This is a genomic window from Actinomycetota bacterium (genome assembly GCA_019347675.1).
In the GTDB taxonomy this organism is placed as follows: Bacteria; Actinomycetota; Nitriliruptoria; order Nitriliruptorales; family JAHWKO01; genus JAHWKW01.
This window is the reverse complement of record JAHWKW010000014.1, coordinates 57,672-114,549: the sequence shown is the minus strand read 5'-3', so window position 1 is coordinate 114,549 and position 56,878 is coordinate 57,672. Positions and strand designations below refer to the sequence as shown.

55 protein-coding genes, 1 tRNA gene and 4 pseudogenes (2 of these 60 only partly in view) are annotated in these 56,878 nt (G+C 71.3%); 29 read left to right on the top strand and 31 right to left on the bottom strand.

Translation table 11 applies throughout. The features are described from left to right. Together KY462_11105 and KY462_11100 are read right to left on the bottom strand one after the other, a co-directional pair. A protein-coding gene (locus KY462_11105; protein MBW3578263.1) for an amylo-alpha-1,6-glucosidase crosses the window boundary here: on the bottom strand, positions 1–588 show its 5' portion. Its footprint begins 1,503 nt before the window's first position; the window shows 588 of its 2,091 coding nt (coding positions 1–588); its start codon is at positions 586–588; its stop codon lies off the left edge, out of view. Positions 589–595: 7 nt separating this feature from the next. Then, positions 596–1,651, bottom strand: coding sequence for a glycosyltransferase family 4 protein (locus tag KY462_11100; protein MBW3578262.1), 1,056 nt, complete (start codon positions 1,649–1,651; stop codon positions 596–598). Between the two features lie 124 nt (positions 1,652–1,775). Between KY462_11100 and KY462_11095 the strand changes: the two genes are divergently transcribed. Further along, entirely contained in the window at positions 1,776–2,927 is a 1,152-nt protein-coding gene (locus KY462_11095; protein ID MBW3578261.1) for a glycosyltransferase, read from the top strand. Between the two features lie 30 nt (positions 2,928–2,957). Here KY462_11095 and KY462_11090 read toward each other — a convergent pair whose 3' ends face one another. From KY462_11090 to KY462_11075, 4 genes are all read right to left on the bottom strand, one after another. Continuing rightward, positions 2,958–3,497 (bottom strand): DUF488 domain-containing protein, encoded by a 540-nt coding sequence (locus tag KY462_11090; GenBank protein MBW3578260.1) that lies wholly within the window; start codon positions 3,495–3,497, stop codon positions 2,958–2,960. Between the two features lie 113 nt (positions 3,498–3,610). Beyond that, positions 3,611–4,123 (bottom strand): type 1 glutamine amidotransferase, encoded by a 513-nt coding sequence (locus KY462_11085; protein ID MBW3578259.1) that lies wholly within the window; start codon positions 4,121–4,123, stop codon positions 3,611–3,613. A 158-nt stretch (positions 4,124–4,281) separates the two neighbouring features. Continuing rightward, a complete protein-coding gene (locus tag KY462_11080; protein MBW3578258.1) occupies positions 4,282–5,640 on the bottom strand; it encodes a nicotinate phosphoribosyltransferase in 1,359 nt (452 codons plus the stop codon). Next, complete coding sequence (locus KY462_11075) at positions 5,637–6,233, bottom strand: isochorismatase family protein (protein MBW3578257.1); 597 nt, start codon at positions 6,231–6,233, stop codon at positions 5,637–5,639. The genes KY462_11080 and KY462_11075 overlap by 4 nt, the downstream gene beginning before the upstream one ends. A gap of 208 nt (positions 6,234–6,441) precedes the next feature. Between KY462_11075 and KY462_11070 the strand changes: the two are divergent. Beyond that, positions 6,442–7,489 (top strand): annotated as a pseudogene (locus KY462_11070) (DNA recombination protein RmuC). Positions 7,490–7,513: 24 nt separating this feature from the next. On the opposite strand, the gene KY462_11065 reads toward KY462_11070, so the two are convergent. Continuing rightward, positions 7,514–8,065, bottom strand: a complete 552-nt coding sequence (locus KY462_11065) for a macro domain-containing protein (protein MBW3578256.1) — start codon at positions 8,063–8,065, stop codon at positions 7,514–7,516. A gap of 103 nt (positions 8,066–8,168) precedes the next feature. Here KY462_11065 and KY462_11060 point away from each other — a divergent pair, with 103 nt between their 5' ends. Further along, on the top strand, positions 8,169–9,134 hold the full coding sequence (locus KY462_11060) for a zinc-binding dehydrogenase (GenBank protein ID MBW3578255.1): 966 nt from the start codon (positions 8,169–8,171) through the stop codon (positions 9,132–9,134). A 3-nt stretch (positions 9,135–9,137) separates the two neighbouring features. On the opposite strand, the gene KY462_11055 is transcribed toward KY462_11060, so the two are convergent. After that, positions 9,138–11,000 (bottom strand): O-antigen ligase family protein, encoded by a 1,863-nt coding sequence (locus KY462_11055; GenBank protein ID MBW3578254.1) that lies wholly within the window; start codon positions 10,998–11,000, stop codon positions 9,138–9,140. Positions 11,001–11,379: 379 nt separating this feature from the next. Here KY462_11055 and KY462_11050 point away from each other — a divergent pair, with 379 nt between their 5' ends. Beyond that, complete coding sequence (locus tag KY462_11050; GenBank protein MBW3578253.1) at positions 11,380–12,867, top strand: cell wall-binding repeat-containing protein; 1,488 nt, start codon at positions 11,380–11,382, stop codon at positions 12,865–12,867. 107 nt (positions 12,868–12,974) lie between these two features. On the opposite strand, the gene KY462_11045 is transcribed toward KY462_11050, so the two are convergent. After that, positions 12,975–13,047 (bottom strand) — tRNA-Asn (locus tag KY462_11045). A 136-nt stretch (positions 13,048–13,183) separates the two neighbouring features. Between KY462_11045 and KY462_11040 the strand changes: the two genes are divergently transcribed. Next, complete coding sequence (locus KY462_11040; protein ID MBW3578252.1) at positions 13,184–13,558, top strand: amino acid-binding protein; 375 nt, start codon at positions 13,184–13,186, stop codon at positions 13,556–13,558. Between the two features lie 45 nt (positions 13,559–13,603). Here the strand turns inward: KY462_11040 and KY462_11035 are convergent, their stop codons facing one another. Both KY462_11035 and KY462_11030 read right to left on the bottom strand, forming a co-directional pair. Then, entirely contained in the window at positions 13,604–15,361 is a 1,758-nt protein-coding gene (locus KY462_11035; protein MBW3578251.1) for an aldehyde dehydrogenase family protein, read from the bottom strand. Positions 15,362–15,413: 52 nt separating this feature from the next. Continuing rightward, positions 15,414–16,373, bottom strand: a complete 960-nt coding sequence (locus KY462_11030) for a DMT family transporter (GenBank protein MBW3578250.1) — start codon at positions 16,371–16,373, stop codon at positions 15,414–15,416. A gap of 143 nt (positions 16,374–16,516) precedes the next feature. Between KY462_11030 and KY462_11025 the strand changes: the two genes are divergently transcribed. The 7 genes from KY462_11025 (at position 16,517) to KY462_10995 (ending at position 22,843) form a co-directional block, all read left to right on the top strand. Next, a complete protein-coding gene (locus tag KY462_11025; protein MBW3578249.1) occupies positions 16,517–17,038 on the top strand; it encodes a histidine phosphatase family protein in 522 nt (173 codons plus the stop codon). A 215-nt stretch (positions 17,039–17,253) separates the two neighbouring features. Then, entirely contained in the window at positions 17,254–17,787 is a 534-nt protein-coding gene (locus tag KY462_11020) for a molybdenum cofactor guanylyltransferase (protein ID MBW3578248.1), read from the top strand. 74 nt (positions 17,788–17,861) lie between these two features. Next, on the top strand, positions 17,862–19,166 hold the full coding sequence (locus KY462_11015; protein MBW3578247.1) for a protein kinase: 1,305 nt from the start codon (positions 17,862–17,864) through the stop codon (positions 19,164–19,166). 69 nt (positions 19,167–19,235) lie between these two features. Further along, complete coding sequence (locus KY462_11010) at positions 19,236–20,387, top strand: protein kinase (protein ID MBW3578246.1); 1,152 nt, start codon at positions 19,236–19,238, stop codon at positions 20,385–20,387. Between the two features lie 4 nt (positions 20,388–20,391). After that, the gene (locus KY462_11005; protein MBW3578245.1) at positions 20,392–21,597 is read left to right on the top strand and encodes an MFS transporter; all 1,206 of its coding nucleotides are present in this window, start codon (positions 20,392–20,394) and stop codon (positions 21,595–21,597) included. Between the two features lie 53 nt (positions 21,598–21,650). Then, entirely contained in the window at positions 21,651–21,905 is a 255-nt protein-coding gene (locus KY462_11000; protein MBW3578244.1) for a hypothetical protein, read from the top strand. Between the two features lie 176 nt (positions 21,906–22,081). After that, the gene (locus KY462_10995; protein MBW3578243.1) at positions 22,082–22,843 is read left to right on the top strand and encodes a UdgX family uracil-DNA binding protein; all 762 of its coding nucleotides are present in this window, start codon (positions 22,082–22,084) and stop codon (positions 22,841–22,843) included. 149 nt (positions 22,844–22,992) lie between these two features. Here the strand turns inward: KY462_10995 and KY462_10990 are convergent. Continuing rightward, positions 22,993–24,299: pseudogene (locus KY462_10990) on the bottom strand (erythromycin esterase family protein). Between the two features lie 112 nt (positions 24,300–24,411). Between KY462_10990 and KY462_10985 the strand changes: the two are divergent. From KY462_10985 to KY462_10965, 5 genes are all read left to right on the top strand, one after another. Continuing rightward, positions 24,412–25,140, top strand: coding sequence for a CPBP family intramembrane metalloprotease (locus KY462_10985; GenBank protein ID MBW3578242.1), 729 nt, complete (start codon positions 24,412–24,414; stop codon positions 25,138–25,140). Between the two features lie 13 nt (positions 25,141–25,153). Continuing rightward, positions 25,154–25,432 carry a hypothetical protein gene (locus KY462_10980; GenBank protein MBW3578241.1) on the top strand — a complete coding sequence of 93 codons (279 nt, stop codon included), beginning with the start codon at positions 25,154–25,156 and terminating at the stop codon, positions 25,430–25,432. Between the two features lie 4 nt (positions 25,433–25,436). Further along, the gene (locus KY462_10975; protein ID MBW3578240.1) at positions 25,437–26,273 is read left to right on the top strand and encodes a beta-lactamase family protein; all 837 of its coding nucleotides are present in this window, start codon (positions 25,437–25,439) and stop codon (positions 26,271–26,273) included. 82 nt (positions 26,274–26,355) lie between these two features. Next, positions 26,356–27,507, top strand: coding sequence for a sigma-70 family RNA polymerase sigma factor (locus KY462_10970; GenBank protein MBW3578239.1), 1,152 nt, complete (start codon positions 26,356–26,358; stop codon positions 27,505–27,507). Further along, on the top strand, positions 27,504–28,079 hold the full coding sequence (locus KY462_10965; GenBank protein ID MBW3578238.1) for an ATP-binding protein: 576 nt from the start codon (positions 27,504–27,506) through the stop codon (positions 28,077–28,079). The genes KY462_10970 and KY462_10965 overlap by 4 nt, the downstream gene beginning before the upstream one ends. A 197-nt stretch (positions 28,080–28,276) precedes the next feature. Here the strand turns inward: KY462_10965 and KY462_10960 are convergent, their stop codons facing one another. After that, a complete protein-coding gene (locus KY462_10960) occupies positions 28,277–28,456 on the bottom strand; it encodes a hypothetical protein (GenBank protein MBW3578237.1) in 180 nt (59 codons plus the stop codon). Positions 28,457–28,518: 62 nt separating this feature from the next. Continuing rightward, positions 28,519–29,031, bottom strand: a complete 513-nt coding sequence (locus tag KY462_10955; protein ID MBW3578236.1) for a bacterial proteasome activator family protein — start codon at positions 29,029–29,031, stop codon at positions 28,519–28,521. Positions 29,032–29,191: 160 nt separating this feature from the next. Here KY462_10955 and KY462_10950 point away from each other — a divergent pair, with 160 nt between their 5' ends. From KY462_10950 to KY462_10935, 4 genes are all read left to right on the top strand, one after another. Then, positions 29,192–30,178, top strand: coding sequence for a CapA family protein (locus KY462_10950; protein ID MBW3578235.1), 987 nt, complete (start codon positions 29,192–29,194; stop codon positions 30,176–30,178). A gap of 27 nt (positions 30,179–30,205) precedes the next feature. Continuing rightward, complete coding sequence (locus KY462_10945; GenBank protein MBW3578234.1) at positions 30,206–31,150, top strand: SRPBCC family protein; 945 nt, start codon at positions 30,206–30,208, stop codon at positions 31,148–31,150. A 37-nt stretch (positions 31,151–31,187) separates the two neighbouring features. After that, a complete protein-coding gene (locus KY462_10940; GenBank protein ID MBW3578233.1) occupies positions 31,188–32,360 on the top strand; it encodes a glutathione-dependent formaldehyde dehydrogenase in 1,173 nt (390 codons plus the stop codon). A 145-nt stretch (positions 32,361–32,505) separates the two neighbouring features. Further along, positions 32,506–32,751, top strand: a complete 246-nt coding sequence (locus KY462_10935) for a DUF2277 domain-containing protein (protein ID MBW3578232.1) — start codon at positions 32,506–32,508, stop codon at positions 32,749–32,751. A 29-nt stretch (positions 32,752–32,780) separates the two neighbouring features. Here KY462_10935 and KY462_10930 read toward each other — a convergent pair. Both KY462_10930 and KY462_10925 read right to left on the bottom strand, forming a co-directional pair. Further along, positions 32,781–33,133, bottom strand: a pseudogene (locus tag KY462_10930) (hypothetical protein). A gap of 5 nt (positions 33,134–33,138) precedes the next feature. Further along, positions 33,139–33,798 carry a helix-turn-helix domain-containing protein gene (locus KY462_10925; GenBank protein MBW3578231.1) on the bottom strand — a complete coding sequence of 220 codons (660 nt, stop codon included), beginning with the start codon at positions 33,796–33,798 and terminating at the stop codon, positions 33,139–33,141. Between the two features lie 84 nt (positions 33,799–33,882). Between KY462_10925 and KY462_10920 the strand changes: the two are divergent. Further along, positions 33,883–34,290, top strand: a pseudogene (locus tag KY462_10920) (hypothetical protein). Positions 34,291–34,497: 207 nt separating this feature from the next. On the opposite strand, the gene KY462_10915 reads toward KY462_10920, so the two are convergent. After that, positions 34,498–35,226 carry a hypothetical protein gene (locus tag KY462_10915; protein ID MBW3578230.1) on the bottom strand — a complete coding sequence of 243 codons (729 nt, stop codon included), beginning with the start codon at positions 35,224–35,226 and terminating at the stop codon, positions 34,498–34,500. Between the two features lie 285 nt (positions 35,227–35,511). Between KY462_10915 and KY462_10910 the strand changes: the two genes are divergently transcribed. After that, positions 35,512–35,691 (top strand): DUF1918 domain-containing protein, encoded by a 180-nt coding sequence (locus tag KY462_10910; protein ID MBW3578229.1) that lies wholly within the window; start codon positions 35,512–35,514, stop codon positions 35,689–35,691. Between the two features lie 3 nt (positions 35,692–35,694). Here the strand turns inward: KY462_10910 and KY462_10905 are convergent, their stop codons facing one another. Then, entirely contained in the window at positions 35,695–36,042 is a 348-nt protein-coding gene (locus KY462_10905; protein MBW3578228.1) for a hypothetical protein, read from the bottom strand. 131 nt (positions 36,043–36,173) lie between these two features. Between KY462_10905 and KY462_10900 the strand changes: the two genes are divergently transcribed. Continuing rightward, positions 36,174–37,316 carry a site-2 protease family protein gene (locus tag KY462_10900; protein MBW3578227.1) on the top strand — a complete coding sequence of 381 codons (1,143 nt, stop codon included), beginning with the start codon at positions 36,174–36,176 and terminating at the stop codon, positions 37,314–37,316. A 38-nt stretch (positions 37,317–37,354) separates the two neighbouring features. On the opposite strand, the gene KY462_10895 is transcribed toward KY462_10900, so the two are convergent. Next, positions 37,355–38,470, bottom strand: coding sequence for an MFS transporter (locus tag KY462_10895; protein MBW3578226.1), 1,116 nt, complete (start codon positions 38,468–38,470; stop codon positions 37,355–37,357). 150 nt (positions 38,471–38,620) lie between these two features. Here KY462_10895 and KY462_10890 point away from each other — a divergent pair, with 150 nt between their 5' ends. Continuing rightward, a complete protein-coding gene (locus KY462_10890; GenBank protein ID MBW3578225.1) occupies positions 38,621–40,174 on the top strand; it encodes a SagB family peptide dehydrogenase in 1,554 nt (517 codons plus the stop codon). Positions 40,175–40,251: 77 nt separating this feature from the next. Here KY462_10890 and KY462_10885 read toward each other — a convergent pair whose 3' ends face one another. Continuing rightward, on the bottom strand, positions 40,252–40,629 hold the full coding sequence (locus KY462_10885; protein MBW3578224.1) for an amino acid-binding protein: 378 nt from the start codon (positions 40,627–40,629) through the stop codon (positions 40,252–40,254). A 113-nt stretch (positions 40,630–40,742) separates the two neighbouring features. Here KY462_10885 and KY462_10880 point away from each other — a divergent pair, with 113 nt between their 5' ends. The 3 genes from KY462_10880 to KY462_10870 all read left to right on the top strand — a co-directional run bounded on the left by KY462_10880 (position 40,743) and on the right by KY462_10870 (position 42,798). Beyond that, positions 40,743–41,537: an alpha/beta hydrolase gene (locus KY462_10880; GenBank protein MBW3578223.1), complete on the top strand. Its 795-nt coding sequence runs from the start codon at positions 40,743–40,745 to the stop codon at positions 41,535–41,537. A gap of 123 nt (positions 41,538–41,660) precedes the next feature. Beyond that, positions 41,661–42,161, top strand: coding sequence for a YbhB/YbcL family Raf kinase inhibitor-like protein (locus KY462_10875; GenBank protein MBW3578222.1), 501 nt, complete (start codon positions 41,661–41,663; stop codon positions 42,159–42,161). Then, positions 42,148–42,798 carry an HD domain-containing protein gene (locus tag KY462_10870; protein MBW3578221.1) on the top strand — a complete coding sequence of 217 codons (651 nt, stop codon included), beginning with the start codon at positions 42,148–42,150 and terminating at the stop codon, positions 42,796–42,798. Before KY462_10875 ends, KY462_10870 begins: the two co-directional genes overlap by 14 nt. Positions 42,799–42,804: 6 nt before the next feature. Here the strand turns inward: KY462_10870 and KY462_10865 are convergent, their stop codons facing one another. From KY462_10865 to KY462_10820, 10 genes are all read right to left on the bottom strand, one after another. After that, complete coding sequence (locus KY462_10865; protein ID MBW3578220.1) at positions 42,805–48,363, bottom strand: ATP-grasp domain-containing protein; 5,559 nt, start codon at positions 48,361–48,363, stop codon at positions 42,805–42,807. Further along, positions 48,363–49,142, bottom strand: coding sequence for an enoyl-ACP reductase FabI (gene fabI / locus KY462_10860; GenBank protein MBW3578219.1), 780 nt, complete (start codon positions 49,140–49,142; stop codon positions 48,363–48,365). Before fabI ends, KY462_10865 begins: the two co-directional genes overlap by 1 nt. Before the next feature lie 6 nt (positions 49,143–49,148). Then, positions 49,149–49,799, bottom strand: coding sequence for a 1-acyl-sn-glycerol-3-phosphate acyltransferase (locus tag KY462_10855; GenBank protein ID MBW3578218.1), 651 nt, complete (start codon positions 49,797–49,799; stop codon positions 49,149–49,151). 1 nt (position 49,800) lies between these two features. After that, on the bottom strand, positions 49,801–51,051 hold the full coding sequence (gene fabF, locus KY462_10850) for a beta-ketoacyl-ACP synthase II (GenBank protein MBW3578217.1): 1,251 nt from the start codon (positions 51,049–51,051) through the stop codon (positions 49,801–49,803). After that, positions 51,048–51,293, bottom strand: a complete 246-nt coding sequence (locus tag KY462_10845) for an acyl carrier protein (GenBank protein ID MBW3578216.1) — start codon at positions 51,291–51,293, stop codon at positions 51,048–51,050. Before KY462_10845 ends, fabF begins: the two co-directional genes overlap by 4 nt. Positions 51,294–51,333: 40 nt before the next feature. Continuing rightward, complete coding sequence (gene fabG / locus KY462_10840) at positions 51,334–52,059, bottom strand: 3-oxoacyl-ACP reductase FabG (protein MBW3578215.1); 726 nt, start codon at positions 52,057–52,059, stop codon at positions 51,334–51,336. Beyond that, the gene (locus tag KY462_10835) at positions 52,056–53,114 is read right to left on the bottom strand and encodes a ketoacyl-ACP synthase III (protein ID MBW3578214.1); all 1,059 of its coding nucleotides are present in this window, start codon (positions 53,112–53,114) and stop codon (positions 52,056–52,058) included. Before KY462_10835 ends, fabG begins: the two co-directional genes overlap by 4 nt. 127 nt (positions 53,115–53,241) lie before the next feature. Then, positions 53,242–54,177 carry an ACP S-malonyltransferase gene (locus KY462_10830; GenBank protein ID MBW3578213.1) on the bottom strand — a complete coding sequence of 312 codons (936 nt, stop codon included), beginning with the start codon at positions 54,175–54,177 and terminating at the stop codon, positions 53,242–53,244. A 231-nt stretch (positions 54,178–54,408) separates the two neighbouring features. Further along, positions 54,409–54,879, bottom strand: a complete 471-nt coding sequence (locus KY462_10825) for a YbaK/EbsC family protein (GenBank protein ID MBW3578212.1) — start codon at positions 54,877–54,879, stop codon at positions 54,409–54,411. Between the two features lie 31 nt (positions 54,880–54,910). Next, complete coding sequence (locus KY462_10820) at positions 54,911–55,231, bottom strand: rhodanese-like domain-containing protein (GenBank protein MBW3578211.1); 321 nt, start codon at positions 55,229–55,231, stop codon at positions 54,911–54,913. 161 nt (positions 55,232–55,392) lie between these two features. Between KY462_10820 and KY462_10815 the strand changes: the two genes are divergently transcribed. After that, positions 55,393–56,295: an LLM class flavin-dependent oxidoreductase gene (locus tag KY462_10815; GenBank protein ID MBW3578210.1), complete on the top strand. Its 903-nt coding sequence runs from the start codon at positions 55,393–55,395 to the stop codon at positions 56,293–56,295. 4 nt (positions 56,296–56,299) lie between these two features. Here KY462_10815 and KY462_10810 read toward each other — a convergent pair whose 3' ends face one another. After that, positions 56,300–56,878 carry the 3' portion of an LLM class flavin-dependent oxidoreductase gene (locus KY462_10810; protein MBW3578209.1) on the bottom strand. 354 nt of this gene lie beyond the right edge of the window, so only the last 579 of its 933 coding nucleotides appear in the window; its start codon lies off the right edge, out of view; its stop codon occupies positions 56,300–56,302.

Here is a 56,878-nt window from a genome sequence, read left to right as displayed (position 1 = left end):
CACGCTCACGTCGAGACAGATGCGCGTCGATGCCCCCGGCGCCAACTGCAGCGGGAACCGCAGGCAGTCGCCGGTCACGACCGGTTCGGGAGTCGCGGTGATCTCGACGATCTCGGGTCCCCCGGATCGTTCGAAGCGCAGCCCACCGGGGAGCGCGTTCGGCTCAGCCAGCGGCAGCTCACGGGCGTGCTTGACGTCGAAGATGTAGGCGAAGTCGGTCCCGCACGAGACCTCGACGTGGACCTCGGTCTCGGCGCGCCCCGAGTTCTCCACGATGATTTCTTCGTGCAGCGACCCGTCGATGACCCGTCGACGCTTCACGATCACGGCAGGGTCGGCCGTCGCGTCAGGGTCGTAGGGGAGCCACCCGAAGAACGCCGCGGAGGACGCGCCGGTCGCCCGCCCCGCCAACGGACGTGGGCGGGCGCCGTCGACGGTGACCGCCAAGCGACTGAGGAAGCGGGTATCGCGCACGTAGAGGCCCTGGTCACCGTGGCGGATGTCGCCGGTGGCGTCGGAGATGACGAACGAGTCGCCGGCCACGCAGGTGATCTGGCCGTAAGGCCCGGATGCGCTCCCTTGTCCCACGCTTGTCCTACGCGTCCGGTGCGGTGCCGTGCGTCCGGCCGACCAGACGTTCGTAGAGCTGCAGGTGCTCGGCGACCATCCGCCGCGCAGTGAACCGGTCTTCGACGTGGCTGCGACATTCGAGCGGATCGAGCTGTTCCGCCTCGGCGACGGCGGCGCACATCGCGTCGACGTCGCCGGGGGGGACGAGCCGCCCGGTGCGCCCATCCGCGATGATCTCGGGGGCGGCCCCCCTGGCGAAGGCGACGACCGGGGTCCCGCAGGCCATCGACTCGATCATCACCAGGCCGAAGGGTTCCTCCCACTGGATCGGGTCGACGACCACCGCCGCGCGGCGCATCAGGTCGGCCTTCTCGTCGTGTTCGACGTTGGTGCGCAGATCGACGTCGGCGCCTTCCATGCGCGGCTCCACCTCGCGGTGGAAGTACTCGTGCTCGGGCGGTTCGTTGACCTTCATCGCCATGATCAGCTTCCGACCCAGCCGGCGTGCGACGTCGACGGCGACCTCCGGGCCCTTCTCGTGGCATGAGCGTCCGACGTACAGCAGGAAGTCGTCCTTGTGGGTCGACAGCGGGTAGCGGTCCAGGGCAACCGCATTGTGGATCACCGCGGCCACGCGCACCCCGTCGGGGGCCTGTTGCGCCTGGCTGTGGCTGATCGCCACGAGGTGGATGTGGTCGGACAGGCGGGCGTACAGATCACGGTTCTGGTCGGTCCACGGACCGTGGAGTGTGTGGACGACGGGGACCCGGTTGGCGATCGCCCCGAGCGCAGGGCCCATCAGGCCAGAGTGGTCGTGGATGATGTCAACCGAGTCGGGCTCGAGGTAGCCCGCCAGGACGTGGGTCAGCTCGAGCGCCAGGTCGCCGATCGCTTCGCTGGGCGGCGAGTCGTACACCGTGTGCAGGTTGGCGTGCGTCTCCGAACCGCCCGATGCGACCAGGGTCACATCGTGTCCGGCGTCGGCCAGGCCGTCGGCGAGGAGCGCGACGATCCACTCGATCCCGCCGTAGCTCTCGGGCGGTACGGCGAACCACGGCGGGGCCATCTGCAGGATCTTCATCGCCTGGAGGGTCCTGTCGCGCCAGACACCCGATCGAGGGTAGCGGCAGCTGCCCCGAGCATCCCCGCCCGGCTGGCCCGCCGCGGGCCACCGTGCGAGGCTGCGACCGTCGAGGAGGCTTCAGATGAGGGTGGCGGCGGTCGCCGGATCAGACATCGGTCATCTCCTCCCGGTCGTGGCGGTCGCCGTCGGCCTCCGTGACCGCGGGCACGACGTCACGGTGGTGGCGGGGGCGCGGTGGCGCCGCGACGTGGAGCACGCCGGTTGCCGGTTCCGGCAACTGCCGCAGGCCGCCACGGACGACCGTGACGCGGACCTGGGCTGGCGGCTGTGGGGCAGAGGCGCGGTGCTGGCTCCGGCGCTCGCGGCGGTCCTGGGCCCCCTGCGGGTCGATCACGTCGTCGCTGACAGCTTGACGGCCACCGGCGGGTTCGCAGCCGAACTGCTCGACCGTCCGTGGACGGAGGTCGTACCGCACTGGCTCGCCCAGCCTTCGAAGGTGCTCCCCCCCGTGGGGCTGGGCGCGCTGCCCACCGGCAATCCTCTCCGGCGGCTGTCCCACCGTCATCTCCGCCGCCGCCAGCGCCGGTCGGCGGTGGACGGTCGCCGCCAGCGGGCGGAGGCACGCCGCCGGCTGGGCCTGTCCGGTGCTGGAGGACCGACCCTCCGGCTCGTCGCGACCCTCCCTGCTCTGGAGCCCTCCCGGCCGGACTGGCCACCTCACACGTTCGTGGTCGGGGCGCTGAGCTGGGAGCCGCCCTCGTGGCCGGTCCTCGAACCTCCCCGTGGTGACGAACCGCTGGTGGTGGTCAGCGACACCACGGCCAGCGGGGTGGAGCGGTCGCTGGTCGAACGGGCGCTGCCTGGCTTGCGTTCCGAGCCGGTGCGGGTCGTGGCCACCACCGTCCGGAGCTTGGAGGGCGGGGACCGGGTCGTGGTCGGCCGTGGCCGCCACACGCCGCTGCTGGAGCGCGCCGCGTGCGCTGTCGGCACCGCCGGTGGCGGGTTCGTCGCCAAGGCGCTGACGGCCGGGATCCCACTGGTCGCGGTCCCGCTCCACGGCGACCAACTCGAGACCGCCGCGCGTGTGGTGCGAGCACGGGCGGGTCTGCGCCTGCGGTGGGCGGACGCCACGCCCGACCGCATCCGCGATGCCGTCGCCACCGTCATCGGCGACCACCGGTACCGCGACGCGGCGCGGCGCGCCGCGCACGACGCGGCCGGCCTCGGCCGGGACCGGGCTGCCGAGTTGATCGAGCACCGCGGCCTTCGCTGAGCTCGGCGTGCTCGCCGCGGTGGTGGGACGTCACTCGGCCAGGGGCCGGTCGGCGCCGACGTCGTACACCACGGTGCCGTCCTCGACGCGGGCCGCGTCCGTGACCCGGTGCGATTCCACCCGTCCGTCGTGGAACAGGTGGTCGACGTCGACACCGTGGACGAGGACAGCCACGTCGGCGATCAACCGTCGGTGGCAGCGCCACCACAGGCTCTCGGCGCACAGCAGTGCCACGTCACGCTCACGAGACGCGGCGAGGATCTGCTCGACCGCCCGCCGCCAGCCGCCGGTCTCCATGTGGTCGGCGTAGCCGCGGAAACTCGGATGGGTCAGACCGATGTGGCGTGATCGGGGCGGCTGACGTCGGCGCCCGCCCAGGTCGGGTTCGTGGCAGTAGTCGATGCCGGCTTCCCCCAACCAGTGCGCCATGACGTCGTGGTTGAACTGCGGGTGTCGACGGCTGGCCGGGTAGCGGCGGACGTCCACCAGTAGGTCCACATCGGCTCGCTCGAGCAGCGCCGCCAGATCGGATGATGGGAGGGTCCCGTGGCCTACCGTCAGTAGACGCACGGGACCCTCCGCGGTGGTGGCGGGGCGCTCGCGGCTAACGCCCCGCCCCCGGCGCGGCCGAACACTTCGTCGAGCGTTCGACCCGCGGCTTGAAGTTGTTCTCGTTCACCCCCTCAACGGGCGAGGTGCTTCCTGATCGCTCCGACGAAGGCCGGAAGGTCGTCGGGCCCCCGGGACGTGATCAGGTTGCCGTCGACGACGACCTCCTCGTCGACCCAGTCGGCGCCGCCCAGTTCGAGTTCCTTGCGCACCGACGGCCACGACGTCATGCGCTTGCCCTCCACCACTTCGGCTTCGGACAGTAGCTGTCCCGCGTGGCAGATCGCAGCAACCGGTTTGTCCGACTGCACGAACTTCCGCGTGAACTCCACGATGCCGCCGTCGAGGCGGAGCTTGTCGGGCGAGTACCCCCCGGGCACCACCAATGCATCGAACTCGTCGAGGTTGACGGCATCGACGGTGGCGTCCACCGTGACCGACGAGTTGCCCCGCTTGCCGCTCAGTTCCTCGCCTGCTTCCGTCCCGATGACCACGCACTCGTGGCCGTCCTCGCGGAGCGAGTTGTAGGGCCGCTCGAACTCACTGTCCTCGTACTCGGGTCCGACAACGAACGCGATCCTCGCCATGGACGTCGTCCTCCTGCCAGATCGAGGTGTGATCTTCGCCCCTCCCGGTCACGATGGGCGACCGTCGCGGCGACCTCAACTGACCAACACCGACGAACGGCAGTGTTTCTTGAAAAAGCCGTCGATCCGTCCCTCGTCCGGTCGACACCGGCGCCACGTCAGGGAGCGACGCGTTCGACGTTCTCGGGCCAGATCCGGTCGGCAAGGTCCTGTAACCCCGGGCTCAGGCGCGGCCGGGGCGGCTCCCCCTCGAACTTGGGTCGGCGCCACCCGTCGGGGAGCTGCTCGAGCTGCGCCGCCGCCCGTTCGCGTGCCACTTCGAGCCCGTCCACGGCCGCCGGCTCACCGTCGCGCCACATGCGCTCCAGCAGGGTGTCGCCCGGCACGTCCTCGCCGCGCACAGCGATGATGTCCTCGGCGGGGGACCCTCGGCGGAACACCTGTTTGGCGCCGGGGAGCAGGACCTTGCCCGCGCTGTACTTCGCGCGCGGATCCCCGCCGTACTCGACCAGCTTGTAGACGATGTCGAGAGCCGGATGGTCGCGCGAGACCGTGAGCGCCGTCCCGACCCCGAACGCATCGATCGGTGCGTCAGCGGCGAGGAGCTCGGTGATGTGGTACTCGTCGATGCCACCGGAGGCGAAGATCTGTGCGTCGTGGAAGCCGGCCTCGTCGAGCAGGGCCCGCGACTCCTTGGCCAACGTGACGAGGTCGCCCGAGTCCAGACGGATGCCGTTCAGGTCAGCGCCTTCCTCGCGGAGGGCTCGCCCGACGGTGATGGCGTTGCGCACCCCTTCCACCGTGTCGTAGGTGTCGACCAGCATGATGGCGTTGTCGGGATGGTCGGAGGCGAACGCGCGGAAGGCCGCGACCTCCTCGTCGAACGCCTGGACGAAGGCGTGCGCCATCGTGCCCACCACGCGGATGCCGTAGCGGCGGCCCGCCTCGACGTTGGATGTGGTGACCACGCCGCCCACGTACGCGGCCCGCGCCGCTTCGATCCCGGCATGCAGCCCATGCGCACGGCGGAACCCGAAGTCCGCCAGTGCCTTGCCACGTGCCGCGAGGCTGCAGCGTGCCGCCTTCGTGGCGATGACGGTCGAGAACTGAACCACGCTCAGCATCGCGGTCTCCAGCAGCATCGCCCACGGCAGCGGGGCGGTCACCTCGACCAGCGGTTCGTCGGCGAGCACGACCGTCCCTTCGGGCACGGCCCAGATCTCTCCCGCGGGCTCGACCGCCTCCAACCACGACAGGAGGTCGTCAGCGAACCCCTGCGAGGCCAGGTAATCCAACTCCGACGGCCCGTACCGGAAGCGCTCCAGCAGCTGCAGCACGTGTGCTGTTCCGGCGGCCAGCAGCCACGGACGTTGCGTCGAGGCCCGGACGTAGAGACTGAACGTGGCGGGCTCCGTCATGCCGCGTCGCAGGCAGGTCTGTGCCATGCGCAGCTCGTAGAGGTCCGTCGCCAGCCCGAGGTGCTCGGGAAGGTCGAAGTGGGACGGGGCGTCGGTCATGCGATGCGCGCCCCGGCCTCGCGCATGTCCTCGAGCGCCTTCTCGCCGTCGCCGGGCTGGAGGTTCACCGCCCGGGTCGCCTCGGACATGACCGTGGTGTCGTAACGCTTCTTGGCGGCGTCGACGGCGGTCTCCTTCACGCAGTAGTCCTGGGCGAGGCCCACCACGACGACCCGTTCGATCCCGTGTTCGCGCAGGATCGCGTCCAGCTGCGTCGCGCTCTCCTCGCCGCTCTCGGGGTCGCGGACGCTGAACCCCGAGTACCCGTCGCCGCCTTCGGTGCCCTTGCGGACGACCGGTGCGTCGTCGACCACGATCAGGTCGTCGTAGAACTCGGCGCCCCAGCTGCCCTTGACGCAGTGCACCGGCCACACCCCACCGTCCTTCTCGAAGTGCGGCGTGGACTCGGGGTGCCAGTCCTGGGTGTAGATGATCAAGGTCCCGGCCTGTCGCCCCCGGTCGATCTCAGCGTTGATCGCCGGGACGGCTCCTTCCCCGCCGTCGACGTACAGGTTGCCGTCGGGGTGGGCGAAGTCGTTCTGGGTGTCGACGACGATCAGGGCGGTGCGTTCGTCGTAGGTGATGTCTGCCATCGCTGCCTCCTGCGGGTCGACGTGTCCGGTGGGTTCTGATCCCGAGGGTAGTGGTGGGCGAACGTCGCGGCCGTGCCGGTGAGATGTCGCAGGGTGCACGGATCATGCCAAGCAGGCCGAACGACAGAGCTCGTACCAAAAGAGAGTCGTACGGAAAGAGGGTTGGTAACGACACGCAGGCGGCGACGAAGGGAACGGCCCGGTGGAGATGGTGTGGTTGCTGGTGGGCATCGCGCTCGGGGCGGTCGGGACGTGGGCGGCGCTCCGGCTCGGCCGGCCAGCGCATGCAGACCCGGCGACGGCGGACGCGGTCGGGCGGGCGGTCGCGCCGCTGCACGACGCCCTGGGACGGTTCGACGACCACGTGCGCGCGCTGGAGGCGTCCCGGGCGCACGCGCACGGGGCGTTGTCGCAGCAGGTGCACGACCTGGCGCGCGGGCAGGTCGAACTCCGCACCGAGACGGGGCGGCTGGTGTCGGCCCTGCGGTCGCCGACCGTCCGCGGGACGTGGGGGGAGGTCCAGCTCCGACGGGTCGTTGAGCTCGCCGGGATGGTCGAGCACTGCGACTTCTCACAGCAGCCCACCGTCGACACCCCCGACGGTCGGCTGCGGCCCGACCTCGTGGTGACCCTCCCGGGTGGTCGCCAGGTTGTGGTCGATGCCAAGGCGCCACTGGACGCGTACCTGCGTGCGGTCGAGGCCGACAGCGAGGACGCACGCCGCGTTGCTCTTCGACCATGCACGCCAGGTCCGCAAGCACGTCGCCCGACTCGGGGCGAAGGCCTACTGGACGCAGTTCTCGTCCGCGCCCGACTTCGTGGTGATGTTCCTGCCCGGCGAGGCGTTCTTCGGGGCGGCGTTGGAGCAGGACCCGGCCCTGGTCGAGGTCGGGGCGGAGCAGCGGGTGATCGTGGCGACCCCGACCACGCTGATCGCATTGTTGCGTGCCGTGGCGCATGGCTGGCGCGAGGAGGCGGTTGCGGCGAACGCCCGGACGGTGGCGGACCTCGGCGCTGAACTCCACCGCCGGCTCACCACCTTCCTGCGGCACATCGACGCGCTCGGCCGCAGCCTGGAGACGTCGGTGCGGGCGTACAACCGGGCGGTCGGCTCGCTCGAGAGCCGGGTGCTCAGCGCAGCCCGCCGCCTCGGCGATCTCGGCGCCGACAGCGGCGGCGAGCTGGCGACCCCCGCCGCGGTGGAGACGCTGCCTCGCCCGGCGGCGACCGACCCGAGGAGTGGGGCCGGCGGGTAGCCACGTGGGCGCGTGTTCCCGCCGTCAGGCCTGGTCGATCCCGTCGGCGAAATCCTGCGTGGTGGCGTCGTCGAGGCCGATCAGTCGGACCTCGTCGAGCGCATCGCGATGCTCCTGGAGCCAGTCGACGACCGTGCGGGCGATCACGGCCGTCGCCTCGTCGCGGGGGTAGCCATACACCCCGGCGGAGATGGCCGGGAACGCGATCGACCGGGCGCCGGCGTCCGCCGCGGCGTCCAGGGCGGCCCGCACTGCGGTCGCGAGCAGCCGCTGGCTCTCGTCGGGTTCCTGGTCGCCGTAGACGGGTCCGGCGACGTGGATCACCCACCGGGCAGGCAGCTCACCGCCGCTGGTGACCGCCGCCTCCTCGGGCGACAACGAACCGTGTTCGTCCACCCAGGCGTCGGACTCACGCTGGATCGTGGGCCCACCGGCTTTGGCAATCGCTGCGGCGACACCACCGCCGTGCTGCAGCTGTGCGTTCGCGGCGTTGACGATCGCATCGACGTCCTGCTGGGTGAGGTCCCCGGTGCGCGCCACGACCGTGGTGCCGTGGACGTCGCGTTGTGCGCTCACGTTGCCCCCTGGATCCGCTGACGTTCGACCCTACGCGCCGGTGGCCGCTGTGCCCCGGCGGGGGAGTCGGGCGGGGGGCTGCGGGCTGGCTAGGCTCGGGCCGGTGTTCGCCATCACCGCGACCTCCTTCTCGCCTGACGACCCGCTGCAGGGGCTGACGTTGGGCGATCATCCCGATCCGGATCCTCCCCCGGGGTGGACCGTGGTGCGGGTACGGGCGGCGTCCGTCAACCACCACGACCTGTGGAGCCTGCGCGGCATCGGGCTACGTGAGGACCAGCTGCCGATCGTGCTGGGATGCGACGCGGCTGGCGTGACCGAGGACGGTCGTGAGGTGATCGTGCACTCGGTGATCAGCGAAACCGACGGGGACGACGACGCGCTGACCAGGTCGGATTTCTCCATCCTGTCCGAGCGGTACGACGGCACGTTCGCCGAGCAGGTCGCTGTGCCGCGCCACAATCTGATCGACAAGCCACCCGACCTGTCGTTCGAGGAAGCGGCGTGCCTCCCGACCGCGTACCTGACGGTCTACCGCGCGCTGTTCACGCGTGGCGGCCTGAACCCGGGTGGTCGGGTCCTGGTGCAGGGCGCGGGCGGGGGAACCTCCACCGCGGCGATTCTCCTGGCACGCGCTGCCGGCGCCCGGGTGTACGTCACCAGCCGGAACGCAGAGAAGCGGGAGGCCGCGCGGGAGCTGGGAGCACATGCGGCGCTGGAGGCGGGTGAACGGCTGCCGGAGAGGGTGGACCTCATCCTCGAGAGCGTCGGCGAAGCCACCTGGGAGCATTCCATGAAGAGCGTCCGTGCCGGCGGGACGGTCGTGGTGATCGGAGCCACCACCGGGACCACGCCGCCGGCCGTGCTCAACCACCTGTTCTTCCGCCACCTGCGCGTTCTTGGCTCGACGATGGGCACCCGCCGCGAGCTCGAGTCGCTCGTACGGTTCCTGCACGTGACCGGGGTGCGCCCGCTGATCGACGGGACGTTCCCGTTGACGGACGGCGACCAGGCGCTGGCGCGCTTGGCGGCAGGTGACGTCTTCGGGAAGCTCGTCCTGAAGGTCTGAGACTCAGCCGGCCTCGCGAGCCTGCGTGAGCAGCTGCTGCCAGGTGCGGTTGCCCGGCCGGCGGTCCACGGCGCGCTGCAGCAGCTCCGCGGCCCGGCGAGGGTTGCCGTGCTGCAGTTCGAACTCGCCGACCTCCGCCAGTACGTCGGGGGTCTTGGGGTCGAGGGCCAGGGCGGTCTGGTAGGCGTCCCGGGCGCGTCCGATCTCGCCCAGCGCGGCGGACAGCCTCGCGATGTTGATGCGGTGGACCAGGTTGCGTGGTTCACGGGCTGCGGCTTCCTCGTGACGCTGCCGGGCCTCGTCGTAGCTGCCGAGCTCGGTCAGGTACGCTCCCGTGAGCGCCGGGTACAGGCCCTCCCACCAGGCCACCTGCGAGGCGCGCTCGTAGGCGGCGAACGCCGCTTGGGTGTCGCCGCGGGCGGCCAGCCGGACCGCGTGGGCGGCAGCAACATCGGCCCGCAGCGGCGTCAGCGCGATCGCCCCCGCCGCCACCGCCAGCAGCGTGATGCTCGCCAACATGCCGGGGGAGCGGGGCGCCAGCCTCGACTGGCTGCGCCGTCCCGGCGCCGGGGCGCCGGGGAGGGTCAGCGTCCAGCATGCGGGGCGGGTCGCCCGACCGACGATCACCCCGGCCAGCACCCAGTGCAGCGCCGCCAGCGGCGGGACATCGATCGACACCAGGGACTGCAGCTGGTAGCCGAGCCAGGCCCCGCCGAGTGCAGCCAGGACGAGCTGGTCGTCGCCGTCGGCCGTCCGCAGGCCACGGACCAGCGACCAGGCGGTCAACCCGACCACGGCCAGGTACCCGGCCGCCAGCACGACACCGCCGCTGGCCAGCAGCGCCAGCGGGACGGCGTGGGGGTCGTCGACCGAGCGCAGCAGGCCCGATCGGGCCGCCACCTCCGCGGAGCGGTAGAGGTTGAAGCGGTCGCCGAACCCGGCCAGCCCGACCCCCGTCACCGGGTGGTCGGTGAACATGCGCCACGCCGCTGCCCACTTGCCGGCCCGGGTGCTGACGCTCAGAGCCGCGCTCGACCGGACCGTCTCCAGGGGGCCGATCTCGGCAGCCACCGCCGCGACGACCCCGACGGCCGCCACGATCACCAGCGCCGCCACGGCCCACCGCGACCGGCGCGACAGGCGGGGGCCGGCCCCGATCCATGCCACCGGGCCGATCCCGACCGCGGCGACGGCCACGCCTTGCAGCGAGCCGGTCGCCGCGGCGACCACCAGCGCCAACGCCGCGGCGCCCGCCGCCGCCGCCCGCCACCCAACCGGCCACGGCGTCCGCAACGCCCCGCCGATGGCCAGCGGGGCGACGATCCCCAGCCAGGCGGCCAGGAAGTTGGCGTTGCCCATGGTGGATACGACCTGGGGGCCGGCCTCGAACGCGATCCACTCGAACGGCTCGATCCCGGCCGCCTGTAGCAGCCCGTAACCGGCGACCGGGACGGCGGCCACCACCAGAGCGCGGATCAGCACGTCGGGTGACCGATCGCGGAACAACGTCAGCGACACGGCGAACAGCACCGCGTACACGACGTACATCGCCAGCCCGGTGTGGCGGCCCGGTTCGCCGACCGTGGCGCGCATCGGCGCGTCCCCTGTCAGCGTCGCAGCCACCAAGCCGGCGGCGAAGACCGCCAGGACCGCCCAGGCGCGGGTCCTTGGCAGGTGCAGGACGCGGGTGCGTGACAGGCGGAGGCCGCCGGTGGCCAGCAGAACGATCGTGGCGAGGACGACCAGCGTCGCCTTCGGCGTGTTGAACACGTCGTAGCTGGCACGCCAGAACACCAACGCCGATCCGGCCAGGAGCGCGGCGACGGTGGCCCGCTGCACGGCGAGGGTCCGCTCGATCAGCGCCATGCGCCGGAGGGTAACCCGCGGATGATGCCACCGTCCGCGACGTCGTCGTCACGGGGCGCGACCTGACGGCTGCACGCCAGTCCCTGTCCGACCGGCGGGTGCCGGGTGGCCAAGCGCGCGTGGCGGTGTCTATGGTCCTTCACCGTTGGGTCCACGAGCCATGGGGATGGGACCAGCGAGCGGGGGCCTCATCGAGCCTTCCTCGGCCACGTCGTGGCCGGGCCCGGCACCACACGCACACTGTCGAGAGGCACCGGACTTGAACGAGAACCGAGTAGCGAGCCTGAGGTCGTACGCCTGGCTCGCGGCCGCGGCGACGCTCCTGGCGTTGTCCGTGCCGCTGACGTTGGCGTCCGTCGCCTCAGCCCAGGATGGGGGCGTGACCGTCCCCCCCGAACTCGTGGGCGAGCGGGATCCGTACACCCTGGAACAGGTGGCGCAGACCGCAACACTCAACGCGGCGCCGGAGACCGCGACCAACCGGACCGACACCGCACACACGATCACCGCGACCTACGCGAACAGGGCAGCGCAACCGCAGCCGATCGACACCCGGACGACCGGTGAGCGTGTCGTCTTCAAGATCGTGCAGGGCCCCAACCGCCTAACGGCCACCAACGCCGCCGTGGGGTTCGACCCACCGTTGACGGACGTACCCGCCGGGGTCTTCGGGGCGTGCGACACCGGCGCGAACGGGACCTGCCAGCAGTCCTACACCGGCGCCAATATCGGACGGGACGTGATCGTCGTGTTCGTCGACAAGGACGGTGACCTCGTCCTCGACGCCGACGAGCCCGCCGACGTGGTCGACAAGACCTGGGTCGGGGCCGACGACGTCGGCGAGTCCAGCCGCTTAGGGGGTCAGGACCGCATCGACACGGCGGTCAAGATCTCGCAGGCCCTGTACAACAACGGGGCCGCCCAAGCGGTGGTCCTGGCCCGGGCGGACAAGTACCCCGACGCCCTGACGGGAGCACCGCTCGCCCACGCCAAGAAGGCACCGCTGCTCCTGACCTTCCCGCCGGAGCTGCACGGCCAGGCTGCCACGGAGATCAGGCGGGTGCTCGGCAACGACACCAACAAGACGATCTACATGCTCGGCGGTGACGAGGCGATCACCCCGGCCGCCCAGGCCCAGGTCGCCGCGCTCGGGTACCAGACGGTGCGGATCTTCGGCGCGGAACGCGTCGCGACGGCCGCAGCGATCGCCACCCAGATCGAGAAGACCACCGGGCCTCTGGAGAAGCTGCTGATCACGTCGGCCTTCCGTTGGCCGGACGCGGTCGTGGCGGGCGCCGCGGCAGCGCACCTGGACAACACCGCGGTGCTGCTCAGTGGCTACACCAGCACCGACAAGCACGAGGTGACCGAAGCGTTCATCAACGCCCACCTGAACACGGGCCGGTACGCGATCGGTGGTCCGGCCGTGAACGGCTACGCGCTGCAGCCGGAGGTGTACCGCTCGATCTTCGGTGTCGGCCGGGTCGGGACGTCGGCCGCGGTGGCGGAGTTCTTCTACGAGGCTCCGGTCAACGCCGGCCTGGCCCGTGCAGGCGGGACCGGGACCGATCAGGACCCGATGTTCGCTGACGCGCTGACCGGGGGCGTGCACATCGGCGGCCGCCAGGCTGGCCCGATGCTGCTCACCGGGACGGGGGAGCTGTCCGCCGAGGCGGCCCGCAACCTGTGCTGGACCGCGCACACCCTCGAACGCGCGTGGGTGTACGGCGGCGAGCGGGCGATCGCCAAGACCGTGCAGACACGCGCCGAGCAGGCGATCCGGGGCGGTGGCGCCGAGCAGGCGTGCTCGTTCGACCCCGAGCCGGCTCACGGGGCGTTCCCCACCCCGCCACCACGAGCTAGCTGACCGCGACGGACCACGACGGCACGGGGCCCCGCTTGGGGCCCCGTCGCCGTTCACGAGGCAACGTCGAACGGCGCACCCCACGTGGGGGTGCGCCGTGTCGGGTGGGGCTCCGGGGGAGGGACTCGAACCCTCAACCTCGGCATTAACAGTGCCTCGCGCTGCCGGTTGCGCCACCCCGGAAGGACGCTGTGACGGTACCTCGGCCGTCACCGGCCGTCGAGACGTTGCAGGCCCGTATCCGCCCGCCCCGCCGGATCGGAGGCTCCTAGCATGCTCGGTGCGTGTGACCCGGACGCGGCCAAGACAGGTGGATCCCATGGAGTACAAGGACTTCGTCCTCATCCCCGATGACGAACCGGGGGTGCTGGCGCGGATCGGTGAGGCCGCGGGCCGTGGCGGGGTGAACCTGGAGGGTGTGAGCGCCTTCACCGGGCAGGGCAAGGGCATCGTCCACATCCTTGTCACCGACGCCGAGGAGGCCCAGCGGGTCCTGGCCGACGCCGGCTTCGACGTGCGTGCCGCCCGCGACGTCCTGGTCCTCGACATCGAGGACCGTCCGGGTGCGCTGGGCGACAAGAGCCGGGTTCTGGCCGACGCGGGCGTGAACATCGAGCAGGCCTACCTGGCCACGAACAACCGGGTGGTGTTCGCGGTCGACGACATCCGCAGGGCCCGCGAGCTGTTCTCGTGATCTGACCACCTCGGGAGCCGGTCCAGCCACGTCACGCCCGCCGGTTCACCCCTGGGCCGCCTCCCACATCAGCTTCGGCAGCCTGTGCAGCGACGGGTCGGCGAACACGTGGGTCAGCTCGCGCACCGTCGCTTCGGCGTTGCGGTGGTTGGCGAACCACACTGGTCTGGGCCACACCCGGAAGGGTCCACGCACGACCGACTTCTGCGGCTGGTCGAACAGGTAGGTGTTGTGCACCACGCCCCGTCCGGACTGGATGTCATGGAGCTCGTGGCCGGGGTAGGCGCCCCACGGGGTCGAGAACATCCCGAACGGAACGCCCGTGAAGTGGTTGATCACGACCGTCCCGTAGCGCAGGTCGGCCACGGCCCGGTCGACCGCGTCAGCGACGGCCGGGTCGTTCAGCGACCGCGGGTGGACGATGATCGAGGCGGCGAGCGTGCCCCACAGCCGGTCGTTGCACAGCTCAGTCGCCCGTGCGAGGAAGTCGGGGATGGACGGCGGCGCGTCGAGGGCCGTCTCGGCGAAGATCCCGGCGAACGGCTCCATCGTGAAGACGATGTCGTCCTCGTCGGTCGGTGCGACCCCCGGGATGAACGTCCACGGCACCCCCTCCGACCCGTCCTCCCCGTACGTCTCGGCCTCCGGGTGGGCCTCGACGAACCGCTCGAACCGTTCGCGGGCGCCGGGGTAGTAGGGGTATCGCAGCGTGGTGCGCTCCAGGACGTCGCGGATCGCGTCGAGGAGGGCCCCTCGCTTGCCCCAGCGGCGGTGTGTGATGATCAGCCGGGCGGTGACGCAGTTGAACCCGGCGTTGCCCATCAGCATCGACGCGATGTTCTCGCCGTGGAACGCCAGGTCACCGTCTGACCACGGACCGGGAACCACGATGACCGGGGTGATGCTCCCCAGTTCGCTCGTGATCGGCTTGTCGAGTTTCGGGGTGCGCTGCTGCTTGTTGCGACGGCCCTCCGCGCCGGCGCCGAAGACGATCGCGTCGTGGGTCTTGTCCGAGCCGGTGATGTGGAGGGTGTCGACGCCCGGGTGCTGCGTGAGGTAGCGGCCCGCGTCCACACCCCCGTACACGATCCTCAAGAAGCCGCGGTCGATCAGCGCATCGAAGGCGTCCTCGAGGATCGGCCCCAGGTAGTCGTTGACGGGGTTCATCTTCAACACCACGACCTGGTCCTCGGCGAAGAGCTTGTACAGCACGTCCGTGGGGGGGATCACGCCGACGTTTCCCGCCCCGAGGACCAGCGCCACCTTGCCGTCGTGGTGGTGGCCCGGCTGGTAGATCACCGCCTGGCTGTCGGGCAGGCCCTCGAGCGTCACGTCGGGCTGCATCCACACCTCGGCGGTGAAACCCAGGAACAGCAGCCGGTCGATCACGTCGGTGGGGAAAACGGGGGCGACCACCTGGCCGTCGTGACGGGTGTCGGGCTCGCCGGGCAGCTGCGGCCGGCCGTGCTCGGCGATGTCCTGCAGCGCCCGCTTCAGCAGCCGGAGGTTGCGCACGACCAGTGCCGGGCCGTACAGCCACTCCTCACCGGCGAAGTTCGACTCCGGGTCGATGCCCTTGGCGGCGGTCCCCGCGTCCGCCCAGCGCTCCGCCTCTTCGAGGGTGTCGTGGATCAGCTGCTGGAGGATCCGGATTCGCTCGTTCACATCGACGGCGACCCAGTCGCCCTTGCGGGCTCCCACCGCCTCGACGGCCGCGTCGAGCTCGTCGCGGGATGACGCGGGGATCGCCTGGATGCCCTCCGGGATGGTCAACGTGCCGTGCAGGTCATTGCTGGTCGACATCCGGTCCTCTCCACCTCGCTGAAGACGGTCGGTGACGCTGACGCTACTGCGCTCACGCCGGCGGCGGTTCGGGGCGCGCGGCCGGGCCCCGTCGGCGCGCGGTCGCCGTGAAGACCCCGGCCAGGATCAGCGGGGCGCCGACCCAGAACAGGGCGCTGGGCAACTCGTCGAGGAAGACCCACGCGAGCAGGGTCGCGCCGACCGGCTCGGCGAGCACGACGATCGACACCACCGTGGCGGTGACCGTCGACAGCAGCGCGTTGAAGACCGTGTGGCCCAACAGCTGTGGTCCGACGACCAGGGCCAGCAAGGCCAGCCAGGTCACGGCGCCGTACCCCGTCAGTCGTGCGCCGGCGACCACGGCCGCGGGCAGCAGGATGACGGCCGCCACCGCGTAGACGCCGCCGGCGTACACCGAGACGGGGAGGCGGCGGCGCGCTGCCCGCCCCGCCAGGAGGTACCCGGCCACGGCGATGGCCCCACCGAAGGCCAGAACGTCACCGAACAGCGCGCCCCGGCCGAGTGCGATGTCTGACAGGTCGCCCACGCCGATGACCAACGCCCCGGCCATGGTGATCGCCATGCCGATCCAGGCGCGTCGGGTCGGGGGCTCGCGCAGGAGGGCCGCGGCACCCACGCCGACGAACACCGGCGACAAGGTCACCAGCGTCACCGACGACGCGACGGTTGTGAAGTCCAGCGACGTGATCCACAGCGCGAAGTGCACCGCCAGGAGCACGCCCGCCCCGGCGATCTGCCGGCGCTGTGCCGCTTCCAGTGGCGGCGCCCCCCGGCGGGCACGCAACGCGAACGGACCCAGCGCCACCGCCCCACCCAGGCAGCGCCAGAACGCGATCGCCAGCGGGTGTGCGTCAGCGACCCGGATCAGGACTGCCGCGGAGGACACGGCGACGACGCCCAACACCAACCCGGCGACCGTCGCGGACGGTGGCAGCGGCGCAGCGGTCCGGGCCGCCGGCGTCTGGGTGCGGGTCGGTTGACTGGTCGACATCCGCTCCACGCTACGTCACCGCACGCGGCGACAGGCGTGGCACATTTCACGTCGCACGCGTCGACGGTCGACCGAGGGTGGCGTCTGCCACGTCGAGGTCGAGCAGCCATCCTCGTCAACGAGCGACGAGAGAGGGACCGGCGATGGTCAAGCAACTCGAACTGCGACGGCACACCGACAACGACGGTGACGTGCTCACCGACGAAGGGGTCCGCCACGCCCTGGAGGTCGGCCGGCGCCTGCACGACCGCTACGAGGTGGTCGTGTCCACCGGCGCGCAGCGGGCCACGCAGACCGCGGCGTGCTTCCTCGCTGCGGGCTGTCAAGGGGTCGATCGCGGCGTGGTGGTGGAGCGAGGGTTGCGCTCGGACCACGAGGATCGCTGGAAGGAGGCCTACCAGGAGGCCGGTGGCGGGGCGCTGTCCGACTTCAAGCGGGTCGCAGCCGACTTCGTCGAGCAGGAGGCCAAGGTCCTCGGTGACGCGCTGCGGCGCGTGCTCGACTCGCTCGACGACGGCGGCCGCGCGCTGATCGTGGGCCACAGCCCCACCAACGAGGCTGCGGTGTACGGCCTGACGGGGCAGGAGCTGGAGCCGGTCTCCAAAGGCGCCGGTGTGCTGGTCGTGGTCGACGGTGACCGCTACGAGGTGAGCGCCCTCGAGTGAGGACCGCAGCGTCGTCATCACGGCCGGCGCTACGCTCCGCCTCCCTATCGATACGGGAGTGATCGACGAGCACGTACATCCACGACGCGGCGCGGCAACACGAACGCGAGCGTCTGCGCGCGAACGTTCGCGAGGTCGATGACCCGGCAACCGCCGGCATGCGTGCGGCTCCCGCGCTCACAGGGCTCGTCCTGGCTGGGGGTGCTGGCCGCCGCATGGGCCAGGACAAGGCGTGGCTGGAGCTCGACGGTGAACCGCTGGTCCGGCGGGTGGCGTCGCGCCTGTCGCGTGTGTGTGGCCGCGTGCTCGTCGCGTCGGGTGACGGTCGGCGGCTGGGAACGCTGCCGTGGGAGCAGGTCGCCGACGCGGCGCCGGGCCGCGGACCGCTCGCCGGGATCGTGGCGGGCCTGGAAGCGGCCGACACGCCGCTGGTCGCGGTCGCGGCGGTGGACCAGCCGTTCGTCTCGGCTCAGGTGCTGGTCGCGCTGGCCAGCGCATGGCGAGGCGAACCGGCGGTGGTCCCACTCGTCGACGGCCGCGTGCAGCCGTTCCCCGGCGTCTACGCCAAGGATGCAAGCGCTTGTCTCGGCCGGGTGCTCGCGTCCGGGACCGGGAGCGTCACCCATGCGCTGTCGACCGTCGGAACGCGGATCGCCGGCCCCGAGATCTGGGCCGGCGCGGACCCCGATGGCGCCTTCGCCGTGGATCTCGACCGCCCAGCCGACCTCGCGGCACTCCGGCCCAGCTGACCGCCGCCCCCGGTGCGCCCGCACGCCGCCTGCGGTACCCGTACACCGACAGCCGCCGCTAGCTGGAGGACGCGTTGGCACAACCGGGTGAGGTGCTTGGCGGGCGGTACGAGCTCACGGCGCGGCTCGGACGCGGCGGGATGGCCGAGGTCTTCCGCGGCCAGGATCGCCTCCTCGACCGGCCGGTCGCGGTCAAGGTCCTGTCCTCGGCGGTCGCCGAGAACGCGTCCTTCCAGGAGCGCTTCGGCCGCGAAGCCCGTGCCGCTGCATCGCTGACACACCCCAACATCGTCGCGATCCACGACACCGGTTCGGACAACGCCACACAGTTCATCGTGATGGAGCTGGTGGACGGACCCACGCTGCAGCAGCTGGTCGCCGATGAGGCCCCGCTACCGCCCCGCCGCAGCGTGGCGATCGCCGCCCAGGTCTGCGCGGCGCTGGCCGCGGCACACGACCGTGGGATCGTCCACCGTGACATCAAGCCGGCCAACATCATGATCGCGCGCGACGGGACCGTGAAGGTCACGGATTTCGGCATCGCCCGCGCGGTGGCCGCTGCGACCGTCACCGACGCCGTGTACGGCTCGGCGCCCTACATGGCGCCCGAGCAGGCCCGCGGCGACCCCGTCGACGCCCGCGCGGACATCTACGCGTTGGGCTGCGTGCTCCACGAGATGCTCACCGGGATGCCGCCGTTCGCCGGCGATTCACCGCTGGCGGTGGTGTCCCAGCACCTGCACCAGGCGCCCCGCCCCCCGTCCGCGCGGGTGGGTGGTGTCGACGCGGACGTCGATGCGGTCGTGCTGCGGGCGCTGGCCAAGGACCCCGACGACCGCTACGCCGACGCCGGCGACTTCCGCGACGACCTCGCCCGCCTCCAGCGTGGCGAGGAGCCCGTGGCCGCCGCCGTCCCGCTGGACGCGACGCGACTGCTGCCGCGCGGCGAGGCTGAGACCCTCCCGGTCGGCCCTCACGGCCCGCCCCGCCGCAGCGCCGAACGCCACCGCGTGGTGGTCGCACCACCCGACGCCGTCTCCGCCGGGACGCAACGGACGATCTTCTGGTTCATCGTGGTCGCGATCGCCGCGCTGCTTGTTTGGTTCATCGCCTCGACCGTGGACTTCCGCCTCGACCGGTTCCTGCCGGCACCACCGGACGTGGAGGCGACCGGAGAGCCACCCCCGGCGCTCGAGCCGGAGGCCACACCGACCCCCGGCACGCCACGGCAGCGGGAGCCGGCGCCGGAGACGGAACCGGCGCCCGAGACGCAACCGGAGCCCGAGCCGACCACGGCGACGCCGACGCAGCCACCGACCCCCGGTCCGGTCGTGACGGTGCCCAGGGTGGGGTTGCGGATCGGCACGCAGCCGCGGTGACCCCACGGCTGCACGACCGCCGCGGTCGTCGCCCGTAGCCTGCCACCGCCCTCGACGTTCGAGACGCCCGTGACCCGACCTGGTGACCTGCTCGCCGACCGCTACGAGCTGCTGGAGGTGCTCGGCCAAGGCGGGATGGGCCGCGTCTACCGCGCGCGGGACCGCGTCCTCGACCGCGACGTCGCGGTCAAGGTCATGGCGCCCCACCTGGTCGGCGATCCCGGTGCGGTGCAGCGTTTCCGGGACGAAGCCCGCGCCGCTGCCCGGCTGGGGCACCGCAACGTGGTGCGCATCTACGACACCGGTTCGAGCGGCGCGGGTGAGTACATCGTCATGGAGCTGGTCGACGGCCCCTCGCTGAAGGACCTGCTCGCCGACGCCGGTCGTCTGCCGGTCCAGCGCGCCATGGCCACAGCGTCGGCCATCGCCAGTGCTCTGGCCGCTGCCCACGAGCAGGGGCTGGTGCACCGCGACGTCAAGCCGGCCAACGTGCTGTGGACGAGCGACGGGACGGTGAAGGTCACCGACTTCGGGATCGCTCGCATCACCGGTGACGACGTGGACGCCACGGTCGCTGCCGGGTTCGGCTCGGTCCTGTACCTGTCTCCCGAGCAGGCGACCGGCGAGCGAGTCGACGCTCGCGCCGACATCTACTCCCTGGGCTGCGTCCTGTACGAGATGCTCGCCGGACGCCCACCGTTCACCGCGGACAAACCGATCGGGATCCTGCACCAGCACGTCCACCGCCAGCCCGACCCGCCATCCGCTGCGGTTCCCGAGGTGCCGCGTGCGCTGGATGCGGTGGTGCTGCGGGCGCTGGCCAAGGACCCCGACGACCGCTACCGATCCGCCCACGAGCTCCGCGCCGACCTGCACCGCGTCCGCCAGGGGGAACCGCCGTTGGCCGCCGGAGGCCACCGCACCGACCACCCCGCGGACGACACGGTGGCGATCGCGCCGATCCGTGCTCCCGATGCCGACACGCGTGTCGTCATCCGAACGACGTCGGCGGGCGCAGGCCACCGGCGGACGGGGACGGTCCTGGCTGTCACGGCCGCGGTGGTCATCGTCCTGGTCCTCGCTGCGGTGGGGCTCGGGGCGTTGTTCGGATCGCGGGCGCGCCCAGGTCCGCCGGGTGCGCCCGAGACCCAGACGCTGCGGTCGGTCGTCGGTCCAGGGCCGGTCGTTCCCGACGGGGAGCCGGCGGATCCGCGCCGGTAGCGCCATGGCGGCCACCGACGAGCAACCAGCACGGCACGAGCGGCACCCACAGCGGCCATCGTTCCTGCTCGTCGCGTCGATCACGATCACCGGCATCACGGTCAACTCGCTGCTGACCCCCTCGCTCCCCGAGATCCTCGACGGTCTGGAGGCGTCACGCCGCCTCGCCGGTCTGGTGCTCGCTGGTGCCACCGCTCCGGGGATCGTGCTCGCACCGGTGATCGGCGTGCTGGCGGACCGGTACGGCCGGCGCGAGATCGTGGTCCCGTGCCTGGTGCTCTACGGGCTGGCCGGAGGGTTGGCCGGGCTCTCGCCGACACTCACCGTCCTGGTGGCGCTCCGCGTCGTGCAGGGTGCCGGTTCGGCCGGTCTCATCAACCTGGCCGTCGTCATCATCGGCGACCACTGGGACGGCACGCAGCGGGCCCGGCTGATCGGACGCAACGCTGCGGTCCTGACCGTCACCTTGGCTCTGGTCCCGCCGGTCGGCGGGACGCTGGTCGACCTGGCCGGGTGGCGCGCCCCGTTCGCGCTGTACCCGTTGGCGTTGATCACGGCCGCGGCGGCGTGGCGCGGGCTCCCGTCCACCGAGACGCGGGACGAGACGGTCGCTCAGCAACTCGCCGCAGCGGCGCCGTACCTGCGCACCAGGATGGTGCGGGGGGTGCTGGCGGTCGGGGTCGTGTTGTTCGTGCTGATCTTCGGGCTGAGCCTCACCGTCCTGCCGATCTACGCCGAGGAAGGCTTCGGCCTCACGCCGTCGCAGCGAGGGCTGCTCCTGGCGCTGCCCGCTGTGACGTCGACCGTCGCTGCGCTCCTCCTTGGGCGACTGCACCAGCGGTTCGTGGGCCGTCGCGTGATCGTCGCCGGAGCGGCGCTCTTCCCGGTCGCCTACGCGGGGGTCGCCTGGGCACCGTCGCTGCCGTACCTGGTGGCGGCGGTGTTGGTGGTCGGGGCAGGTGAGGGTCTGCTCATCCCCGGCTTGCAGGACGTCGCGACGAGCGTCGCGCCGGCGGCGAGCCGCGGCACGGTGGTCGCGTTGTGGGTCGGCGCTGCTCGCCTCGGCCAGACGATCGGACCGGTCGTCTCCGGGTACGCCGCGGGGACCGTGGGGTCGCCCGCGACCTTCGCCGTCGGGGCGGCCGTGGCGGCGACGATGCCGTTCGCGCTGGCGGCAGCGTTGCAATCCGACCGGGAAGCAGTCGCGTGACGACGGACCGAGCCGATGCTCGACTTGGGGTATGGCTCGAAGGGAGGCCAGTGATGGATCCACGTGGTGATGGCCTGGAGCGGCTGAAGGATTGGCTGTATGTGATGATCGTCGGGGCGCTGACGTTGTACTTCGTGATCGGACTGGTGGCCTGGGTGTGGATGATCGCCGCGGGCGTGTCAGCGCCGGCGGCGTTCACGACCATCCTGGCGACGGTCGCGGGTGGTCTGGTGGGGATCGTGGGGCCGCTACGCGCCCCAACGGCCGGTGGCGGCGGCGATCGGTCCGGGGCGACCGCGGAGCGCTAGTCCCCTCCGTGGCGACCTTTCGGGTCCTCCGCGCCTAACTCATCCATCGTACGCGGAGTCACGGTCGCTAACCTGAGCATCCTTGGCAGCTGTCCGTCACCGGCCCGCCCGAACGTCGGTCCGTCGCTGTCGCGACGCAGCCGTAGGGTCGCCATCGACGTCGCAGGGAGATCGCCATGGACGGTGAAGCATCCAGCGCCGCTGCGTACGTGCCTGGTTCACGCCAGCTGTCCGAGCTGCAGGAGGCCGCGGCCGACTGCAAGGGCTGCGGCTTGTACCGCGACGCGACCCAGACCGTGTTCGGCGACGGCGGGGGGGACGCCGACGTCATGTTCGTCGGCGAGCAGCCCGGCGACCAGGAGGATCGCGAGGGCGCTCCGTTCGTCGGTCCCGCGGGGCGCGAGCTCGACCGCGCGTTGGAACGGGTGGGGATCGACCGCACGCAGACGTTCGTCACCAACGTCGTGAAGCACTTCAAGTGGAAGCAGCGCGGGCGGAAGCGCCTCCACCAGACCCCCAACCGCGAGGAGATCGAGGCGTGCCGCCCGTGGCTCGACGCCGAGGTCGAGGCGGTGCAGCCCAAGGTGATCGTCGCGCTCGGTGCCACTGCCGCCAAGGCGCTGCTCGGGTCGTCGTTCCGGGTGACCAGGCAGCGGGGGGAGCTTCACCCCGGCCCCAACGGCGCGCTGGTCACCGCCACCGTGCATCCCTCGTCGATCCTGCGCGCCCCGTCCGACGAGGACCGTCACGCTGCGCGGGAGGCGTTCGTCGCCGATCTGCAGCGCATCGCCGACGTCATCCGCGAAGGTGCCCTGGGCGGCTTGATGCACGACACCAAGGACGACCTGTACGAGCAGGCGCAGGACGCCGACATCCCCGGCCGCTCGTCGATGACCAAGCGGCAGCTGGCGGACGAGCTCGCCGACCGGCTGGAGTGACCGCAGCGGCCCCGGCGCCGGGGGCCTGCCGCCCCGGCGCCTGCCCCCGCTGACGTTTGGCGCGCCGGCGCCGGGCTGCCGCCCCGGCGCCTGCCCCCGCTGACGTTTGGCGCGCCGGCGCCCGCGCCCGCTCCACGCCCCGACCGACGTCACACCGCCCACGGGTAGGTGTCGGGGATCTTCCCCGACTCCCAGGCACTGGTCGGGTCCAGGGCTGCAAGGGGGTGGTCTCGTCGATGTGGACCATGACGTCGAACTGCGACGGCAGATGTGCGCTGAAGTAGTGGCTGATCCGCTCGGTCTCCGGCCGGTAGACCACCCCGATCGCCCGTTCCAGCTGCGGCTCGCCGAACGTGTCCGCCACGTGCGGGTCGCGCATGTCCAGCCAGAACCGGTCGGACGCGACCTCGTGCAGGACAGCTTCGTGGCTACCGGGCAGCGCGTCACGGACCCGTTGGCGCAGCATCGGGCCGTTCCACTGCGACGCCGCGACCTGTCCACGGTGCGTCGTGAACCCCACTGCGGTGACCTGCCCGGGGTGGCGTTCGCGCAGCAGCTGCCCGACGTTGATCTGACCGCGGCGGTGGCCCATCTCGGTCGCACGGGCGTCGCCGAGGTGGGAGTTGTGTGCCCACACCACGATCCGAGGGTCACCTGCGCGCCTGGCTTGGTGTTCGGCCAACGCGTCGACGGTGTCGGCCATGTGCGTGTCGCGCAGGTTCCACGAGTCGTCGCGGCCGCGGAACATCGCCCGGTAGTACCGCTCGGCGTCGGCCACCAGGCGCGCGTTCTGCTCGGCATCGAAGAAGGCGTCTTCGCGCAGCTGCCCGTCGGAACCGACGTAGACGTCAGCCTCGCGGCGCAGCTCCACGAGCTGCTCGACGACGTCGGCCTCGCACGGTTCCTGGCCCGCCACCGCGGTCGCGTGCCCGTACCGCTGACCGTCCACCCCGACGTGGTCGAAGCAGCCGTAGCGGAGACGGGCCCGCTCCGCGGCCTCGGGGTCGACCGCGTCGAGGTAGCGCAACACCTCGTCGATCGACGTGAACAAGCTGTACAGATCGATCCCATAGATGCCGGTTGGGACGTCGCGACCCGCGTTGTGCTCGCGGAGCCACGCAGCGAATCCGGCGACCACCGTGTTGCGCCACATCCACGTCGGGAACCGGGTGAAGTCGCCGAGGGCCGCTCGCGGGTCGGCGTCGTCGGAGCGGTGACGGACGTACCCGTCGAGCCGGGCCGCGTCAGGCCAGTCCGCCTCCAGCGCCACCGCGTGGAAGCCGTGGTCGGCGATCAGTCGCCGGGTGAGGTCGGCGCGCAGCTCGTAGAACTCGTGGGTGCCGTGCGTGGCCTCCCCGACGAGCACGTAGCGCGAACCCGCGAGCCGCTCTGCCAGCGCTTCGACGGCGGCGTCGTCCAGCGGGTGCGCCCGGCTGTCGAGCGTGTCCTCGGTCATCGCCGCCCCGGTCGTTCGTGGCGCGTGGTGATCCAGCACGACGGTAGCGACCCAGGCCGAAGGCGTGGCCGGTCCCGCGTCGCCCGTCGCGGGGCCCGTATCGTCTGCCGGGATGCTCGCTCCGGTGCTCGTGGCTGCTGCGCTGGTGGCGTACAACACCGTGCTGAACCTCGCGCCTGTTGCTGAGCGCTGGTACGTGCCGACCAACCTCGTCGTCACCGCCGGGCTGGCGGCGGCGGCGGTGGCGACCGGGCTCACACCGGCGTCGATCGTGGGCGACGACCCGGCTGCGGGGGTGGCGGCCGGCCTGGGGATCGCAGCCGCAGTGGCCGCGGCGTTCGCCATGCTGGTCGGCCTGTCACGCCGGCGCCCGTCGATCCGCCGCGCGCTCGCCGATCAGCGCGCCGCCGACATGAGCCCGCCGACGTTGGCGTGGCACATCGTCGTGCGCATCCCGTTGGGGACCGTCATGTTGGAGGAAGTCGCCTTCCGGGGCGTGCTCCTCGCCGCGTTCGTCGGCCCGCTGGGTACCACCGGGGCGGTCGTGGCATCCAGCGTCGCGTTCGGCTTGTGGCACATCGGCCCGACCATCCCGACGCTGCGCACCAACCGCATCACCGACCCCACCCGGACCGTGTTGGGGGTCGCCGGTGCGGTCGTCGTGACGACCGTTGGCGGGGTGGCCCTGTGCGTGCTACGGCTGGGGAGCGCCTCGCTCGTCGCCCCGGCGCTGGGACACTGGGCGATCAACGCGTCGGGGCTCGGGGCAGCCGGGTGGGTGCACCGGCGCGGGCACACGACCGGCGCGGCCGACCAGCGCAGGCGTTACGGTCGCCAGTGACAGGAGGACCACCATGGCGAAGATCGAGGTGACCCCGGCCGGCAACCGGCTCTTCCGGGTCGAGATCGAGGACGACGCCGGCCGATCCGAACACGAGGTGACCGTCCCCGACGGCTACGCCGAACAGTTGGGCGCCGGGGACGTCGCGCTGCAGGACCTGGTGCGCGAGTCGGTGCGGTTCCTGCTGGAGCGCGAACCGAAGGAGTCGATCCTGAGCAGCTTCGCGCTGTCGGACATCCCAGGGTACTTCCCCGGGTACGAAGACGAGATCGCGGGTCGCGTCGCCGGCTGACGGGATGGGAGCGCTCGATCGGGTCCGCGACTGGCCGGTCGGCGAGGCCGCGGTCGGCGTCACGAACGCCGACGCTGCCCTGGAGACGGTCGGCCCGAGCGGACAGGTGTTCCCGTGGGCGTCGGTCACCAAGCTGCTGACCGCCTACACCGTCCTGATCGTCGTCGACCAGGGCGCCATCGGTCTCGATGATCCCGCCGGACCGGAAGGCGCGACGGTCGCGCACCTGCTGGCGCACACGTCCGGTCTGCCGCTCCGCGGCGAGGATCCGGTCGCCCGGCCAGGGGAGCGGCGCATCTACTCGAGCGCGGGGTTCGAGGTGTTGGGACGGGTGCTGAGCGACCGCACCGGCATGTCGTTCGACGAGCTCGTGGCTGACAACGTCCTCAAGCCGCTGCAGATGGACGCAACCGTCGTGGCCGGCTCTCCCGCGCATGGCAAACGGGGACCGCTGTCCGACCTGCTGGCGCTCGGCCGCGAGCTGCTCGCCCCCACCCTGGTCGACCGCGACCTGTTCGCCCGTGCCACCAGCGTGGCGTACCCCGGCCGGTCGGGTGTGCTGCCGGGGTTCGGACGCCAGGACCCCAACGACTGGGGGCTGGGGTTCGAGCGACGCGATGACAAGCACCCGCACTGGACGGGAACCTCCAACTCCTCAGCGACGTTCGGACACTTCGGCCGCAGTGGTTCGTTCCTGTGGGTCGATCCCGAGGCCGGGCTGGCGTGTGCCTGCTTGGTCGACCGCGAGTTCGGGCCGTGGGCGGTCGACGCGTGGCCTGCGCTGTCCGACGCCGTGGTCGGCGAGTACGGCGCGGCCGGGCGGCGCTCCGCAGCGGGATGATGCGGGGCGCGTGAAGCGTTACAGGATGTCCACCCCTGTGCCGACAACCGGGGGTGGCCGCACGACAGCGAAGGGACGCGCCGTGCCTGTCACCGAGCTGGTGGCGTCCGACGCCGCCGTCGTCGAGCTGCTCGACCGCGCCGCTGAGCGCGGCTACCTCCTGGTGTCCGAACTCGAGGAGGTGCGCTCCGCGCTGGACGCGGACGGGTCCTGGGCGGACGAGGTCGTGGCGTTGGCACGCGACCGCGACGTCGAGGTCGTCGACGACGTCTCGGGGGACGAGGAGCCCTCGGGTGAGGTCCGGATGTCGATGTCGGGCGATCCGGTCCGCCAGTACCTGGACCTGGCCGGGCGGACTCAGCTGCTCGACGCCGAGCGTGAGCAGGACCTCGCCAAGCGGTACCAGGCGGGCCTCGCCGCCGCCGCGATGCTGCACGGCGCCCGCCGTCTTTCCCCCCGCCAGCGTGCCCGGCTGCAGGCGATCCGCCGTGACGGGGAACGCGCCAAGGAACACATGGTCCGCGCCAACCTCCGACTGGTCGTGCCGCAGGCCAAGAAGTGGATCGGTCGCGGGATCGACTTCATCGAGCTGATCCAGGAGGGCAACCTCGGCCTGATCCGCGCCGTCGAGAAATTCGACCACACCAAGGGCTACAAGTTCTCCACGTACGCGGTGTGGTGGATCCGTCAGGCGCTGCAACGCGGGTTCGCGGACAAGGCCCGCACCATCCGGGTTCCGGCCCACGTGTGGGAGCTGTCGGCCAAGCTGCGCCGCGCCGAGATCGACCTGCGCAACGAGCTCGGCCGCGACCCCACCGACGAGGAGATCTCGGGACGGACCTCGATCGATGTCGGCCGGATCGGCGACGTCCGCGAGGTCCTGCAGGACCTGACCTCGCTGGACCGCCCCGTCGGTGAGGACGGCGATGCCAGCATGGGAGACCTCGTGCCCGACACCGACACGGCCGACCCCGAGCGCACCGCCTCGGCGGGTGACGCTCGCGCCCGCCTCGCCCGGGCCCTGACCGGCCTGACCGAGCGCGAGCGCGCCATCCTCGAGCTGCGGTACGGCTTCGTGGACGGCGACACACGCACCCTGGACGAGATCGCCCAGGAGTACGGGCTGAGCCGCGAGCGGATCCGCCAGCTCGAGCAGGAGGCGCTGGCCAAGCTGCGTCATCCGGCGCGGGGCGCCAACCTGGGCCCGCTCCTCGACGCTGTCGCGGCCGCGTGACGGCGGACGCTGACGCCTCGGGACCGTCACGCGCGCCGCAAGCGGCCGCGGTTCTGCGGGTCCCCGACCCGTCGGTGATCCTGCTCGTCGGGATCGCCGGGTGCGGGAAGTCGACGTTCGCCGAGCGACACTTCACTGCGACCGAGATCGTCTCCTCCGACCGCTGCCGGGCCCTGGTCGCCGACGACCCCACGGACCAGAGCGCCACCGGTGACGCGTTCTCGCTGGTGACCTTCATCCTGGATAAGCGGTTGAAGCGCCGCCGTCTGACGGTCGTCGACGCCACGAACCTGACCCGCGATCAGCGTCGGCGCTACCTGGGCTTGGCCGCCAAGTACGACGTGCCCGCGGTCGCGGTGGTGTTCGACCTGCCGTTCGAGGTCTGTGTCGCCCGGGACGAGCGCCGCGGCGACCGCCGCGTCGGCCGCGACGCCCTGCAACGCCAGCGGCGCGAGTTCGAACGGGGCGTGGATCAGCTGCGGCGTGCCTCGGAGTACCGGTCGCTGAAGATCCTGTCCTCGCCGGAGGAGATGGAGGCGACGGCCGTGGTGCGGGAGGACGCCGGCAGGTAGGTCGCCGTAGCCCGCCGACCTGGTCCATGACGCAAAGCCGGTCGCTGCTGTCACCCGGCTACGCGAGCCCGAGAGCAGCACCTACGGCGACCTGTACCTGTCGCAGGACCGCGAGTCCTATCAGAACGACATCACAGGCGACAATGTTGCTGCTCCCACCGAACAGATCCACGGACGTAACCGACGACCCCCGACCGTCAGGTCAGTCCGTGACGCGAGGCGTCCTGGTGGTGGACGAACTCCACCTCGGCGTCCTCGTACCCCTGCTCCGACTGCGGGAAGGCGTTCCCCTCCCAGCCGCACACGCAGCGGGCGACGACGTACACCTCGTCCTCACGGATGTCCTCGCGCGGGTCGAACTGGTGCACGTCGGGCACGGGATCCTCCTGGGTATCGACGGGGCGGCCGCTTGCTCTCGGCGCGACCGCGACAGCGACCGCTACAGGTACTGCCCGGCGCCGCCCTGGCGGCCGCCCCCTTCGATCGCTTGCCGGCGCTGGAACTGTGCCAACTGCTGCAGCTGCTGCTCGGTGGCCATGCTCGCCTGGATACCGCGGAACAGGCCCTCCAGCCAGCCGGCCAGCTGCGCCTGGGCCACCCGCAGCTCCGAGCCACTGGGTGTCCCGTCGGGGAGCAGGTTCATCTCCTCCAGCTCCGCGCCCAGATCCTCCGACACGATCTCCTTCAGCGACGCGATCGCCTGGTCGTGGATCTCCGCGAGGCGTTCACGGCCGGCCTCGTCGAGCTCGGTGGTGCGGACCTCGTCGAGCATGCTGCGCACCATGTGCGCGATGCGCATCAGTCGCGTCGGGTGCTCGACCTCCTCCTGAGGCGGCTTGTCGCCGTCGAGGAAACGCTGCGCAGGCGTCTGTTCGGCGTCGGGCTGACTGGTCTGGTCCTTGCCGTCGGTCGGCGGCGCCTCGTCGGGCGTGAAGCGGTCAGCGTCGGCCACGGTTCGTGCTCCTGTCTCCTCGCCTCCTAAGCAAGACGACGCCGACCGGTTCCGCAACCGGGCGGTCACCGGCCCTCGACACCGACCACCCGCTCGGACCGGTGCAGCGCCCGCCACGGCCTCCACGCGCCGTACGGTCGCGGGTGTAGGGAGGGTGCCGATGACCACGATCGGGCTGGCGGGCGACACCATGCTCGGCCGGAAGGTCGCCGAACGGCTGGCTGAGGTCGAGCCGAGCGAGCTGTTCGACGCGGCCGTGGTCGCGGTCTGCAACGAAGCCGACATCCTCGCCCTCAATCTCGAGTGCTGCATCTCCGACCGTGGCTCACCGTGGCCCGACCCACGCAAACCGTTCTTCTTCCGCGCCCCGCCCCACGCCGTGGAGGCGCTGTCGCTGCTCGGCGTGGACGTCGTCACGTTGGGGAACAACCACGCGTTGGACTTCGGCGAAGAGGCGCTGCTGGACACCTTCGCGCACCTCGACCGCGCGGGCATCGCATGGGTGGGTGCGGGTGAAGATCTCGGCCGGGCCCGCGCTGCCGTGGTGGTGGAGCACAACGGCCTGCGGTTGGGTGTCTTGGGCATCTCCGACCACCCGGAGGATTTCGCGGCCGAACCGGATCGGCCCGGCATCGCGTTCGCGGACCTCGCGCGCGGGGTGCCGCAGTGGGTAGGTGACGCGATCGACGCGGTCGACGCCGACGTCGTGTTGCTCACGCCGCACTGGGGACCGAACATGACCGCCCAGCCGGTGCCCCATGTCGTCGAAGCGGCTGAGACGCTGGCGGCCAGCGGCGTGGATCTCATCGCTGGTCACTCCGCTCACGTCTTCCACGGCGTGCGGGTGCTGGGGGGGCGCGGCGGGGCGCCGATCCCGGCCCTGTACGACCTGGGCGACTTCATCGACGACTACGCGGTCGACGCCACGCTCCGCAACGACCTGGGGCTGTTGTGGCTCGTGACGCTCGACGGGTCGCGCCCCGTCCGGCTCGAGGCGGTCCCGTTGGCGCTGGACTACTGCTTCACCCGCCTGGCCGACCCCGACGAGGCGCAGTGGATCACCGACCGGTTCACGACCGCCTGCGCGGCGATGGGGACAGACGTCCAGGAGGCAGACGGGCGGCTCGTGATCAACTGGACGCCGTAGGCGACACTGCCCCCAAGGAGCGCAGCCATGCAGCCGTCGACCGGCCGGCGGGCGGGTCCAGACGACCAGGGTCGCGACCGTGGCGATGGTCGCCTCCCAGCTGCGTTGGGGTGGTTCAGCGTCGGTCTGGGGACCGCGCAGGTCGTCGCGCCGGGAGCCGTCGACCGGCTCGTCGGCATCGCGCCCACTCACCGCAGCGGCGCTGTGATGCGTGGTGTGGGGCTACAGGAGCTCTCGGTCGGCACCGGGATCCTCGCGAGCGACCAGCCGGACGGTTGGCTGTGGGCGCGTGTGGCAGGCGACGTCACGCACCTCATGTTCCTGGGTGCGGCGCTGAGGTCACCCGACAGCAGACGACGACGGGTCACGATGGCGATCGCGGCGGTCGCCGGGGTGGCGGTGGTCGATCTGATCGCGAGCGTCCGGGCCGGTCGCGCGTCAGACGGTGCGGATCGGGTGATGCGGTCGACCACTGCGATCACGATCAACCGTCCGCCGGAGGACGTCTACCGCTACTGGCGCGACCTGGACAACCTCCCACGGTTCATGTTCCACCTCGAGTCGGTCGATGTGACCGCAGGCGGGCGATCCCACTGGGTCGCACGCGGACCGGCCGGAACCACGGTCGAATGGGACGCCGAGATCGTGCAGGACACCCCCAACGAGCTGATCGCGTGGCGCTCGCTGGAAGCCGCCGACGTCGACAACGCCGGGGCCGTCCAGTTCAAGCCGGCGCCGGGCGGGGCTGGCACAGAGGTGACCGTCGATCTGGAGGTCGCCACGCCGGGTGGCGAGGTCGGCCGTGCGCTGGCCAAGGTCGCTGGGGAACACCCCGAGCAGCAGGTCAAGGACGCTCTGCGCCGCTTGAAGCAGATCCTGGAGGCCGGCGAGGTCGTGCGCTCGGACGGCAGCCCTGACGGCACACGCACACAACGGCAGTGGCGGCAGCCTCCGGCGCGACCACCGGCGTAGCCGCCGTCGCGAACCCGACAGACCGAAGGAGCTCACCGTGAGAGCGACCTGTTGGATGGGGGTCCACGACGTGGAGGTTCAGGACGTCCCCGACCCCAGGATCCTCAACGAGCGGGACGCGATCGTGCGCGTCACGTCGACCGCGATCTGCGGCTCGGACCTCCACATCTACGACGGGTACATCCCGAGCATGCGCAAGGGCGACATCCTGGGTCACGAGTTCATGGGCGAGGTCGTCGAACTCGGGTCGGGCGTGACCAGCCTCGAGGTGGGCGACCGCGTGGTCGTTCCGTTCCCGATCGCATGCGGCCGCTGCAACGCCTGCGAGCGCCAGCTGTACTCGCTGTGCGAAAACTCCAACCCCAACGCAGGCCTGGCCGAGAAGGTCTGGGGCGACTCGCCCGCTGGGATCTTCGGCTACTCGCACATGCTGGGCGGGTACGCCGGAGGGCAGGCGGAGTACGTGCGAGTGCCCTTCGCCGACGTCGGACCGCTGAGGATCGACAGCGACCTGACCGACGAGCAGGTCCTGTTCCTGACCGACATCCTGCCGACCGGCTACATGGGGGCGGAGCTGTGCGACATCCAGCCCGGCGACGTGGTCGCGGTCTGGGGCGCGGGACCGGTTGGCCAGTTCGCCATCGCGAGCGCCCTCCTGCTGGGAGCCGAGCGGGTGATCGCCATCGACCGGGTCCCCGCGCGCCTGGAGATGGCCCGCCAGCACACCGGGGCGGAGACGATCAACTACGAGGAGAGCGACGTCCTCGACGCGTTGAAGCAGATCACGGCCGGGCGCGGTCCAGACGCCTGCATCGACGCGGTCGGCATGGAGGCACACCACCCGTCGACTCCCGTCCGCGCGTACGACAAGGCCAAGCACCTGACCCGGATGGAGACCGGCCGGCCGCACGCGCTCCGCGAGGCGATCTTCAGCTGCCGCAACGGCGGCACGGTCTCCGTGATGGGCGTCTACGGCGGGTTCATCGACAAGTTCCCGATGGGCGCGGTCATGAACCGGTCGTTGACGATCCGTTCCGGCCAGTGTCACGTGCAGCGCTACATGCGTCCGCTGCTGGAGCGGATCGAAAACGGCGAGATCGACCCGACCTTCGTCATCACCCACCGGATGCGACTCGACGACGCTGCTGACGGCTACGACCTGTTCCGCAACGACAAGGACGATTGCGTGAAGGTCGTGCTGACGCCGTGACCGACTTGCACTTGTTGCGATGGCGTGCGTCGGGGCGTCGTGGATCCTCGCCGGATGGACGCCGCGTCAGTGGACCTGCGCGCTCGGTCATCGCTCCGCCCGTGTCCGGTGGACCGTGGCTGCGTCTGCGCGTAGGGTCCCCGGCGTGTGCCGAAGCATCCAGCGACTCCGCGGGGCCAACCCACCGGCAACCGACGTCGAAGTGCGGGATGCTGCGCTGCAGTACGTGCGGAAGATCAGCGGGTACCGAACGCCGTCGGCGGCCAACGAGGCGGTCTTCGAGCAGACAGTGGACAGCATCGCCGCGGCGACCCGGCGGTTGCTTGACGGGCTGGTCGTTGGCGCAGGATCGAAGCCATCCACGCCGGTGCAACGGCGCTCGGTCGACTGAGCCGGACGGGAAGCGGCACCCGACGCAGCTCATCTCCGCCGCGTCTCGCGGAGTCCGCGGTCGGGGCGCCACGTGGTGACGACGAGCTCGTCTGCCTCGACACGCACGAGGCTGGCCAGTTCGATGTCGAGGCGGAAGAAGCTGCCGGCGATTTCCTCGTCGGGGTCGGGTGGGATCTCGACGAGCCGCCCGGCGATCTTCGCGTCCCCCGCGCCGAGCTCCACGTCGAGGGGGGCGGTGTGCGGACCTCGGTCCCGCTCAGGCGCGGTGCCCCGTCAGCCCTGATCGTCCCGATGATGTGGTGGGCGTGCGACTCGAAGCGGTCGCGCACGGTTGCGGCGAGCTCAGAAGCCTCTGCCGCGAACGCCGCCCAGCTCACCACGCTGTCTAAACACGGTGCAGCGCGACGCAGCACCGGTCCGGCGCCGGGTCGCGTCGCACCTGGACCTCGGGGTCCAGGACGTCTGCGAGGCCGGACACGAACGCGAGGTTCATGTTGCACACCAGGTCGGTGTGCTGCTCCACCAGGTAGCGGAAGGGACAGTTGCGCAAGCGGACCACCCGACCTTCCCGGTAAGGCTGGTAGCCCCGGTGCTCCAGCACCGCATCAAGCGCCGCGCCCCCGTCTTCGCTGCGAGCGAGGTCTCGGCCGAGGTCGGCGGCCGTCTCGTCGAGGGCCTGACGCGCCGCCCAGGCGTCGTCGGCTTCGGCAGCCCGCGCGAGGATCTCGGCGGCCAGCCGGTAGTCGCGCGGTGGGACGCTCACGGCGATCTCGCCTTCGGCCGGGTGGTACCGCTTGGCCGGGCGGCCGGGCCCCGGTGATGCGCGGCCGTCGGGATACGCGAACGTCGCGGCGAGCAGTCCACTCTCGACGAGTTTGTCGAGGTGGTAGGCGACCAGTGAACGGTCGATGCCGAGCGAGGCGCTGACGTGGTCGCGGGTCACGGGCTCGTCCTGGACGGCGACGTAGCTGTACAGCCGCCGGCGGGTGGACTCATCGAGGACGCACAGGGCAGCCAACTGCGCTTCGAACGTCGATCCGGACACGGAACACCTCCCACATCACCGACCTTGTGCTCCGATCGCACCTCCGATAAAGTAAACGTACCTAGTTTTTATCGAGAGGTTGGCATGGCATCTCGATCGAACGTCGGTGCGCAGGACCTCCGAGACCCCGGGTTCGCCGCCTTCACGCTGCTGCGGGTGGGCTTCACGGTCGCCCCGATCCTCTTCGGCCTGGACAAGTTCTTCAACCTCATGGTGGATTGGGAGAAGTACCTCTGGCAGGGGGTCGCGGACACCCTGCCCGGAACCGATGTGCAGATCATGATGGCGGTTGGGGTGGTGGAGATCCTCGCCGGCCTGACCGTCGCCGTCGCGCCCAGCATCGGGGGCGGGCTGGTCGCCATCTGGCTCGGCACGATCGTCACCAACCTCGTCATCGTGGGGTTCACCGAGGGTGAGTACTGGGACATCGCTCTGCGTGACTTCGGCCTGATGCTCGGGGCGATCGCGTTGGTGATCCTGTCGCTGCGGTACGGCCCGATCGCTCGCCGCGGTTCGTCCGGGGGAGGGTCGCGCCGGGAAGCCGGCCGTGAGCCGGCGCAGGCGCCGACCGGCCCGGGGCAGCAGGGCGGCGGTGAGGGACCGGCAGAGCGTCCCACCGGTCCCTGGCAGCAGCGGTAACCCAGCGAAACTCACGTCGCCAGCGCGTCACCGGCCCGTCGCCGGGCACGCCGGCTGGCGTCACAGCTCCACGGTCAGCCCGTCGTACGCCGGGGCCGCACGCTCGCACAGCGCCGCGGCGACCTCGACCAGTTCGTCGTGGGCCGGGGCGGTCCGGCCGATCTGTGTCAGCAGGATCCGGTCGACGTCCCATCTGCACACCACCGGGAGGGCTTCGTCGATGCGCAGGTGGCTGAACAGGCTCCGGCCGTACATCGCCCCGTCGAGTGCCAGCAGATCAGCGCCGCGCGTCGCCTCGGCCAGGTCCTCGGTCAGCTCGGCGACGTCCGATGCGTACACCAACACCGTGTCGTCGCGCTGGAGGCGCCAGGCGAACGTCCGGAAGCGCTGATCGCGGGCGTGGGGTACCTCCACGGCGGTGATGCGCCAGGGACCGACGTTGCGGCGCTGGCCCGGATGCACCGGCTGGAGATCGCAGAGGCCGAGGTCCGCGCGACGCTCGCGGAGCACGCCGACCGCCTCCGGGCTCGCGAGCACCGGCACCGGCGCCTGCCTGTGGTCGTCGAGCCAGCGGTCCAGAGCCGGGATCCCGCCCGAGGCGTCCCGGTGCGCGTGGGTGACCAGGACGGCATCGAGGCGGTCGACCAGCTCGCTCTGCTCGTCGAAGTGGTTGGTCACGTCGATCATGACCGAGACGTCGCCGGCCACGGCCAGCGCTGAGCTCTCTCCCCGCCGCGACCGCCCTGACCCCGGTGTGCCGCCGCTGGCGCCGGTGCCCAGGAACGTCACCCGGGTCACCACCGACTGTGCCCCGTGACGCTCGTCCGGGCGTCGAGGCGATGGTCGTGGAGCGCCGCGTTGCCCATCGCCTGACGAACCTAGTCGCGAGCCCAGCGGGCTGGCGGCACGGTCGGGCGGGCCGGTCGGTGCGCCCGCGATCGATCGGGAGGGACGCGCCGTCGACCACGACCGGGACGAGGCTGGCCGGACGATGCATTGGCGTCTGGTTCACCACTCCGCTCCGCAGTACGGTGAACGGCAGCCGAACCCGACTGGCCGTCAGGAGGGAACGCGATGGAGGTCCACGCCGGCGACACGATCGAGATCCCGTCGAACAAGGTTGGTGTCCCCCCACGCCGCGGCACGGTGAACGAGGTCCTGCAGCAGGACCCGCTGAAGATCGAGGTGACCTGGGAAGACGGTCACCAGTCCATCTTCGAGCCGGCCGGCGGCCACCTCAAGGTCGTGTCGTAGCCGCTAGCAGGTCAGGTGGATGGCCAGCGCGACATCGCGGTCGCCGGCCCGCAACAGCTCGTTGTAGCGGCTGACCGCCTGTGGTGAGGGCATCGCCTCGACGTCGATCCCGCGTGACCGCAGCTGGCCTTCCAGCTCCGAGGCGGGTCGCATGTTGCCTGCCGTGCCGGTCCCGACCACCAGCAGATCGGGTTCGGCGTCCAGCACCGGCTGGAGGTCGTCGACCTGCAGGCGGTGGCCCTCGTCGCGCCACCAGTTGGCGTGCACCGTGCCGTCGACGAGGATCACGTCGTTGCGCTCCTCGCGGCCGTCGATGACGATGCGTCCGTACTCGTAGTCGTCGATCCGCATGCGCTCTCCTCGTTCGTGCTTCCACGGTACGGGGACCACCCTCCCTCTCGACGGGACGCCCCGACCGTCCGTCGTGCCTGCGATCGAGCTGCCTTACCGTAGGGTTGCTGCACCCGCTCGTGGGAGGAGCGATGGAGGAGAGCCTGCGGCTGGGTCGCATCGCGGGCGTCGCGGTCGGGATCAACTGGAGCGTGCTCGCCATCTTCGCGTTGATCTGGTTCGTCCTGTCCGCCGGGCGGTTCCCGGCGGCGTACCCGGAGCAGTCCACCGTCACGTACGTGGTGGCCGGAGGGGTCGCCGCCGTCCTGTTCTTCCTGTCGCTGCTGGCTCACGAGGTCGCACATGCGATCGTCGCGCAGCGCAACGGGTTGGAAGTGGAGGGCATCACGCTGTGGCTGTTCGGCGGTGTGGCTCGCCTCGGTGGTGAGGCAGCCGATCCGGGTGCGGAGCTGCGCATCGCGGGGGTCGGTCCGCTGGTCAGCATCATCGTCGCTGTCGTGTTCTTCGTCGTGTTCGTCCTGGTCGGGATGGGGGAAGCTGGCATCGTCGGCGGCGTCTTCTCGTGGCTGTCGGCGATCAACGTCGCGCTGGCGATCTTCAACCTGGTCCCGGCGGCGCCGCTGGACGGCGGCCGCATCCTCCGCGCGTTCCTGTGGCGTCGCCGTCGGGACCGTCTCAGCGCCACCATCACCGCCGCACGTGCCGGGAAGGCCTTCGGGTGGGCGTTGATCGCGCTCGGGCTCGCAGAGTTCGCGTTCGGGTTGGGGATCGGAGGCCTTTGGCTGATGCTGATCGGCTGGTTCCTGATCACCGCGGCCGGCAGTGAGGAGCAACACGCCCGGCTGCGGGGAGCCCTGGGGGGCCTCACGGTGCGGGATGCGATGACGGCCGACCCGGTCGTGGTGCCGCGCAGCCTGAACGTCCAGCGGTTCCTCGACGACTACGTCTTCGCACACCGCCACTCCACCTTCCCGATGGTCGACGAGGAGGGGCGCCCCGCGGGCATCGTCACGTTGCGGCGGGTCAAGCGTGTCCCTGCCGAGGAACGTGGACGGACGTCGATCCGCACGGTCGCGTGTGACCCCGGCGACGTCCCCACCGCCGACCCTGACGAGACCCTGACCAGCGTGCTTCCACGCATGCGCGGCTGCGCGGACGGGCGGGTCATCGTGGTCGACGGCGGCGAGATCATCGGGATCATCTCACCGGCCGACGTGACCCGACTGCTGGAGTTCGGCGAGCTCCGCGACCCGCGCGACACCGAACACGTCTGACACGTCGCACACCCGGCACGTCACCGAGCCCGGGCGGCTCACGTCCCGTCGCCACCCTCGGGGGGGCGGTCGGCAACGAACCGGCGCAGCACCATCAGGGCAGCCAGGTTGGCGCCGACCGCGACTGCGGCGTTCCCGGCCAGCCCCACACGCGTGAACAGCGCCGGGCCGGTGGCGGCCGCAACCGCCCGCGGCAGCGAGATCGCGGCGACCATCAGGGCGAGGTAGCGGCTGCGTGCCTGGGGATGAGCCTCGCTCGCCAGCGGGATCGCCGACACGATCGTGAACTCGAATCCGAACAGCGCCAGCGCCAGTGCGGCCAGACCGGGGGCCAGGTCGTCGGTCAACGGAAGAGCCGCGAACCCCACGATCGCCAGGAGCAGACCCCACGTGACCGAGGGGCGCTTCCCGATCCGGTCGCCGAAGGCGACCACGCCGCTCGACCCCAGCAGCTCGGCCACTCCGATCAGCGTCGACAACGCCCCGAGCCCGAGCACGGACACGCCGAAGTCGCGCTCCAGCCACGCCCCGAACACCACGAACGTGACCTCGGCGCCGTAGCTGAACAGCGTGGTGACGACCAGCAGCGCGACGCTGCTGCGATCCAGGATCAGGGCGGTCCGGGTCCCGGGCTCGGCTTCCGGGCGGTCCGGGTCCAGCGCCCACGGGACGGCCACCAGCGAGAGGCCTCCCAGTGCGGCGAACACCCACAGCGGCGCACGCCAACCCGCCCGGTGGATCAGCCATCCCGTCGCCGGTGCGCCGATCAGCAGCGCCCCTGCCCAGGTCAGCTCGATGACAGCCAGGATCCGGGCGCGTCGCGCGTACGGGGTGCGTTCAGCGAGGTAGGAGTGGGCGGCCACGTCGTAGACCGGCTTCGCGGCTCCGAGCAGCACGAAGCCTGCCAGCACCGCCACGTACACGGTGGTCGCCGCCGCCAGAGCAGCCCCGGCTGCGAACGCAAGCAGCCCCACCGTGGCGAGTCGACGATGACGTTCGCCTCTCCGGGCGTTGAGCGCGGCCACCGCAGGGGTGGTCAGGCCCGCCAGCGACAAGCCGGAGATCAACAGCCCGGCGCGTTCCAGCGAGACGCCCAGCCCGCGGGCCACCACCGGAAGGAACGGGTACAGGAACCGGTAACCCGTGTTGGTCACAAGACGCACCGCGCTGAGGAACGTCAGTGCCGGAACGAGCGACGCGGGGGCGGCGGGGCGGGGCTCGGTCGGCACGGCGCTGGTCTAGCAGCCGGCGTCGACCTGCTGCGACATCGCTGGAGTGAGACATCGTGCGACTACGGTCTGGCCATGAGCGCAGACGTGGCACGGGACTTCCACGACCGCACCAAGCATTCCCCGGTCAGCGTGCACTCCGGTGCCCGGCGCATGGATCCGTCGAATCGGCCGCTGCCCGCCAAGCGGTACCCGCAGCTCGAGCCGACTGCCCTCCCGGTCGACTGGGACGAGCCGGAGTTCGGTGCCGCAGCGGTGCTGGCCGGCCAGGCTGCACCCGAGCCACGCCCCGTCGATGTACGTGCGCTGGCTCGGCTGCTGTTCCTGTCCGCCGGCGTCACCAGGACGATGCGGTTCCCCGAGCAGACGGTGGCGTTCCGCGCTGCCCCGTCAGCCGGCGCGCTGTACCCGATCGAGGTGTACGTCGCCTGCGCGGACCTGCCGGGCCTGCCCGCGGGGCTGTACCACCTCGAACCGATCGCATTCGCGCTGCACCGGCTCCGCGACGGCGACGTCCGCGGCGCCCTGTCACGCGCTGCAGCCTCCGACGAGGTGGCCCGCGCCCCGCTCAGCCTGGTCCTTACCGGCATCCCGTGGCGCACCACCTGGAAGTACGGGGCGCGCGGGTACCGCCACCTGTTCTGGGACGCCGGCACCATCCTGTCCAACGCAACCGTGGCGACCGGCGCGGCCGGGTGGCCGCTGCAGGTCGTGACCGGCTTCGTCGACGAGCGGGTCAGCCACCTGCTCGGACTGGGTCCGCCCACACCCTTCACGGAGCTGCCGCTCGCCGTCGTGCCGGTCGGTCCGCACGGAGATCGGAGCGCACCCGACCGCGAGCTGGCGCTCGTCGAACACGCGGTCACGCCGCTGTCGCGCGAGGAGATCCCCGAACCCGACGCACTCGCGGCCCACCACGCCGGCGATCTCGCCGACCGCGAAGCGGTCAGCGACTGGCGTCGCCACCTGAGCCAGCGCGCCCCCGAGCTTGCGTCCGCGACGCCGGGTGTCCCCGACACCGCCGTAGGGACGGTGGAGGAGGTGATCCTGCGCCGCGGATCGACCCGACGCTTCGACCTGGACGCGGACGTCCCCCGCGACCTGCTGGACTTCGGGCTGACGGTCGCGGCGCGGCCGCCCCGACGCGACACGGCCGACGCCGGTGCCGGGTGGGCAGAGCACCTGGTGGCCGTCCACGCCGTCACCGGCGTCGACGCGGGCGCCTACCGCTGGACCGCCGCGGGGCTCGAGCGCCTCCCGGTCGACATCGACCGCAGGCGCACGGCGCACCTCTGCCTCGACCAGCCGCTGGGCGGCTCCTCTGCCTTCACCACCTTCCACAGCGCCACGCTCGATCCGCTCCTGGAGGCCGGAGGAGCACGCGCCTACCGCGTCGTGCAGCTCGAAGCCGGGATCGCGGCGGGGCGGCTGCAGCTCGCGTCCTTCGCGCTCGGCGCTGGCGGCACCGGCCTGACGTTCTACGACGACGAGGTCCGGCGCACGTTCGGGACCGACGCCGAGCCGATGCTGGTCACCGCCATCGGCGCCCCCGACTACCAGCCGAGCCCGGGCAGCCGCCCCGACCGCGCCCGGCCGCTGCGCACCGACCCGCACGGCCTGCTGCGGTGATCCCGAAGCGGCCTGATCGCGTCGGCCCGCCAGAAGCCCCGTCGGTCAGGCTCGGGGTCGGGGCCGGGGACGGCAGCTCAGGCGTCCGGCAGCGCCGCTGCTGCTTCGGTGACGTTGACCACACCGATGACCAGTCGGGTTCGGGTCGCGATGTAGAGGATGTCGATGTTGATCCCGGCGTTGCCCAGTGCGCGAGCGCGCGCAGCCAGCTCGCCGGGCCGGTCGGGGCAGTCGATGACCAGCACCTCCCGGTCGTGGAGCACCGGGATCCCGGACTCCTCCAGGACCTGACGTGCTTCGCCCGGTTCATCGACGAGGAAGTGGACCTCGGAGTGCGCACCGACCGGGACGGCGGCGACCCCTTCGATGTTGATGCGGGCGGCGGCCAACTGTTCGGCCACGTCCGCCAGCGTGCCCGGCTGGTTGGGGAGTTCGATGGTGAGATCCCAGGGCATGCAAGCTCCTTGTCGTCACGAATGACTCCACGCTTGCAGTCGGGCGCGGCGAACACAAGGTGCGTGGTGGACGGACCACGCCGGCTCGCCTCGCGCCGTTAGGGTCGCTTGACATGGGGGTGATCGGCGGGCTGCTCGGGGCGGCGGCCGCGTTCGTCGGTGCCGCCTGGCTCGGCCAGCGGCGTCTGGTGTACCTGCCCACCCAGCGGCTCCCGTCGGTGGCGGACGTGCTGGCAGGCGCCGAGGACGTCACGCTGGCGACCGAGGATGGTCTGCGGCTGGCTGCATGGTGGTTGCCCGTGCCCGGCGCGACCGTGGCGGTGATGGTCCTGCACGGCAACGCTGGCAACCGGTCGGGGCGCGCCCCGCTCGCGTCGGCCCTGGCCCAGTTCGGCCTGTCGGCGCTGCTGGTGGACTACCGGGGATACGGCGGGAACCCCGGCCGTCCGACCGAGCGCGGCCTCCTGGCCGACGCGCGGGCGGCTCGGGCCTGGCTCGACGCCCGCGGCGACGTCCGCCGGACGGTCTACTTCGGCGAGTCCCTGGGGGCGGCGGTCGCCGCGGCACTGGCGGCCGAGACGCCGCCGGCGGCCCTGATCCTGCGTTCACCGTTCGTGTCGCTGGCCGAGGTCGCGCGCGTGCACTACCCGGTCGTGCCCGACTGGTTCCTGCGCGACCGGTACGCCACCGTCGACCACGTGGCCGAGGTCGCGGTACCGGTCCTGGTCGTCGCTGGCGAACGTGACGACATCGTGCCGCCCGACCAGAGCCGGCGGGTGTACGAGGTGGCCGCCGGGCCCAAGCGCTTCGTGGAGATCGCGGGCGCTGACCACAACGATCCGGCCCTGTTGACCGGTGACCGGCTGCTCGCGGCCGTCGAGAGCTTCCTGGCCGAGCACCGGCCCTGAGCGCCGCGGCCGTATCCGCGCATCCCGGTGGACGCGGGCGTCAGCCTCCCTGCCCGAACGGTCGCTGCACAGCCGGCGCGGACCACGCAGGTTGGGGACGACCGGGCAGGAGGGACAACCACCATGGCCGATGTGACGCCGTCGGCCGCCGCGGGTGACGCACCCGAGACGATCTATCTCACGTGCGCGGCGTTCCAGGACCACGATCCGATGCCGCGGCGCTTCACCTGCGACGGTGAGGACCTGGCCCCGGCGTTGGCGTGGCGGGGCATCCCGGGAGACACCGTCGAGTTGGCGCTGTCCTGTGAGGACCCTGACGCGCCCGGCGGCACGTTCGTTCACTGGATGATGGCCGGGATCGACTCGGCCAGCACGGGCCTCGACGAGAACGCCATCCCCACTGGCGCGGTCGTCGGCGTCAACGACTTCGCCACCAGCGGCTACCGCGGACCGTGTCCTCCGTCCGGGGACCAGCCCCACCGGTACGTTCTCACGGTGTTCGCCTCGGGCGCGGGACTCTCCCTGGACAACGACTTCAGTGCCCAGCAGTTGCACGACGCGCTGCGAAGCAACGTCATCGCGGTCGGCAAGCTCACCGGCCTCTACCAGCGTGACAGTGCTTGAGGCCGGTCCGGGCGACGCGGCCGCCGCCCGGCTCGACGACCAGGTTGCCTTCCTGCTCGAGGCCGACCGGCTCAAGCACGTGGTGCGCCGTAGCACGATCGCGGACGGCTCCCGGCGTGAGAACTCCGCCGAGCACTCGTGGCACCTGGCCCTGTTCGCGGCCGTCCTGGCGGAGCACGCCGCCGAGCCGGTCGACGTGGCGCGGGTCATCCGGATGTTGCTGATCCACGACGTGGTGGAGATCGACGCCGGGGACACCTTCGCCTACGACTCCGCGGCTCGTGTCAGCAAGGAGACCCGCGAGCAGGGCGCGGCTGACCGGTTGTTCGCGCTATTGCCTGACGACCAGGCCGCCGAGTGGCGTGCGCTGTGGGACGAGTTCGAAGCCGGTCGTAGCCCCGATGCACGGTTCGCAGCTGCGATCGACCGGCTCCAGCCGATCCTGCTCAACCACGCCTCCGGTGGCGTGGCGTGGCGCGAGCACGGCATCCGGGCCGGGCAGGTCCGTGCCCGCAACCGGCACACGCACCAGGCGGCCCCGGCGCTGTGGGATCACGCCCAGAACGTCATCGACGCGGCGGTCGCCGAGGGTCACCTCGCGCCCGACGACGGGAACGCGGGGTCACGCGGTCGGTGACGGGCGTCACCTGCCTTCGCGTGTGGCGGCGATGCCGCGCTCGACCGCATCGATCACGTACGGCCGCAGTTCCGCGGGGGCGATGATGTGATCCACCGAGCCGACGTCCCGCGCGCGTTCGATGCTGTGGATGCTGTCGAACTCGTTGGCCACCTCGCGCATCTTCTCGGCATGGACCTCTTCCTCGACCTCGTTGAGCTCGGTCTGCAGCTTCGCCTTCTCCCCCTCCGGGGCTTCCTCCAGCTCCCGACGCAGCGACGCGACACGTTCGTCCTCGTGCGTGCGGCGATCCACCTCCCTGGAGAACACCACGGCGGCTGCCGGCGTCCCGCCGATCACCGACGCGTACGAGCCCTCCACAGCGGCGACCTCCAACCCCTCGTTCAGCCACTTGGAGAACACCACGAACGCACCGCCGTGGTACCGCGAGATCACGCAGAACACGAGCGGCCCACGGAAGTTGACCACCGCACGGCCGATCTCCGCGCCGAACTCCAGCTGCCACTTGCGCATCGACTCCGGCGACCCGTCGAAGCCCGACAGGTTGGCCAACACCACCACGGGCCGGTTGCCGGAAGCGGCGTTGATGGCGCGGGCCACCTTCTTCGACGACTGCGGGAAGAGTGTCCCCGACGTCCACGCCGATGGCCCATCGGCGGGCAGGAAGCCGTAGCGGGGCAACGTGTGCGACTCGAACCCCAGCATGCACACCGGGATGCCGCCCACGTGGGCGTCCCACACCACGGCGCCCTCGGCGTCGCGCCAGGCGAACCAGCGCTCGATCGGTTCGCGATCCTGGTCGCTGACCGCACGCATCACCGACCGGATCGCGAACGGCTTCTTCCGCTCGGGGTTGCGTTCGTCGGAGAAGATCTCTCCGACCCGGTCGAAGTCCGAGCCCTCCACCTGTTCGTGTGGGAAGTCGCGGATGTCGCGGTCGTGGGGGTCGGAGGTCTGCACCCGAGGCGGGAAGCGCTCCCCGGGCACCACGTACGTGTGGTCGTAGTGGCGGAACAGCAGCTGGCAGGCGGCCTCCACGCTCGGCGCCCAGTACTGCGCCTCGCCGTTGGGGCCCATGATCCTCTCGTAGCCGCCGATGCCGATGTTGTCCTCGGCCGAGACACCCCCGGAGAAGTCCAACGCCCGCTTCCCGGTGAGCACCATGGCGCTGTCGGGGACCATGATCAGGATCCCCGCGGTGTGCATCAGCATGGTCGCTTCGGCGTTGAAGTACGGCTGGGCGCCGACGTTGATGCCCGTCACGATGATGTTCAGCTCGCCGCCGCCCTGCGTGAACTCGACGATGCGGCGCAGCACCCCCCCGATCCAGTCCATGTTCTCCACGCCGGTGTCCATCGCGATGCGCGCTCCGGACGACTCCGCGAACCACTCGACAGGAACCTGCCGCGACTCGGCCAGATCCAGCGCGGCGATCAGTCGCCTGCACTCGGCCTCGGCCATCGACCCCAAGCTCATCGACGGGTCGCTGAGAACCATGACCCGTTCCATCCCGTCGGGCACCGCCTCGGTGACGTTGCGGATCAGGCCGACCACGATGCTGGCCTCGTTCTGCCCGTAGGGTCGGTCGACCGGGACCAGGCGCCCGTCCCCGTCGAGGTCGTGCTCGGTGAAGCTGCCGGGTGGGAAGTCCGACACCGCCTCGTCGCGTGGCGTGAGCTGGTCGATCAGCTCGTACGGGTAGACCGAGCCGTAGCGGCGGGTCTTGAGGACCCGCTGGCGGTACTCCGACAAGGTCGGGATGGGCTCGTCGGACGGTTCCTCCTCGCGGACCACGATGCCGGTCTCGGCCACGTTCTCGATGTGGAGCTCGATCTCTTGCGTCTCACCGCTGGCGGGGTCGCGGGTACGACCGAACGCGATCACCTTCTCCAGGCCGAGCCCCACCGTGGCGGGGGCGAGCTCACGGGCGAGGTCGCGCAGCACGCTCGTTGGGAAGTCGAGCGGCGGCTCGATGTGCAGCATGACGAGGTTGTTGAGCAGGCGTTCACCCGGTGGGCGTCGGGTCTGGAAGCGACGGATGCCCGACAGCGCCTCCATCAGCATCCGCTCGAGGTGCGGGAGGGAGACGACGTCCCCGTCGTCGTCGGTGACCGCCGTGAGGTCGCGGACCTCCGCCAGCGCGAACAGGCGCTCGTCGTTCTCGTTGTCTCGCCCCACACCGTGGAACAGGTACACGTCCTCGACCGACGGCAGCCGCCGGATCTGGAAGTTCGACAGTCTCCACAGCCCCAGGCGCTTGCCGAGCATCGGGTGGAGGTTGCGGTACAGCGTCTCCTCGTGGAAACCGTCGTCGTCCTGACGGAACGTGAAGTGCTGCGTGCGGCGGTGCTCGGGCCCCGGCCCGCTGCTGGTCACCATCACGTCGAGGCGGTGCAGTCGACGTCCGAAGTCGACGTCCGCGAGCTGCTCGCGGACCTCCTCGGCCATCACGTCACCGTCGCGCTTGGGACCCGGCCGTGCCAGGGCGACATCGACCACCACCGCCCGGTCGGGGTCGACCTCGGCGATGTGACGCCGTACCCGGTCGGCGACGCCCACCAACCCGTCGTCGTGGGCGTAGGCCACCACCAGGTGGTAGCTCTCGTCCTCGTGCTCGTAGTCGGCGATCGCCAGCGGCTGGTCATCGAACCACTCCACGTGGAGATCACGCAGGTGGCGGGCACGGTGGTAGCGACGGGCGCGGACCTCCAGGACCGCTTCGCGCAGCTCCCCATCCGACTCCTGGTACCACCGCAGGAGCCGTCCGCGCAGTGGCTGTGGGCAATGCACCAGCCGCTCGAGGTGCTGCTCACGCTGATCGGGGTCCGGGTCGGCGGCCAGCGCCGCCACCTCCTCCTCCATCTGCGCGTACGTCTCTTCGCGTTTTTCCTCCAGCAGCGGCCGGTCGAACGCCTGGTGACGCACCTCCCGCGCCAGGTCGCTGACCGTCTCGTAGCGACCCTGCGCCACGGAGATCAGGCGGTCGAGGAGAGCCCGGTAGTCGTCGTCGTCGCGCGCCACGGGGGCGCGGTGCTCGAGGTGGCGTTCCAGGATGGTGTCGATCGTGGGGGTCAGGTCCTGGATACGCCTGAACGCACGGAACATCCACAGCAGCGCGTCTTCGAGCTCCGGTGTGCGTTCCAGCCCGTCGACGCCGTAGCGCGCCAGCGCCCGTTCCAGGCGGTCGAGGAACGAGCGCGGAAGCAGCTCCTCGGCGCGGTCGGGGGACCGCAAGTAGGTGAACAGGTACTCCTGGGGGCTGCGGACCAGTTCTCCCTCGGTGGTCTGGTCCGGTTGGCGGCGCGACAGCGCACCGAGGTCGGCGAAGATCGCGAGCACCTCGTCCTCGCGGGCGAGCAGCTCCGGGTCACCCTGCGGCAGCGCCGCACAGACGGCTTCTTGCTGTGCGAACAGCTCGTCGACCTCGTCCTGGTCGAGGTCGTAGCCCAACAAGTAGGCGCGGAGGCGGTCGAAGAAACGCTGTGCGCGTGCCGCCGGGGATTCCCCGTCGAACCGGGTGGCCGAGTCGGCCGCGAACTGGACCCGTTCCTCGGGGCTCTCCTGTTCCTCTTCCTCGCGTTCGATCCGGGCCAGGATGGCGCCGGCGTCGACCTGGACGTTCTCGTTGACGTCGATCGAGCGCACGCGGCCGGCGTACGGCGCCTCGACCGCGGTCTCCATCTTCATCGCCTCGAGCACGCAGACCGTCTGGCCGGCTTCGACGCGGTCGCCGGGTGACACGGCCAGGGAGATCACGACCGCTGGTGACGGGGAGCGCATGACGCCGCCCTCGTCGCGTGTCACGCGGTGGGGAACCCCTTCGATCTCGACCTTGTAGGTGGGGCCCTGCACGTCGGCGACCGCCTTGATGTGCCGTTTGTCGTAGGTCAGGCGCCGCTCGTACCGGCCCAACCGATCGAGTTCCACGCTGACGTGACCATCCGGCGTGTCGACCCGGTAGGCGCGTGCCCCGAGCCGGTACACGGTGGTGCGGTAGGACGTCCCGCGGTAGCGCAGTTCGATGCTCTTGCCAGTCCCGGGTTCGGCTTCGGGCCGCCCCCGCCTCGCCGACGCGTGAAAGTTCGTGCGGTCGGCCTCGTGCTCGACCTCGTAGCCTTCCACCGCAGCCAGCAGGACCGCCGCGGCGGCGGGTTCCGGGAGGAACCCGCCCTCCTCGGTCAGCCGGTCCAGCCAACCGGTGTCGAGCTGGCCCTCCACGACGTCGGGGTGGTCGACCAGGCTCAGCAGGAACCCCTTGTTGGTCGCCCCACCGTCGATGATCGCCAACGATTGCGACAGTCCGCGGCGCAGGCGCGCCATCGCCTCGCCACGGTCGCTGCCGTAGCCGATGATCTTCGCGATCATCGCGTCGTAGTCGGTCGCGATCTCGTCGCCCTGCGTGACGCCGGTTTCGACCCGCATCCCTGGACCGGCGGGGAAACGCAGTTCGGCGACCCGGCCAGGGGCGGGACTGAAGTCGTTCTCGGGATCCTCGGCGTACAGGCGCGCCTCGATCGCGTGGCCTTTGGTCGGCGGCGGCTCGCCTTCGAGGCGCCCGCCCCGTGCGACGTGCAGCTGCAGCTTGACCAGGTCCAGGCCGGTGACCAGCTCGGTGACCGGATGCTCCACCTGCAGCCGGGTGTTGACCTCCATGAAGCAGAACCGCTGTCGCTCGGGTTCGAACAGGAACTCGATCGTCCCGGCGTTGGTGTACCCGGCGGCGCTGGCCATCCGCGCCGCCGCGTCACGGATCTCCTGGTCCTGTTCGGGTGACAGCGCCGTCGACGACGATTCCTCCAGCACCTTCTGCTTGCGCCGCTGCACGCTGCAGTCGCGCACCCCGACCGCCCAGACGTTGCCGTGGCGGTCGGCGATGATCTGCGCCTCGACGTGGCGGGCGTCCCCGAGCATCTGCTCCAGGAAGACCGTCGGGTCGCCGAAGGTCCGCTGGCCTTCGTCTCGGGCGGACTGGAACGCGTCGCGCAGCTCGTCGGGGTCGGCTGCGACCCGGATCCCGCGGCCGCCGCCGCCGGAGGCGGCCTTCACCAGGACCGGGTAGCCGAGCTTGTCGGCGTGTGCTGCTGCCTCCTCGGCGTCGTCGACCGGTCCGTCGCTCCACGGCACCACCGGGACGTCGGCGTCCTCGGCGAGCTGTTTGGCGGCGACCTTGTCACCCATGAGATCGATCACGTCGGCGGGGGGACCGATGAACGTGATCCCTAGCTCGTCCTCGCACAGCCGGGCGAACCCCGCCTGTTCGGAGACGAAACCCCAACCCACCCACGCGGCGTCCGCCTCGGTGGCCCGGAGCGCGTCGGCGAGGACGTCGTAACGCAGGAACGTGTGCCGGCGTTCACCTTCGTTCGGGTCGAACGTCATGGCCGGGCCCAGCCCGTACGCCTCGTCGGCCTGGCGCACGTACCACGATGCCTCGTCAGGGTCGGTGTAGAACGCGATCGTGCGGATCTCGGTGCCGTGCTCGCGGTTGTACTCGGCGACGGCATGCAGCAGCCGCATCGCCGCTTCGCCGCGGTTGACGATCGCCAGACGCTTGAAGTCGCTCATCAGCCCGCTGTCCCGCCGATGGCGTGCGCGCCGCCGTCGACGTGCACGATCTCCCCGGTGATCCCGTCCGCCCAGTCAGACAGCATCATGCACGCCGTCCGCGCGACCGGCGCCGGGTCGTCGCTGTCCCAGCCCAGCGGTGCGTGCTCGCCCCAGCGGTCGAACCCCTCGAACCCCTCGATGCTCTTGGCCGCGACCGTCTTCAGCGGCCCAGCCGCGATCAGGTTGACGCGGACACCGTCGGGGCCGAGGTCACGGGCCAGGTACCGGGCGCACGACTCGAGCCCGGCCTTCGCCACACCCATCCAGTCGTACGCCGGCCAGGCCACCGACGCGTCGAAGTCCATCCCGATGATCGCCCCGCCGTCGGCTTCCCGGAACAGGGGCGCGAACGCGCTGCCCAGCGCCGCCAGGGAGTAGGTCGAGATGTGGAAGGCCGGGGCCACGTCCTCCCACGGGGCGGTGAGGAACCCGCCGCCCAACGCCGAGTCGGGCGCGAACGCGATCGCATGCACGAGCCCGTCGAGGCCTCCCCACCGCTCTTGCAGCTCCTTGGTGACCCCCTCGATGTCGTCGGGCTTGGTGACGTCGAGCTCCAGGACGTCCGGGGTCGGGTCCAGCTTCTTCGCGGTGCGTTCGGTCAGTCGCCGGCTCTTCCCGAAGCCCGTCAGCAGCAGCTCGGCGCCTTGCTCCTGGGCCAGGCGGGCGATGTGGAAGGCGATCGATCGGGGATCGAGGACGCCGGTCACGAGCAGTCGTTTTCCGTCGAGCAGCACGATGTCTCCTTACGCGGAGGTCCCCAGGTTGAGCCCGTCCGCCCGGGGGGCGTCGGACAGTTCGACGAGTGCGTCGTGGAGGCGATCGGCGAAGCGGCTGCGCTCCGCGGGATCGTCTTCGGGAGCGTCCAGGGGCTCCCCGAACGCCACCCGCACGTCGTGGCGGGTCAGCAGCCGAGGGAAGCGATCGACCGGCCACGCTTCTGCGGTCCCGTTGATTCCCACCGGCACCACCGGGCAGCCGGCGGCGGACGCGATCCGGGCCACGCCGCTGCGCGGCCGGTAGACCTGCCCGTCGCGGCTGCGGCCACCCTCGGGGAAGATGACCAGCGCTCCGCCACGGTCGAGGACCTCCACGCAGCGCTCCAGGACGTCGGTCTCGCCGCTGCCGCGCTGGACCTGCATCATCCCTCCCCACTGCAGCAGCGACCCGATCACCGGCGGGGCGGCCAGGTGCGCCGACCCCAGGAACGTCAGCCGTCGTTGCGCGGTGGCGCCCAGCACCACCGAGTCGAGGTGCGAGCGGTGGTGCGAGGCGACGATCACAGGTCCGGACGCGGGCAGGCGACCGACGTCCTCGACGTCCAGCCGCAGCCACCATCGGACCGGCGCCCTGCTCACGGCCTGGAGCCACGACGGTGTGGCAGGGATACGATCCATGTCAGACCTTGCGGAACAGCAGTGACGCGTTCTGCCCCCCGAAGCCGAACGAGTTGGACAGCGCGGCACGGACCTCGCCCTGGCGCGCCTCACCATGCACGACGTCGATGTCGATCTCGTCGTCGAGCTGTTCGAGGTTCGCGGTGGGTGGGATCACGCCGTCACGCAGGGCGAGGACGGTGAACACCGCCTCGATCCCCCCGGCCGCGCCCAGTGTGTGTCCGGTGACCCCCTTGGTGGAGCTGACACCCACCTGGTCGGTGGCGTCACCGAACACCCGTCGGATCGCGATCGACTCCGACTTGTCGTTGAGCGGCGTGGATGTGCCGTGCGCGTTGATGTGGTCGATGTCACCCCGATCCATGCCGGCGTCGGCGAGAGCACGTTGCATGGCGAGCACCGCGCCGCCGCCTTCCTCGGGTGGTGAGGTCTGGTGGTGCGCATCGGCGGAGCTGCCGGCTCCGGCCAGCACCGCCAGCGGGGTCGCGCCGCGGGCCCGGGCGTCCTCTGCCCGCTCCAGCACCAGCATCCCGGCGCCTTCACCCATCACGAAGCCGTCACGGTCGGCATCGAACGGCCGCGACGCCGTCTCGTCCTTGCGCTTGGACAGCGCCCCCATCTTGGCGAACCCGGCGGTGGAAAGTGCCGTGATCGACGCTTCGGTCCCGCCGGCGAGCATCGCGTCGGCCGTCCCCGATGCCAGCAGGTCACGTGCGATGTGGATCGCCGTGGCGCTGGCTGCACAGGCGGTGTTGACGGTCAGGTTCGGGCCGCGTGCGCCGAGCTCGATGGCGACCTGGCCGGCAGCCATGTTCGACAGCATCTTGGGGATCATGAACGGGCTGACCTTGTTCTTCTCGATGAAGGAGGCGTGCTGCTCCTCCCAGGTGATCACCCCGCCGATCCCGCAGCCGAACGCGATGCCGACGCGGTCGCCGAACTCCTCGGGGTCCTCGCCGGTCGGCAGGTCAAGACCCGATCGGTCGATCGCTTCGCGGCTGGCCAGGAGCGCCAGCTGCACGAAGCGGTCGAGCCGCCGAGCGGCACGCCGACCGATCTCCTCGGAGGGATCGAACTCGGGCGTGCGGCACGAGACGGTGACGTCGAGGCCGGCTTCCTCCAGCGTGGGGTCGTGCGCTGCGGCGGGGGTCCCCTCCAGGACCGTCTTCCACGCCGCGTCGACGTTGGCCCCTCCGGGAGCGAACAGGCCGATGCCGGTGACGACGATCTCGGGCTGTTGACGGTCGGTCACGTTTGCACCTTCTGCTTCTCTTCGATCTTGGTCACGGCGTCTTCGACCGTGCGGATGTCCTCGGCCTCCTCGTCCTCGATCTCGACGCCGACCTCTTCTTCGAGCGCCAGCGTGAACTCGACCAGGTCGAGCGAGTCGAGGTCCAGGGATTCGAACGTGGCATCGGGGCTCACGTCCTCCTCCGGCACCTGGAACGTGTTCACGAGGATGGACTTCACGGTCTCGTACAGCTCCTGGTTCATCGTTGCTCCTCTCGGTTATGGGCAGGTTCTGGTGTGTCGGTCACATGCCGGCACCGCCGTCGACGGGGATCACCGCTCCGGTGATCGCCGCGGCCTCCTCGGATGCGAGGAACCTCACGGCAGCCGCGACCTCCTCGGCCGCGACGGGCCGGCCGATCGGAGTGCGTTCGAGGTAGCTCTCGAGCAGATCGTCGGGGAGTTGGTCGGTCATCGACGTCTCGACGAACCCGGGCGCGACCACGTTGACGGTGACGCCCTTCCCGGCCAGCTCGCGGGCAAGCGACTTGCTGAACCCGGTCAGCGCGGCCTTGGCCGCGCCGTAGGCGCTCTGGCCGGCGTTGCCGCGGAGGCCCACGAACGAGCCGATGTTGATGATGCGGCCCCTGCGGTTCCGGACCATCGGGCGGAGCGCAGCACGGGCGATCAGGTACACCCCGCGCAGGTTGATCGCCATGGTGCGGTCCCAGCGTTCCGGCGTCAGCCGCATCAGCAGGTCGTCGTCGGCGATCCCGTGCGCGGTGACGACCACGCCGAGGTCGCCGAGCTCGCCGGCGCGGTCGACGGCGGCGTCGACCTGGTCCTCGTCGGTGACGTCGAGGTGGATCGCCTCGGCCGTGCCGTCGCAGGACGCGGCCACCTTCTCGGCTCCGTCCTGGTTCGACGCGTACCCGACCAGCACCGCCATGCCCTGGGCGGCCAGGGCGCGGCACGTGGCCGCCCCGATGCCGCCGCTGCCGCCGCTGACGATCGCGACCAGGTCGCTCACGGGGTCACCTCCGGGTCTCCGTCGGAGAAGGTCACCAGGCACGAGGCCCAGGTCAGGCCGGCGCCGAACGCGGTGAGCAGGACGGTCGCCCCGGCCGGCAGCAGGCCCTGTTCACGCGCGTCGACCAGCGCCAGGGGGATCGAGGCGGCTGAGGTGTTGCCATAGCGGTCCACGTCGATGAACGCGCGATCTTCGTCCACGCCCAGCCGATCCGCCACCGCGTTGAGGATGCGGGCGTTGGCCTGGTGGCCGACCACCAGGTCGATGTCGTCGATGTCCATCCCGGCCCGGTCCAGCACCGACCGAGCCGACGAGGTCATGCGGGTCACCGCGTGCTTGTAGATCTCGCTCCCGCTCATGGTCAGGTAGTGCTGCCGCTCGGCGACGGTCTCCTGGCTGGCAGGGTTGCGGCTGCCCCCGGCGGGGATGATCAGCGCGTCGGCGAGGTCACCGTCGGAGCCCATCTCGAAGGGCCCGAGCGTGCCTCCCCCGCTCTCCGCGGCCAGCACGCACGCGCCGGCGCCGTCGCCGAACAGCACCGCGGTGGAGCGGTCCTGGTCGTCCATCAGCCGGGTCATCGCCTCGGCGCCGATCAGCAGGATCGGCCGGGGGTCGTAGGCCACGACGGTCGAGGCTGCAACCGACAGGCCGTAGATGAACCCGCTGCACGCCGCGCCGACGTCGAAGGCCGCGACGTTGGTTTCCAGGCCCGCCGCCACGATCGGCGCGGTCTGCGGGCAGATGTAGTCCGGTGTGGTGGTGGCCACGATGATGGCGCCGAGGTCGTCGACGTCCACGCCGGCTTCGGCCAGGGCCGCCTCGCCAGCCCGGATGGCCAGGTCGGAGGTCGCGTCGTCCTCGGCGATGCGCCGCCGCTCGACGATCCCCGTGCGGGTGCGGATCCACTCGTCGCTGGTGTCGAGTGCCTCTTCCCAGTCGTGGTTGGTGACCACCTGGTCGGGCACCGCGATCCCGAGCCCGATGATGCCCACGGGCAGCCGACCGGGCGCGAGTTCGGCTCGCGACGGGCGTTCGGTGGTCAGCGGGATCGTCATCGACGGACTTCCTCTCCGGGTCGCTCTCCGGGTCGCGCTGTGCAGGTCGGCATCGTCATCACGTCCATCGTGTTCATCGTGTTCATCGTGTTCATCGTGTTCCGGGTCGTGGGCGGGCGCGCCGCGGTCATCCCTCCTCGCTCTTGCGGATGCTCGTCGCGGCCGAGATCGCCGCGTCGAGGTCGTCCGGGGTCCCCACCGAGACGATCTCGACGTCATCGGACAGGGTCCGGCGTGCCAAGCCGGAAAGAACGTCTCCGGGACCGGCCTCGATCACCAGCCGGGTCTCCATGGCCGCCAGACGTTGCTGGACCTCGCGCCAACGAACCGGGGACAGCACCCCGTCGATGATCACTTCCCGGACGTCGTCGGCGGTGGTCGCCTGGTCGGCGGTGGCGCCCGAGACCAGCGGGACGTCGGGGTCGACCATCTGCAGCTCGTCCAGCCGCTTCTCGAGCCGGTCACGGGCTGACGCCATCAACTCGGTGTGGAACGCGCCCTCCACGTCGAGGTCCCGGACCCGCCCGCCGGCCTCCTGACAGGCCTCCGCGGCCGCGTCGACCGCGTCGGGCGGACCCGACACGACGACCTGGTCGGGGGCGTTGTCGTTGGCGACGATGACGCCGTCGATCCCGGCGATGGCCTTCTCCACGGTGTCACGGTCGAGCCCCAGCACCGCAGCCATCTTCCCCGGGTTCTCCGACACCGCGTCGGCGAACGCACGGCCGCGCTCGATCACCACGGATGCGCCGGCGGGCACCGACAGGGCGCGGGCGGCGACCGCGGCAGCGATCTCACCCAGGCTGTGGCCGGCGACCACGTCGGGGGTGACCCCCGCGTCCCGGAGCGCCCGCCACGCCGCGACATCGACCGCGAACACCGCTGGCTGGGCGACGTCGGTGGCGGCGCACGCGTCCGGGTCGTCGGCGAGGCCGACGAAGTCGTCGAGGCCGGCGACGCGACCGACCTCCGCGAAGGTGGAGAAGGCGGTGTGGCCTCGCCAGGCTGAGGCCATCCCTTGGCGGTGCGACCCCTGCCCGGGGAAGACCATCGCGATGCTCATCGGGCGGATCCTCTTCCTTCTGGCGGGTCAACGTCAACGTCGCGGTGCCGGGCCGATCGTGGGAACGTGGACACAGACGACCGGCGACCGGCCCACGGCGATCAAGTCCACGTTTCCGGACGCGGCCGTGGGTGTCAACGTCCGAACGCGGACCTTCGTGAAGCCGGCGGCGACGCATCCGACGTCCGGTCGGGGAGTTCGTCGCATCGGTGGCGTTCGAGGTGCGCCCGGTCAGCCGGCGGCGGTGCTGATGTCGACGATCCGCGGCTCCACCAGCCGCAGGTAGTCGTCGGTGACAAGAGTGACCGTCTCGGTGTGTGACCCGTCGCGGCACACCAGCTGGTCACGGTCGCCGAGCGTCGGATCGAACAGCACCGGCAGGCCGTAGAGGTTCCCGAACGGTGGCTCCGCTCCAGGCTCGCAGTCGGGGAACGCGTCGGCGAACTCGTCCTCACGTGCCAGCCGCACCTCGTCTCGGCCGAGGACACGGCGGACCTTGTCCAAGTCGACCGACACCGCCGCCGGCACCACCGCCATCGTCAGCTCGTCGCCGACGATGAGCATCACGGGCTTGGCGACCTTCCAGCCGGTGACGTGTTCCGTGGCGGCCAGGCGCTGTGCGTCCACCACCCGCTCGTGGGACTGGACCTCGTAGTCGACGCCGTGCTCGTCGAGGAACCGATGCACTGTCCTGGCTGGCATCGCACCACCTTCCTTGCGTTGGTCGGTTGGTTCACCGGGCGACGCCTCCGCTGCCACCTGACGTCGCCACCAGCGGCAGCTCCTCGTCGAACCAGCGGCCCAGTCCTCCCGCCATCGCCTCGGCGTCGAACCCCTCGAGGCGTAGCAGCTCGGCTGCTTCCTCGCTCCGGCTTCCGTCGCGGTCGACGGTGATGGTCTTTCGGCCGGCGCTGACCTCATCGAGCCGCTCACGGAGCTCGTCGAGCGGGATGTGGTGGGCCGCCTCGATGTGGCCGGCGTCCCACTCCTGGCCGCCGCGGACGTCGATGATCTGCACCAGTCCTCGCTCGGCGTACACCTGCTGCGGTTCCACGGGGAGTCCCATCGGTCGTCTATGGCCAGTGTGGGCAAGGCCGGGCGTCGTGGCTGCCCCGGTCGGACGGGGCGCCGGCGTCGTCGCTGCGGCGGTCGGCGGGCGCCCCCCGCGGCGTGGTCGACGCTGTAGGGTCGGCCGGCTCGGCAGGGAGTTGCGACGTGCAGGTAGGGGTCGGGTTGCCCGCCAACGTCCCCGGCACGCCCGGCGCGACCGTCGTGGAGTGGGCACGCGCTGCCGACCAGACGCCGTTGTCGACACTGGCGGTGATCGACCGGATCGCGTACGGCAACTACGAGCCGTTGGTCGCGCTCGCGGCCTGCGCCGGCGTGACGGCCCGGATCCGGCTCGCGACGACCGTGCTGGTCGCACCCATCCGCCACGCCGGGCTCCTCGCCAAGCAGACGGCCAGCATCGACGCGTTGTCCGGCGGGCGGCTCACCGTCGGGTTCGGGATCGGCGGGCGGGAGGAGGACTACCTGGCGGCAGGGTCCCGGGTGGACTTCCACAGCCGCGCCGATCACTTCGAGGAACAGCTGGAGGTCCTGCGACGGGTGTGGAGCGGCCAGCCGCCGGTCGAGGGGGTCGCTGGGGTGGGCCCGCCGCCGCGACGGCCGGGCGGCCCCGAGGTCCTGATCGGCGGGTACTCGCCGCGTGCCGCCCGCCGGGCGGGGCGGCTGGCGGACGGTTTCATCGCAGGCGCCCTGCCGCCCGCGCGGGCGCGTGAACTGTTCGACGAGGCGGTGGCTGCCTGGCGGGATGCCGCCCGCGCAGGCAAGCCCCGGTTCGTGGGCTGCGCGTACTGGGCGTTGGGTGACGGCGCCACGGTCGAGCGGGGCCGCGACGTCCTGCGCGACTACTACGCGTTCGCCGGCGAGCGGGCCGAGGGGATCGCCGAACAGATGCTGGCCTCGACCGAGCAGGTCCGCGACCGGCTCGGCGCCGCCGCCGACGTCGGCATGGACGAGGTCATCCTGTGGCCGTGCGTCGCGGAGCTGTCGCAGCTGCACCGGCTGTCCGAACTGGTCGGGGAGTGGGAGGCCAACCACGGCCGTCTGGCATGACCGGTCACAAGTACCCGCCCGGACGCTCGCGTGCCGCCTCCGACCCGTCCACACACGGGTGCTGGTCGCCCAACCGCTCGCAGACGCGCGGGACCACGTCACCAGCGAAGCGGCGGGCCTGGTCGACCTCGTCGCCGTCCAGCGGCCAGAACACCAACGTGTCGAAGCGGAGCTCATCGGCGTAGCGGCACAGCACGTCGACCCAGTGGTCGGCCGGGCCGGACAGGCGGTCACCCTCCTGCCGATCGGCATCCGGGTCCAGGCGCCCCATCACGTTGTAGTTGCGCCGGACACCAGCCGGTTCGCGGCCGGCCTCCTGCGCGGCCTCATCGACGGTGCGCTGCATGTCGGGGATGCGCTCGGGCGGGGCGAAGGATAATGATGCGGTCCAGCCGTCGGCGCGGCGGCCGACCAGCCGCAGCATCCGCGGACCGTACCCGCCGATCCAGATCCGGATCGGTTCCCCAGGCACCGGTCCAGGCCGCGCCCCGTCGAGCCGGTAGTGCACACCCTCGACGGTGGCGGACCGGCGGTCGCCGTCCCACAGCGCCTCGATCACGTCCAGGGCCTCTTCCAACGCGTC

Excerpts from the sequence above, each read along its gene's own strand:
- KY462_11100 (MBW3578262.1), bottom strand. The coding sequence starts at position 1,651 with ATGAAGATCCTGCAGATGGCCCCGCCGTGGTTCGCCGTACCGCCCGAG.
- KY462_11095 (MBW3578261.1), top strand. The coding sequence starts at position 1,776 with ATGAGGGTGGCGGCGGTCGCCGGATCAGACATCGGTCATCTCCTCCCG.
- KY462_11085 (MBW3578259.1), bottom strand. The coding sequence starts at position 4,123 with ATGGCGAGGATCGCGTTCGTTGTCGGACCCGAGTACGAGGACAGTGAG.
- KY462_11080 (MBW3578258.1), bottom strand. The coding sequence starts at position 5,640 with ATGACCGACGCCCCGTCCCACTTCGACCTTCCCGAGCACCTCGGGCTG.
- KY462_11075 (MBW3578257.1), bottom strand. The coding sequence starts at position 6,233 with ATGGCAGACATCACCTACGACGAACGCACCGCCCTGATCGTCGTCGAC.
- KY462_11055 (MBW3578254.1), bottom strand. The coding sequence starts at position 11,000 with ATGGCGCTGATCGAGCGGACCCTCGCCGTGCAGCGGGCCACCGTCGCC.
- KY462_11040 (MBW3578252.1), top strand. The coding sequence starts at position 13,184 with ATGGAGTACAAGGACTTCGTCCTCATCCCCGATGACGAACCGGGGGTG.
- KY462_11035 (MBW3578251.1), bottom strand. The coding sequence starts at position 15,361 with ATGTCGACCAGCAATGACCTGCACGGCACGTTGACCATCCCGGAGGGC.
- KY462_11030 (MBW3578250.1), bottom strand. The coding sequence starts at position 16,373 with ATGTCGACCAGTCAACCGACCCGCACCCAGACGCCGGCGGCCCGGACC.
- KY462_11025 (MBW3578249.1), top strand. The coding sequence starts at position 16,517 with ATGGTCAAGCAACTCGAACTGCGACGGCACACCGACAACGACGGTGAC.
- KY462_11020 (MBW3578248.1), top strand. The coding sequence starts at position 17,254 with ATGGGCCAGGACAAGGCGTGGCTGGAGCTCGACGGTGAACCGCTGGTC.
- KY462_11005 (MBW3578245.1), top strand. The coding sequence starts at position 20,392 with ATGGCGGCCACCGACGAGCAACCAGCACGGCACGAGCGGCACCCACAG.
- KY462_11000 (MBW3578244.1), top strand. The coding sequence starts at position 21,651 with ATGGATCCACGTGGTGATGGCCTGGAGCGGCTGAAGGATTGGCTGTAT.
- KY462_10995 (MBW3578243.1), top strand. The coding sequence starts at position 22,082 with ATGGACGGTGAAGCATCCAGCGCCGCTGCGTACGTGCCTGGTTCACGC.
- KY462_10985 (MBW3578242.1), top strand. The coding sequence starts at position 24,412 with ATGCTCGCTCCGGTGCTCGTGGCTGCTGCGCTGGTGGCGTACAACACC.
- KY462_10980 (MBW3578241.1), top strand. The coding sequence starts at position 25,154 with ATGGCGAAGATCGAGGTGACCCCGGCCGGCAACCGGCTCTTCCGGGTC.
- KY462_10975 (MBW3578240.1), top strand. The coding sequence starts at position 25,437 with ATGGGAGCGCTCGATCGGGTCCGCGACTGGCCGGTCGGCGAGGCCGCG.
- KY462_10950 (MBW3578235.1), top strand. The coding sequence starts at position 29,192 with ATGACCACGATCGGGCTGGCGGGCGACACCATGCTCGGCCGGAAGGTC.
- KY462_10945 (MBW3578234.1), top strand. The coding sequence starts at position 30,206 with ATGCAGCCGTCGACCGGCCGGCGGGCGGGTCCAGACGACCAGGGTCGC.
- KY462_10910 (MBW3578229.1), top strand. The coding sequence starts at position 35,512 with ATGGAGGTCCACGCCGGCGACACGATCGAGATCCCGTCGAACAAGGTT.
- KY462_10905 (MBW3578228.1), bottom strand. The coding sequence starts at position 36,042 with ATGCGGATCGACGACTACGAGTACGGACGCATCGTCATCGACGGCCGC.
- KY462_10900 (MBW3578227.1), top strand. The coding sequence starts at position 36,174 with ATGGAGGAGAGCCTGCGGCTGGGTCGCATCGCGGGCGTCGCGGTCGGG.
- KY462_10890 (MBW3578225.1), top strand. The coding sequence starts at position 38,621 with ATGAGCGCAGACGTGGCACGGGACTTCCACGACCGCACCAAGCATTCC.
- KY462_10885 (MBW3578224.1), bottom strand. The coding sequence starts at position 40,629 with ATGCCCTGGGATCTCACCATCGAACTCCCCAACCAGCCGGGCACGCTG.
- KY462_10880 (MBW3578223.1), top strand. The coding sequence starts at position 40,743 with ATGGGGGTGATCGGCGGGCTGCTCGGGGCGGCGGCCGCGTTCGTCGGT.
- KY462_10875 (MBW3578222.1), top strand. The coding sequence starts at position 41,661 with ATGGCCGATGTGACGCCGTCGGCCGCCGCGGGTGACGCACCCGAGACG.
- KY462_10865 (MBW3578220.1), bottom strand. The coding sequence starts at position 48,363 with ATGAGCGACTTCAAGCGTCTGGCGATCGTCAACCGCGGCGAAGCGGCG.
- KY462_10855 (MBW3578218.1), bottom strand. The coding sequence starts at position 49,799 with ATGGATCGTATCCCTGCCACACCGTCGTGGCTCCAGGCCGTGAGCAGG.
- KY462_10845 (MBW3578216.1), bottom strand. The coding sequence starts at position 51,293 with ATGAACCAGGAGCTGTACGAGACCGTGAAGTCCATCCTCGTGAACACG.
- KY462_10835 (MBW3578214.1), bottom strand. The coding sequence starts at position 53,114 with ATGACGATCCCGCTGACCACCGAACGCCCGTCGCGAGCCGAACTCGCG.
- KY462_10830 (MBW3578213.1), bottom strand. The coding sequence starts at position 54,177 with ATGAGCATCGCGATGGTCTTCCCCGGGCAGGGGTCGCACCGCCAAGGG.
- KY462_10825 (MBW3578212.1), bottom strand. The coding sequence starts at position 54,879 with ATGCCAGCCAGGACAGTGCATCGGTTCCTCGACGAGCACGGCGTCGAC.